The sequence below is a fragment of the Kaistella yonginensis genome (assembly GCF_030409525.1).
GTDB classification, from domain to species: Bacteria; Bacteroidota; Bacteroidia; order Flavobacteriales; family Weeksellaceae; genus Kaistella; species Kaistella yonginensis.
This window is the reverse complement of the sequence record NZ_JAUFQB010000056.1, coordinates 1-57,490: the sequence shown is the minus strand read 5'-3', so window position 1 is coordinate 57,490 and position 57,490 is coordinate 1. Positions and strand designations below refer to the sequence as shown.

Annotated in this window: 58 protein-coding genes and 2 tRNA genes (1 of these 60 cut by a window edge); 32 read left to right on the top strand and 28 right to left on the bottom strand. The window is 36.7% G+C overall.

The window, feature by feature from the left end; translation table 11 throughout:
- Nucleotides 1-295, bottom strand: the beginning of a protein-coding gene (locus QWY78_RS11545) for a DUF4271 domain-containing protein (protein WP_290219949.1). The gene continues 380 nt to the left of window position 1, outside the view; only the first 295 of its 675 coding nucleotides appear in the window; the start codon lies at nt 293-295; the stop codon falls past the left edge of the window.
- A 144-nt stretch (nt 296-439) separates the two neighbouring features.
- Between QWY78_RS11545 and QWY78_RS11540 the strand changes: the two genes are divergently transcribed.
- From QWY78_RS11540 to QWY78_RS11525, 4 genes are read left to right on the top strand one after another with little or no spacing between them, the layout of a single operon-like run.
- Nucleotides 440-1,156, top strand: coding sequence for a polyprenol monophosphomannose synthase (locus QWY78_RS11540; protein ID WP_290219948.1), 717 nt, complete (start codon nt 440-442; stop codon nt 1,154-1,156).
- The gene (locus tag QWY78_RS11535) at nt 1,129-1,521 is read left to right on the top strand and encodes a DUF4296 domain-containing protein (protein ID WP_290219946.1); all 393 of its coding nucleotides are present in this window, start codon (nt 1,129-1,131) and stop codon (nt 1,519-1,521) included. The genes QWY78_RS11540 and QWY78_RS11535 overlap by 28 nt, the downstream gene beginning before the upstream one ends.
- A 1-nt stretch (nt 1,522) precedes the next feature.
- The gene (gene tgt, locus QWY78_RS11530; protein ID WP_290219944.1) at nt 1,523-2,659 is read left to right on the top strand and encodes a tRNA guanosine(34) transglycosylase Tgt; all 1,137 of its coding nucleotides are present in this window, start codon (nt 1,523-1,525) and stop codon (nt 2,657-2,659) included.
- 9 nt (nt 2,660-2,668) lie between these two features.
- A complete protein-coding gene (locus QWY78_RS11525) occupies nt 2,669-3,763 on the top strand; it encodes an LptF/LptG family permease (RefSeq protein ID WP_290219942.1) in 1,095 nt (364 codons plus the stop codon).
- Here the strand turns inward: QWY78_RS11525 and QWY78_RS11520 are convergent.
- A complete protein-coding gene (locus QWY78_RS11520) occupies nt 3,757-4,473 on the bottom strand; it encodes a biotin--[acetyl-CoA-carboxylase] ligase (protein ID WP_290219940.1) in 717 nt (238 codons plus the stop codon). The two genes, QWY78_RS11525 and QWY78_RS11520, sit on opposite strands and share 7 nt — an antisense overlap.
- Before the next feature lie 87 nt (nt 4,474-4,560).
- Between QWY78_RS11520 and rsfS the strand changes: the two genes are divergently transcribed.
- The 7 genes from rsfS (at nt 4,561) to QWY78_RS11485 (ending at nt 12,026) form a co-directional block, all read left to right on the top strand.
- On the top strand, nt 4,561-4,923 hold the full coding sequence (gene rsfS, locus QWY78_RS11515; protein ID WP_290219938.1) for a ribosome silencing factor: 363 nt from the start codon (nt 4,561-4,563) through the stop codon (nt 4,921-4,923).
- Between the two features lie 50 nt (nt 4,924-4,973).
- Nucleotides 4,974-6,971, top strand: a complete 1,998-nt coding sequence (gene ftsH, locus QWY78_RS11510) for an ATP-dependent zinc metalloprotease FtsH (RefSeq protein WP_290219936.1) — start codon at nt 4,974-4,976, stop codon at nt 6,969-6,971.
- Between the two features lie 117 nt (nt 6,972-7,088).
- On the top strand, nt 7,089-7,676 hold the full coding sequence (locus QWY78_RS11505) for an LUD domain-containing protein (protein WP_290219934.1): 588 nt from the start codon (nt 7,089-7,091) through the stop codon (nt 7,674-7,676).
- Nucleotides 7,677-7,736: 60 nt separating this feature from the next.
- Nucleotides 7,737-8,615 (top strand): phosphatidate cytidylyltransferase, encoded by an 879-nt coding sequence (locus QWY78_RS11500; protein WP_290219932.1) that lies wholly within the window; start codon nt 7,737-7,739, stop codon nt 8,613-8,615.
- Between the two features lies 1 nt (nt 8,616).
- Nucleotides 8,617-9,270: a phosphatidylserine decarboxylase family protein gene (locus tag QWY78_RS11495; protein ID WP_290219930.1), complete on the top strand. Its 654-nt coding sequence runs from the start codon at nt 8,617-8,619 to the stop codon at nt 9,268-9,270.
- An 89-nt stretch (nt 9,271-9,359) separates the two neighbouring features.
- On the top strand, nt 9,360-9,893 hold the full coding sequence (locus tag QWY78_RS11490; RefSeq protein WP_290219928.1) for a hypothetical protein: 534 nt from the start codon (nt 9,360-9,362) through the stop codon (nt 9,891-9,893).
- Between the two features lie 3 nt (nt 9,894-9,896).
- Complete coding sequence (locus tag QWY78_RS11485) at nt 9,897-12,026, top strand: cation:proton antiporter (protein WP_290219926.1); 2,130 nt, start codon at nt 9,897-9,899, stop codon at nt 12,024-12,026.
- A gap of 13 nt (nt 12,027-12,039) precedes the next feature.
- Here the strand turns inward: QWY78_RS11485 and QWY78_RS11480 are convergent, their stop codons facing one another.
- From QWY78_RS11480 to QWY78_RS11465, 4 genes are all read right to left on the bottom strand, one after another.
- On the bottom strand, nt 12,040-12,303 hold the full coding sequence (locus QWY78_RS11480) for a DUF3820 family protein (protein ID WP_290219924.1): 264 nt from the start codon (nt 12,301-12,303) through the stop codon (nt 12,040-12,042).
- Between the two features lie 27 nt (nt 12,304-12,330).
- Complete coding sequence (locus tag QWY78_RS11475) at nt 12,331-13,413, bottom strand: AI-2E family transporter (RefSeq protein WP_290219922.1); 1,083 nt, start codon at nt 13,411-13,413, stop codon at nt 12,331-12,333.
- A gap of 77 nt (nt 13,414-13,490) precedes the next feature.
- Nucleotides 13,491-14,216 (bottom strand): beta-carotene 15,15'-monooxygenase, encoded by a 726-nt coding sequence (locus tag QWY78_RS11470; RefSeq protein ID WP_290219920.1) that lies wholly within the window; start codon nt 14,214-14,216, stop codon nt 13,491-13,493.
- A gap of 67 nt (nt 14,217-14,283) precedes the next feature.
- The gene (locus QWY78_RS11465) at nt 14,284-15,006 is read right to left on the bottom strand and encodes a hypothetical protein (protein ID WP_290219918.1); all 723 of its coding nucleotides are present in this window, start codon (nt 15,004-15,006) and stop codon (nt 14,284-14,286) included.
- 89 nt (nt 15,007-15,095) lie between these two features.
- On the opposite strand from QWY78_RS11465, the gene QWY78_RS11460 reads away from it, so the two are divergent.
- A complete protein-coding gene (locus tag QWY78_RS11460) occupies nt 15,096-16,040 on the top strand; it encodes an aminodeoxychorismate synthase component I (RefSeq protein WP_290219916.1) in 945 nt (314 codons plus the stop codon).
- Nucleotides 16,024-16,653 carry an aminotransferase class IV gene (locus QWY78_RS11455; protein WP_290219914.1) on the top strand — a complete coding sequence of 210 codons (630 nt, stop codon included), beginning with the start codon at nt 16,024-16,026 and terminating at the stop codon, nt 16,651-16,653. The genes QWY78_RS11460 and QWY78_RS11455 overlap by 17 nt, the downstream gene beginning before the upstream one ends.
- A 10-nt stretch (nt 16,654-16,663) precedes the next feature.
- On the opposite strand, the gene menD is transcribed toward QWY78_RS11455, so the two are convergent.
- The 6 genes from menD to QWY78_RS11425 form a co-directional block, all read right to left on the bottom strand.
- Entirely contained in the window at nt 16,664-18,331 is a 1,668-nt protein-coding gene (gene menD, locus QWY78_RS11450) for a 2-succinyl-5-enolpyruvyl-6-hydroxy-3-cyclohexene-1-carboxylic-acid synthase (protein WP_290219912.1), read from the bottom strand.
- 285 nt (nt 18,332-18,616) lie between these two features.
- Nucleotides 18,617-19,846 (bottom strand): rod shape-determining protein RodA, encoded by a 1,230-nt coding sequence (gene rodA, locus QWY78_RS11445; RefSeq protein WP_290219910.1) that lies wholly within the window; start codon nt 19,844-19,846, stop codon nt 18,617-18,619.
- Entirely contained in the window at nt 19,843-21,858 is a 2,016-nt protein-coding gene (locus QWY78_RS11440; RefSeq protein WP_290219907.1) for a penicillin-binding transpeptidase domain-containing protein, read from the bottom strand. The genes rodA and QWY78_RS11440 overlap by 4 nt, the downstream gene beginning before the upstream one ends.
- Before the next feature lie 81 nt (nt 21,859-21,939).
- Complete coding sequence (locus QWY78_RS11435; protein ID WP_290219905.1) at nt 21,940-22,446, bottom strand: rod shape-determining protein MreD; 507 nt, start codon at nt 22,444-22,446, stop codon at nt 21,940-21,942.
- Nucleotides 22,443-23,294: a rod shape-determining protein MreC gene (gene mreC / locus QWY78_RS11430; RefSeq protein WP_290219903.1), complete on the bottom strand. Its 852-nt coding sequence runs from the start codon at nt 23,292-23,294 to the stop codon at nt 22,443-22,445. The genes QWY78_RS11435 and mreC overlap by 4 nt, the downstream gene beginning before the upstream one ends.
- Before the next feature lie 27 nt (nt 23,295-23,321).
- A complete protein-coding gene (locus QWY78_RS11425; protein WP_290219901.1) occupies nt 23,322-24,347 on the bottom strand; it encodes a rod shape-determining protein in 1,026 nt (341 codons plus the stop codon).
- 253 nt (nt 24,348-24,600) lie between these two features.
- Here QWY78_RS11425 and hemA point away from each other — a divergent pair, with 253 nt between their 5' ends.
- The 4 genes from hemA to hemE are packed head-to-tail and all read left to right on the top strand — an operon-like array spanning nt 24,601 to nt 28,572.
- Nucleotides 24,601-25,875, top strand: coding sequence for a glutamyl-tRNA reductase (gene hemA, locus QWY78_RS11420; protein ID WP_290219899.1), 1,275 nt, complete (start codon nt 24,601-24,603; stop codon nt 25,873-25,875).
- Nucleotides 25,862-26,776, top strand: coding sequence for a hydroxymethylbilane synthase (gene hemC / locus QWY78_RS11415; protein ID WP_290219896.1), 915 nt, complete (start codon nt 25,862-25,864; stop codon nt 26,774-26,776). The genes hemA and hemC overlap by 14 nt, the downstream gene beginning before the upstream one ends.
- A 47-nt stretch (nt 26,777-26,823) precedes the next feature.
- Nucleotides 26,824-27,501 (top strand): uroporphyrinogen-III synthase, encoded by a 678-nt coding sequence (locus QWY78_RS11410; RefSeq protein WP_290219894.1) that lies wholly within the window; start codon nt 26,824-26,826, stop codon nt 27,499-27,501.
- Nucleotides 27,502-27,543: 42 nt separating this feature from the next.
- Nucleotides 27,544-28,572, top strand: coding sequence for a uroporphyrinogen decarboxylase (gene hemE / locus QWY78_RS11405; protein WP_290219892.1), 1,029 nt, complete (start codon nt 27,544-27,546; stop codon nt 28,570-28,572).
- 53 nt (nt 28,573-28,625) lie between these two features.
- On the opposite strand, the gene QWY78_RS11400 is transcribed toward hemE, so the two are convergent.
- A complete protein-coding gene (locus QWY78_RS11400; protein ID WP_290219890.1) occupies nt 28,626-29,147 on the bottom strand; it encodes a GNAT family N-acetyltransferase in 522 nt (173 codons plus the stop codon).
- Between the two features lie 117 nt (nt 29,148-29,264).
- On the opposite strand from QWY78_RS11400, the gene QWY78_RS11395 reads away from it, so the two are divergent.
- The 7 genes from QWY78_RS11395 (at nt 29,265) to QWY78_RS11365 (ending at nt 36,936) form a co-directional block, all read left to right on the top strand.
- Nucleotides 29,265-29,696: an META domain-containing protein gene (locus tag QWY78_RS11395; protein WP_290219888.1), complete on the top strand. Its 432-nt coding sequence runs from the start codon at nt 29,265-29,267 to the stop codon at nt 29,694-29,696.
- 101 nt (nt 29,697-29,797) lie between these two features.
- Nucleotides 29,798-31,021 carry a GTPase HflX gene (gene hflX, locus QWY78_RS11390; RefSeq protein ID WP_290219886.1) on the top strand — a complete coding sequence of 408 codons (1,224 nt, stop codon included), beginning with the start codon at nt 29,798-29,800 and terminating at the stop codon, nt 31,019-31,021.
- Between the two features lie 86 nt (nt 31,022-31,107).
- Complete coding sequence (locus QWY78_RS11385; protein WP_290219961.1) at nt 31,108-32,028, top strand: glutaminase; 921 nt, start codon at nt 31,108-31,110, stop codon at nt 32,026-32,028.
- Nucleotides 32,029-32,141: 113 nt separating this feature from the next.
- Nucleotides 32,142-32,828, top strand: coding sequence for a hypothetical protein (locus QWY78_RS11380; protein ID WP_290219884.1), 687 nt, complete (start codon nt 32,142-32,144; stop codon nt 32,826-32,828).
- Between the two features lie 9 nt (nt 32,829-32,837).
- Nucleotides 32,838-34,919 (top strand): hypothetical protein, encoded by a 2,082-nt coding sequence (locus QWY78_RS11375; RefSeq protein ID WP_290219882.1) that lies wholly within the window; start codon nt 32,838-32,840, stop codon nt 34,917-34,919.
- Nucleotides 34,919-36,136 carry a hypothetical protein gene (locus QWY78_RS11370; protein ID WP_290219880.1) on the top strand — a complete coding sequence of 406 codons (1,218 nt, stop codon included), beginning with the start codon at nt 34,919-34,921 and terminating at the stop codon, nt 36,134-36,136. Before QWY78_RS11375 ends, QWY78_RS11370 begins: the two co-directional genes overlap by 1 nt.
- A gap of 89 nt (nt 36,137-36,225) precedes the next feature.
- Entirely contained in the window at nt 36,226-36,936 is a 711-nt protein-coding gene (locus tag QWY78_RS11365) for a DNA alkylation repair protein (protein WP_290219878.1), read from the top strand.
- Nucleotides 36,937-36,960: 24 nt separating this feature from the next.
- Here the strand turns inward: QWY78_RS11365 and QWY78_RS11360 are convergent, their stop codons facing one another.
- Complete coding sequence (locus tag QWY78_RS11360; RefSeq protein WP_290219875.1) at nt 36,961-37,341, bottom strand: group III truncated hemoglobin; 381 nt, start codon at nt 37,339-37,341, stop codon at nt 36,961-36,963.
- A gap of 201 nt (nt 37,342-37,542) precedes the next feature.
- Here QWY78_RS11360 and QWY78_RS11355 point away from each other — a divergent pair, with 201 nt between their 5' ends.
- Both QWY78_RS11355 and QWY78_RS11350 read left to right on the top strand, forming a co-directional pair.
- Nucleotides 37,543-38,034 carry a YkgJ family cysteine cluster protein gene (locus tag QWY78_RS11355; RefSeq protein ID WP_290219873.1) on the top strand — a complete coding sequence of 164 codons (492 nt, stop codon included), beginning with the start codon at nt 37,543-37,545 and terminating at the stop codon, nt 38,032-38,034.
- A gap of 112 nt (nt 38,035-38,146) precedes the next feature.
- Nucleotides 38,147-38,437: a hypothetical protein gene (locus QWY78_RS11350; RefSeq protein WP_290219872.1), complete on the top strand. Its 291-nt coding sequence runs from the start codon at nt 38,147-38,149 to the stop codon at nt 38,435-38,437.
- 153 nt (nt 38,438-38,590) lie between these two features.
- Here the strand turns inward: QWY78_RS11350 and gdhA are convergent, their stop codons facing one another.
- The 3 genes from gdhA to QWY78_RS11335 all read right to left on the bottom strand — a co-directional run bounded on the left by gdhA (nt 38,591) and on the right by QWY78_RS11335 (nt 42,042).
- Nucleotides 38,591-39,949, bottom strand: a complete 1,359-nt coding sequence (gene gdhA, locus QWY78_RS11345) for an NADP-specific glutamate dehydrogenase (protein WP_290219870.1) — start codon at nt 39,947-39,949, stop codon at nt 38,591-38,593.
- Nucleotides 39,950-40,133: 184 nt separating this feature from the next.
- A complete protein-coding gene (dprA, locus tag QWY78_RS11340; protein WP_290219868.1) occupies nt 40,134-41,243 on the bottom strand; it encodes a DNA-processing protein DprA in 1,110 nt (369 codons plus the stop codon).
- A gap of 28 nt (nt 41,244-41,271) precedes the next feature.
- Nucleotides 41,272-42,042 carry a rhomboid family intramembrane serine protease gene (locus QWY78_RS11335; RefSeq protein WP_290219866.1) on the bottom strand — a complete coding sequence of 257 codons (771 nt, stop codon included), beginning with the start codon at nt 42,040-42,042 and terminating at the stop codon, nt 41,272-41,274.
- Nucleotides 42,043-42,192: 150 nt separating this feature from the next.
- Between QWY78_RS11335 and QWY78_RS11330 the strand changes: the two genes are divergently transcribed.
- Both QWY78_RS11330 and QWY78_RS11325 read left to right on the top strand, forming a co-directional pair.
- Nucleotides 42,193-43,302 carry a DUF3078 domain-containing protein gene (locus tag QWY78_RS11330; RefSeq protein WP_290219864.1) on the top strand — a complete coding sequence of 370 codons (1,110 nt, stop codon included), beginning with the start codon at nt 42,193-42,195 and terminating at the stop codon, nt 43,300-43,302.
- A 45-nt stretch (nt 43,303-43,347) separates the two neighbouring features.
- Nucleotides 43,348-44,262, top strand: coding sequence for a DUF3078 domain-containing protein (locus QWY78_RS11325; protein ID WP_290219861.1), 915 nt, complete (start codon nt 43,348-43,350; stop codon nt 44,260-44,262).
- Nucleotides 44,263-44,306: 44 nt separating this feature from the next.
- On the opposite strand, the gene QWY78_RS11320 is transcribed toward QWY78_RS11325, so the two are convergent.
- The 8 genes from QWY78_RS11320 to QWY78_RS11285 all read right to left on the bottom strand — a co-directional run bounded on the left by QWY78_RS11320 (nt 44,307) and on the right by QWY78_RS11285 (nt 50,231).
- Nucleotides 44,307-45,842: a YifB family Mg chelatase-like AAA ATPase gene (locus tag QWY78_RS11320; RefSeq protein ID WP_290219860.1), complete on the bottom strand. Its 1,536-nt coding sequence runs from the start codon at nt 45,840-45,842 to the stop codon at nt 44,307-44,309.
- 138 nt (nt 45,843-45,980) lie between these two features.
- Nucleotides 45,981-46,055, bottom strand: a tRNA-Val gene (locus tag QWY78_RS11315).
- Between the two features lie 41 nt (nt 46,056-46,096).
- Nucleotides 46,097-46,171, bottom strand: a tRNA-Val gene (locus tag QWY78_RS11310).
- A 51-nt stretch (nt 46,172-46,222) separates the two neighbouring features.
- Entirely contained in the window at nt 46,223-47,461 is a 1,239-nt protein-coding gene (locus QWY78_RS11305) for a bifunctional folylpolyglutamate synthase/dihydrofolate synthase (protein WP_290219857.1), read from the bottom strand.
- Between the two features lie 168 nt (nt 47,462-47,629).
- Nucleotides 47,630-48,463, bottom strand: coding sequence for a ferric siderophore ABC transporter substrate-binding protein (locus tag QWY78_RS11300; protein WP_290219856.1), 834 nt, complete (start codon nt 48,461-48,463; stop codon nt 47,630-47,632).
- 35 nt (nt 48,464-48,498) lie between these two features.
- Complete coding sequence (locus QWY78_RS11295) at nt 48,499-48,897, bottom strand: ExbD/TolR family protein (protein WP_290219854.1); 399 nt, start codon at nt 48,895-48,897, stop codon at nt 48,499-48,501.
- Nucleotides 48,897-49,577: a MotA/TolQ/ExbB proton channel family protein gene (locus QWY78_RS11290; protein WP_290219852.1), complete on the bottom strand. Its 681-nt coding sequence runs from the start codon at nt 49,575-49,577 to the stop codon at nt 48,897-48,899. The genes QWY78_RS11295 and QWY78_RS11290 overlap by 1 nt, the downstream gene beginning before the upstream one ends.
- Nucleotides 49,578-49,670: 93 nt before the next feature.
- The gene (locus QWY78_RS11285) at nt 49,671-50,231 is read right to left on the bottom strand and encodes a hypothetical protein (RefSeq protein WP_435389067.1); all 561 of its coding nucleotides are present in this window, start codon (nt 50,229-50,231) and stop codon (nt 49,671-49,673) included.
- Between the two features lie 87 nt (nt 50,232-50,318).
- Here QWY78_RS11285 and QWY78_RS11280 point away from each other — a divergent pair, with 87 nt between their 5' ends.
- The 3 genes from QWY78_RS11280 (at nt 50,319) to QWY78_RS11270 (ending at nt 54,919) form a co-directional block, all read left to right on the top strand.
- On the top strand, nt 50,319-52,112 hold the full coding sequence (locus tag QWY78_RS11280; RefSeq protein ID WP_290219850.1) for a DUF885 domain-containing protein: 1,794 nt from the start codon (nt 50,319-50,321) through the stop codon (nt 52,110-52,112).
- 204 nt (nt 52,113-52,316) lie between these two features.
- Entirely contained in the window at nt 52,317-54,557 is a 2,241-nt protein-coding gene (locus QWY78_RS11275; protein WP_290219848.1) for a PAS domain-containing protein, read from the top strand.
- Nucleotides 54,558-54,565: 8 nt separating this feature from the next.
- The gene (locus tag QWY78_RS11270; protein ID WP_290219846.1) at nt 54,566-54,919 is read left to right on the top strand and encodes a response regulator; all 354 of its coding nucleotides are present in this window, start codon (nt 54,566-54,568) and stop codon (nt 54,917-54,919) included.
- Between the two features lie 32 nt (nt 54,920-54,951).
- Here QWY78_RS11270 and nth read toward each other — a convergent pair whose 3' ends face one another.
- Nucleotides 54,952-55,572 carry an endonuclease III gene (nth, locus tag QWY78_RS11265; RefSeq protein ID WP_290219845.1) on the bottom strand — a complete coding sequence of 207 codons (621 nt, stop codon included), beginning with the start codon at nt 55,570-55,572 and terminating at the stop codon, nt 54,952-54,954.
- A 32-nt stretch (nt 55,573-55,604) separates the two neighbouring features.
- On the opposite strand from nth, the gene bcp reads away from it, so the two are divergent.
- Nucleotides 55,605-56,051: a thioredoxin-dependent thiol peroxidase gene (bcp, locus tag QWY78_RS11260; protein ID WP_290219843.1), complete on the top strand. Its 447-nt coding sequence runs from the start codon at nt 55,605-55,607 to the stop codon at nt 56,049-56,051.
- A gap of 184 nt (nt 56,052-56,235) precedes the next feature.
- On the opposite strand, the gene rpmA is transcribed toward bcp, so the two are convergent.
- Both rpmA and rplU read right to left on the bottom strand, forming a co-directional pair.
- Nucleotides 56,236-56,493: a 50S ribosomal protein L27 gene (rpmA, locus tag QWY78_RS11255; protein WP_290219841.1), complete on the bottom strand. Its 258-nt coding sequence runs from the start codon at nt 56,491-56,493 to the stop codon at nt 56,236-56,238.
- 29 nt (nt 56,494-56,522) lie between these two features.
- Nucleotides 56,523-57,185: a 50S ribosomal protein L21 gene (gene rplU / locus QWY78_RS11250; RefSeq protein WP_290219839.1), complete on the bottom strand. Its 663-nt coding sequence runs from the start codon at nt 57,183-57,185 to the stop codon at nt 56,523-56,525.
- Between the last annotated feature and the right edge of the window lie 305 nt (nt 57,186-57,490).

Below are 57,490 nucleotides of genomic sequence, written 5' to 3'. Positions count from 1 at the left end.
GTGCGCCTAAGGTAAATCCAAATTTATTCAGTTCGTAACCGAAAAAATGTATATCGGTCACGAGTTTTGGGACAATGGGAATAGACGGTGAAATAAAAGTGGCCAACAAAACGGTGAAAACACAACTAATTATAAGCCAGCTCAAAAAATTGTTAGAAGAATCGGCAAATTTTTGCAGCAAAAAAACCTTTACCGATGAATCCCGATGAAGATATAAAAGCATAAATACATAAAGTAAAATACAGCCGAGAATGATAAAAACCACCCAATCGTTGTGCTGCACAAGTCGAATCAAACTAAAATTTTTGCAAAAATAAGAATATTAAAGCAATATCTTTAATTATTTCATCTTCATTACAATTGGAATTAATATTGATGCACCAAAACAGTCCGTAAAAATAACGGCGGAAAAGTTTATCTTTGCACCTTAATTTCTAAGATGAAAAAACTCGTCATCATTCCAACTTATAATGAGAAGGAAAATATTCAAAACATTATTTCTACCGTATTTGCGCTGGAGGAAGATTTTCATGTTTTGATTGTTGACGATTCATCACCCGATGGCACCGCTGCTATCGTAAAAAAACTACAAGAAATTTATCCTCATCAACTCCATCTCATCGTTAGGAAAATAAAAGATGGCTTAGGAAAAGCGTATATCGATGGATTTAAATGGGCGCTGGAAAATAATTACGATTATATATTTGAAATGGATGCCGATTTTTCGCACAATCCAGCAGATTTAAATAAACTTTTTGAGGCTTGTGTAAAAGCCGACATGAGCATTGGATCACGATATTCAAAAGGAGTAAATGTGGTAAACTGGCCGATGGGCAGAGTCTTGCTTTCTTATTTTGCTTCTAAATATGTACGCCTTATTTTAGGAATTCCGATTCATGACACCACCGCTGGTTTCGTTTGCTTTTCCAGAATAGTTCTGGAAGAAATTGGTTTAGACCAAATTAAATTAAAAGGGTACGGCTTTCAAATTGAAATGAAATTCCGGGCGATTAAAAAAGGGTTTAAAGTGGTGGAAGTCCCGATTATCTTTACCAATCGAGAATTAGGCGAAAGCAAAATGAACGGCGGTATTATTCACGAAGCTGTTTTTGGTGTTTTAAACTTAAAATGGAAATCGATGATTGGAAAATTATGAGAAAAGCTGCACTTATTATTTTTTCATTTTTAATGATGGCTTGTTCCGAACTGATCGACAAACCAAAGAACCTTATATCGAAAGATACCATGGCTGATGTATTAGCAGAATTTGCAATGAATGAGCAAATGACCTTGGTCGTAGAAAACATCAACCTGGATAACGCAACCCGATATACCCTTCAACAAAAAAAAATTAACGGAAATGATTTTGTTGAAAGTTATAAATATTACACCGCTTCTGGCGAGATTAAAGAAATTATAGACCGCGCACAAGATCTGGTAATTAACCAGGATCCGAAAGCGAAAATCTATATCGAGAAAAAACTTAAAGAAAATAAAAACGTACCTGCATTTGCACAATAATATGACATCCTCATTTTTCGAAATCAACAAAACTACGACTGGCAAAGCAAGAGCCGGAACCATTACCACAGATCACGGTACAATTGAAACACCGATTTTTATGCCAGTAGGCACGGTGGCTTCTGTAAAAACCGTTCATCAAAGAGAACTTAAAGATGATATCAAAGCACAGATTATTCTAGGAAATACCTATCATTTAAATCTACGTCCGAAAATGGATATTATGCAGGCGGCAGGCGGATTGCATAAATTTATGAACTGGGATTTACCCATTCTAACCGATTCCGGAGGTTACCAAGTATTTTCTTTATCAAAATCCAGAAAATTAAATGAAGAAGGCGTAAAATTTAAATCGCATATCGATGGAAGTACGCATTTTATTTCTCCCGAAATTTCTATGCAAATTCAGCGACAAATCGGCGCCGATATTTTTATGGCATTTGATGAATGCACTCCTTATCCGTGCGAATATAATTTAGCCAAAAAATCGATGGAAATGACCCATCGCTGGTTAAAAAGATGCATCAAATGGACGGATGAAAATACTGAAATCTACGGTCATCAACAGAAACTTTTCCCAATCGTTCAGGGCTCCACCTATTCTGATTTAAGAAAGAAATCTGCTGAATTTATTTCGGAACAAAATGCAGCAGGTAATGCCATCGGCGGACTTTCTGTTGGAGAACCAGAAGATGAAATGTACCGCATCACCGATGAAGTTACCGACATTTTACCCAAAGATAAACCACGCTACTTAATGGGCGTTGGAACGCCGTGGAATATTTTGGAAACCATCGGCTTAGGAATCGATATGATGGACTGTGTGATGCCGACGAGAAATGCCAGAAACGCCATGTTATTTACTTGGCAAGGCGTAATGAATATGAAAAATAAAAAATGGGAAAGTGATTTTTCTGCCTTAGATGAATTCGGATCGAGTTATGTAGATTCAGAGTATTCCAAGGCATATGTACGGCATTTATTTGCCTCAAAAGAATATTTAGCAAAACAAATCGCTTCAATTCATAATTTAGCTTTTTATCTTGATTTGGTTCGCGTGGCGAGACAACATATTATCGCGGGTGATTTTTATGAATGGAAGGAATCGGTGGTACCCGTGTTAAAACAAAGACTTTAAAAAGTATCGATGAAAATAATTGACCTGTATATCATCAAAAAATACCTTGGGACTTTCGGGTTCATGTTGGCGTTATTAACGATTATTGTATTGGTCATCGATGTGCAGGCGAAAGCACCCAGAATTGAATCCAACGGATTTACGGTAACGGAGTTCCTGATCGATTTCTATCCTTACTGGATGGTAAATCTGGTCATCACCTTTATGTCGATTTTGGTTTTTATTTCGGTTATTTTCTTCACCTCTAAAATTGCGAATAATACTGAAATTGTAGCTATTATTAGTTCTGGAGCGAGTTTCCACCGATTTGCCCGCCCTTATTTTATAACATCTGGGTTGATCGCCATTGCTGCTTTACTCATCAATCATTTCGTATTACCACTGGCCAACATTAAGAAAAATGAGCTGGAACCTTACACGTATAATGCAAAAAGCCGAGAAGAATTTACGGGCAATGTTGAAGTTGCAACCCAGCTTTCGAAAACCGAATATATTTTTATTAAAAGTTATAACAAAAAAGAAAAGCGTGGCTCAGGCTTTTTCTATCAAAAATTCGACAAAGACCGTAGGTTAATTTATCAGTTAAATGCGGCCGATTTTTATTGGGTAAAAGATAAAAAACATTTTCTGATGAGTAATTACCTGGAAAAAACGATTTTTAAAAATGATACCGAGAAATTAGCGCAAGGAAATTCGATGATTAAAAGTTTCGGACATCCGCCAGAGGAACTTTTCCCCGATGTTTTATTGGGTCAAAATAAAACAACACCAGAACTCATCAAATTTATCAACAGAGAAAAAGAAAAAGGGAATGCAAATCTGAATAATTATTTAAATGAGTTGCATCAACGAACATCAATGCCTTTTTCAGTCATTATTCTCACCGTTTTAGGATTGGCGCTCGCTTCACAGAAAAAGCGTGGCGGGTTGGGAATGAACCTTGCCATAGGAATTTCACTGGCTTTTGTTTTTGTATTTTCTTTTGAAGTATTGAAGGTTGTATCTGCCAACAAAACCTTAACTCCATTCGTTGCGATGTGGTTGCCTAATTTTATCTTTGGGCCGCTGGCATTGTATCTTTATTTCAAAAGAGCCAATCAGTAGAGCAAGGTGATTTCTTTATGAAAGAATTTTTGCAATCCGTTATGCTCTAGTTCTACCCATAAAAAACCATCTTCATCCACTTTTTTAACAATGCCATTTTGTCTTAGTTGACCGATTTCAAAAACAGAAATTAAATTTTTTCTAAATAATCGCCGGTTCAATTCTTCGAGCACCACCTCTTCAGAGATTGGATTTATTAAATGATCATCCAAATACTGATGAAGGGATTCTGCTAAAATTTCAAGATCGAATTCAATACCTGTTTGGGTAAACAAAGACCCTGCTTTAGGAAGGTTTCTGAAGTTTTGCTGCAAAACATTTAAACCTATTCCGACTAGAAAATACGATTTGTTATTGAGTAATTTCTTCTCTATTAATAATCCAGCGACTTTTTTCTGCTTGATAATTAGATCATTTGGCCATTTTATTTCCGGTTGGTGATTTGTCAGAATGGCAAGAAAATCCGCCACCACTTCAGCGGTATGAAAATTGAATAAATGATTGGGTAGTTTAATGAGTTCCTGGGGGACTGCGACCGAATAAGCCAAATTTAACTGGTCGCCCGATTCCCAAGAATTTCCATACTGACCTTTACCTTTGATTTGATTAAAAGTATAAACGGCTTGTAAATCCAGCGTATCATGTGTAAGAAATTTCTCAAGCACATCGTGTGTTGAGGAACATTCTCGAAGGTAGAACAAGCGTATCATTTATGAAAACTTTAAGAGTTAGAAGTGGTAAATTTGAGACTATTTAAATAAAAAAACAATAAATTTGCAGATTATACAAAATTTTTAATGAACAAAATCACAGAAAAGCAACTACTGATCGACAAAATTGTAGAAGCAATACAAGATACAAAAGGAGAAGATATTATGATCTTCGACTTATCAAAAATCGAAAATTCGGTCGCACAAACATTCGTCATCTGCACTGGTAACTCTAATACGCAGGTTTCGGCCATTTCTGGCAACATCGAAAAAAAGGTTAGAAATGAATTACAAGACCGCCCGTGGCATGTAGAAGGAAGTGAAAACTCACTTTGGGTTTTACTAGATTATGTCTCTGTAGTGGTTCATGTTTTCCAAAGAGAAACCCGTGAATATTACGATATTGAGGAACTTTGGGGCGATGCACAGATTACAAAAATAGAAAATTAATTAATGATCGTTGACAGGAACCATTTCTGTCAATATTTTTATACCAAAATATGAATAATAATAAAGGATTTAACTGGTTCTTTCCGATTGCGATCGGAGCCATTTTGCTCTTTTTCTTTTCGAATATGAATAGTGATTCTTCTTCTAATCAAATAGATGAAGAAGCTTTTTATAAATTAATGGAGCAGGGTAAGGTAGACAATGTACTCATCTATAAAGATACAGAAAAAGCAGATGTTTTTTTAACCCAAGCGGCAAAAACAGAACTGGCAGCCAAACAAAAAACAACGGAAAGAAGCCCATTTTCTGCATTTGACTTTTCTGAAAAACCAGACTACACGCTAAGTTATGGCGACAAAACACTTTTCCTGCAAAAATTTGATCAAATTAAACAGGAATATCCAACGGTAACCACTAAAAAAGATTTTGGACTTGGGAAAAACCCAATGACCGAACTCCTATTTACGGCCATCTTCTGGATTGCCATTATGGCGCTTTTCTATTTTGTGATTTTCCGCAAAATGATGGGCGGTGGTGGCGGTGGTGGCGGCAGCCAGATCTTCTCCATCGGTAAATCTAAAGCAAAACTTTTTGACGAAAAAGACAAAGTGCAGGTTTCGTTTAAAGATGTTGCCGGCTTAGAAGGCGCAAAAGAAGAAGTTCAGGAAGTCGTGGATTTCCTAAAAAACTCTGAAAAATACACCAAACTGGGTGGTAAAATTCCAAAAGGAGTTCTATTGGTTGGTCCTCCGGGGACAGGTAAAACCTTATTGGCAAAAGCCGTTGCAGGTGAAGCAAAAGTACCTTTCTTTTCTTTATCAGGATCTGATTTCGTGGAAATGTTTGTGGGTGTGGGAGCATCTCGAGTTCGGGACTTATTCGCGCAAGCAAAAGCAAAATCACCAGCGATTATTTTTATTGATGAAATTGATGCTATTGGTAGAGCTAGAGGAAAAGGGAATATGACAGGTGGGAATGACGAAAGAGAAAACACCCTGAATCAGTTGCTTACCGAAATGGATGGGTTTGGAACCGATACCAATGTGATTATCATGGCGGCAACCAACCGAGCAGACATTTTAGATAAAGCCTTGATGAGAGCAGGCCGATTTGACCGAATGATTTATGTGGATTTACCAGAACTGCATGAAAGAAGAGAAATTTTTGATGTGCATTTGGCAAAAATTACAATGGAACCCAATATTGACCGTGATTTCTTGGCGAAGCAAACTCCCGGATTTAGTGGCGCAGATATCGCAAACCTTTGCAATGAAGCTGCATTGATTGCCGCTAGAAATTCTCACGAAGCGGTAACCAAACAAGATTTCCTAGACGCTGTCGATCGAATTATCGGTGGGCTTGAAAAGAAAAATAAAGCCATTAAACCTTCAGAAAAAAGAAGAGTTGCTTATCATGAAGCTGGCCACGCCACAATATCTTGGTTGGTGGAACATGCAGCTCCTTTACTAAAGGTAACCATCGTTCCTAGAGGACGTTCTTTAGGGGCAGCATGGTATCTTCCCGAAGAAAGACAATTGACGACGACCGAACAGATGTATGATGAATTGTGTGCAACACTAGGCGGTAGAGCAGCAGAACAAATCATTTTCGGAAACATCTCTACAGGCGCACTTTCAGATTTAGAACGAGTAACCAAACAGGCACAAGCAATGGTAACAATTTATGGTCTGAATGAAAAAGTTGGAAATATCTCTTATTATGATAGCAGCGGTCAGTCTGAGTATAGTTTTGGAAAACCCTATTCTGAGCATACCGCAAAAACGATTGATGAAGAAATTTCTAAAATTATCGAAACCCAATATCAAAGAGCTTTGCAAATCTTAGCAGATAATAAAGATAAGTTGGATGCGCTGGCGGCTAAACTTTTGGAAAAAGAAGTCATCTTCCGCGAAGACCTCGAAGAGATTTTTGGGGAAAGAGCCTGGGATCCTGAATTAACCGAACATCCCGTGTCAAATAGCCACAAAAAAGACAATCCTGTGGAAGAAGCAGAGGTATTAGGACCAGAATCAAATACACAGCTTTAATAAAAACCGAATCCTGATTATTTATAAAATTGTAAATAATTAGGATTTTTTTATTTTATTGATGATTTCAGTAAATATTTTCTATTTTTGTAAAAATAATCGCGTAAAAAATAGGATTTGAGTCTATTTAATCTTAAAAAATTTGTCGGTACAATATTTAATCAACCTGAAGAGCAAGAGGAACAGGACTTGATTAAACTTGGGGATCAGTTGAAAAATGCCGATCTTGACTATAAATTTGCCCAATTATTCACCCACTCTGGCGGTTATTTTAATTACTGTGCTGATGAAGCAGAAGCGCTGCAGACTTTAAATCATATCTTGAAATTAGAAGAAATAAAATCGGTTTTTTGTTGGGATCACGAATTGAAAAATTTTCTTGATGTAATTAATACTCCTTACACCGCGGAGCTGGAACTATTTAACGATTGCGCCTTTATTACGTGCGAATATCTGATCGCTTATGATGGCAGAATTATGCTCTCACACAATAACATTTTACATTACCACTCCTCTCGGTTGCCAGAAAAAATTATCATGATGGCCAATGTTTCGCAAATAGTGACCAATCTGAATGATGCCATGGGCAAAATCAAACGCAACGGAAATATACGCAATCTCACGTCTATCAGTGGTAGAAATTCTAAATTAGACACTCCGAATAAAGATAACACCAAACTTTTCTTACTTTTGCTCGAAGATTAATTCCTTTGAATCAAGTAATTTAAAAGAATTTAACTTCTAAAAAAATTTAATTATACAATTTTGGATAAAAATTTAGTTCTACGTCTTTTCGGTGGTTTGCTATATGGCTTGGTGGTCATTCTTTGCACCACTCCTTTAGGAACTCAACTGATTAATGGTATTTCACCAGGTCTCGTTCAACAGCAAAATCTTTATTACGGATTAATTACTTTTTTCCTTTTCATGGGTGCTTGGGAATGTGTAAAGATGATGAAATTCGATCCCAAAGGTTGGGAAAAATGGGTGGTCTTTCCTGTAATACTTTTCGTTTTTTATCAATTATTTTCTAAAAGATATTTTAATCAAGGTTTTTATTTCGATTTTAATCTTTCTGAAATCCTCGGCATATCTTTAATTATCATTGCGGTGGTCACTCTTTTTCGATTTCCGAAAGAGCTCTACTACGACAACGGGAAGCTGATTTTCACCGTTATCTATACGGCCCTGCCATTTGGTTTTGCCTTGGCTTTACCCAAATTCTCAGCGGTAGAACAAACCTTTACTTTAGAAGTGTTTTTCCTATTTGTCCTCATTTGGAGTAGTGATTCCTTTGCTTATTTCACCGGAAAATTCCTGGGCAAACATAAAATGGCTCCGAAAATTTCACCTAAAAAGACTTGGGAAGGGTTTGCTGGAGGAGTTTTTTTTACCATTATTCTCGGTTATTTCATCGAACAATATTACCCTGATTTAAGAGGAAACTATATCATCGTGGGCTTTTTGGTAGCTGTTTTTGGACCATTAGGCGATTTGGTAGAAAGCCAATTAAAACGAAATTTCGGCGTGAAAGATTCTGGAAATGTAATTCCAGGACACGGCGGGGTTTTAGATCGTTTAGACAGTTTCATTATCTGTGTTCCTGTTGTATATTTGTACTTTATTTTAGAAAAATTAATATAATATGAAACTTCATAAAGAGTCGAAAGGCACCCTCATCGTAGCAAGTATCTTATTTGCGGTGGTCAGCTTTCTTGCTGTTCATTTTCTACAAATGTGGGGGCTTTTAATCATTATCCCTTTATTATTAATCTTCGGGTTGGTTTTTTGGTTTTTCCGTGTACCCAATCGTGATATTCTGGATCATAAGGAAAATGTGATCGCACCTGTAGATGGAAAAGTGGTGATGATTAAGGAAGTTGTTGAAGATGAGTTTATCAACGGGAAAGCAATTCAGATTTCGATTTTCATGTCTCCGCTCAATGTTCATATTTGCCGCTATCCGGTGTCTGGTAAAGTGATTTATAAAAAATACCATCCGGGGAAATATTTGGTGGCATGGCACGAAAAATCATCCACCGAAAACGAACGAACCACAATAGCGATGGACAGTTTAACCAATCACAAAGTGGTTTTCCGCCAAATTGCAGGTTACGTTGCCAGACGAATTGTTTTCTATTGTAATGAAGGTGATGAGGCCAAAGCTGGACATGAATTCGGCTTCATTAAATTCGGTTCTCGAATGGACATCTTCCTGCCGCTTGATACCGAAATCAGTTGTAAAATTGGTGATAAAACAAAAGGTGGAATCGACGTGATTGCTAAAATGATCGAGTAAATACGTGAAGCCTTATTATACGACAATCCCGAGATTTTTAAATCCGGGATTTTTTTTATACTTTTAAAGTCAATCATAAATTGGTTCTAATGAAATTTCTAATACTTTTTATTTTCGGTGGATTATTAATGCTGACTTCTTGCAATAATCCTGAAGCAGAAAATCAACTCAAGCAACGAGAATTATCGCTACTCACCAAAGAGCAGGAGTTTGAAGCAAAAGCAAAAGATTACGAAATGCTCAAGGCGATGAGAGATAGTTTACAACAATTTACCAATACCACCGTAGCCATAACAATTCCTGAAAACATGCTAGGGAAATGGAATGGCAAAATGATATGCACGGAATCCAACTGCTCTGAAAATGTAATCGGAGACCTACGAAATGACATCTGGGAATTTTCTGAAGGCGGCGTTAGAATTATTAATAAAACTGGCGGTGAAAGAAAATATACCGGAAAACTTACAGGTTCAGAAATTATGTTGATTTCAGATAATAACTTATCTGCAATCACTTTGCAACTACCGACAGAAAACACGGATCGAATAAAAGGCAGTCGAGAATTAACAGGCAATAATTGTCTGTCGAAATTTTCGGTAGATTTAGAAAAAATCAAAAACTAATATATGCTCACTTTCTTGAATGTGTCCCAATTTGATCTTCCCTTAGAAGATCCGGTTCTTAAGTTTTTGGTCGTTTTAATTATCATCCTTTCTGCGCCGCTTCTCTTAAATAAAATTAAAGTTCCCCATCTTTTAGGATTAATTATTGCCGGTGCAGTGGTCGGTCCAAATGGTTTTAATGTACTGACCCGAGACAGCAGTATTGTGGTAACAGGAACCACAGGATTACTTTATATCATGTTTCTGGCCGGACTCGAAATCGATTTAGCTGAGTTTAAAAAAAACAAATATAAAAGCATGGGTTTCGGCGCTTACACTTTTATTTTCCCGTTTGTATTTGGAATCGCTGCAGCCCACTATATCTTAGATTATAATTGGTTAACTTCCTTTTTATTTGCCAGCATCTTCTCTTCTCACACCCTGATTTCTTATCCCTTGGTAAGTAAATTGGGCGTTGTTAAAAATCGCGCAGTAAATGTAACTGTTGGCGGCACGGTAATTACAGATATTCTCACCCTTTTGGTACTCGCCATTGTGGTGGGTATGACTACGGGAGAAGTTAATACCGCGTTCTGGACAAAACTTTCATTAGGGATTATTATTTTTGCATTGATTGTTTTGGTCGGATTCCCAATTATTGGAAGATGGTTTTTCAAAAAAGTAAGTGATAAAATTTCGCAATACATCTTTGTGCTAGTCATGATTTATCTCGCTGCGCTTCTGGCAGAGCTGGCCGGGATTGAAGCCATTATTGGTGCATTTCTCGCTGGTTTGGCGCTGAATAAATTAATCCCACAAACCTCTTCACTCATGAATCGGGTAGAATTTGTTGGAAACGCGATTTTCATTCCTTTCTTTTTAATTAGTGTAGGAATGTTGATCGATGTAAAAGTCTTTTTTAAAGATTTTGAAACGATTAAAGTCGCCTTATTAATGATTTCCATTTCAATAGGCGGAAAGTATTTAGCCTCTATAGCCACACAAAAAACATTCAAATATACCAAACCAGAAGGTGGAATTATTTTCGGTTTAAGTTCAGCTTCCGCAGCGGCAACTTTGGCAACAGTAACGGTTGGATATAATATTATTATTGGTGAAACCGATTTAGGCGAACCAATTAGATTACTTGATGAAAGCGTTTTGAACGGAAGCATTCTTCTAATTCTTATTTCCTGTACCATCTCTTCATTTGTTACGCAAAAAAACGCGGAGGAGCTGGTTAAAGCGGATAATGACAATACAATTTCAGAAAGCAATCCAGAAACCGAGAATATTTTATTGGCCATGAATCACCTCAATACGGTTGACCCAATGACCAATCTGGCTTTATTAATTAAATCAAAAAGCACCACTGAGAATTTATTTATCTTAAACATCATTAATGAAGAAAAAAATGATTCTTCGAAAAAAAATGCCGAAAACCTATTCAATCAAGCTATTGAAATTGGTGCTTCTGCCGATGTAAGAATAACGCCGATCACCCGATACGACACCGACCTTATCGTTGGAGTTAACAATGTAATCAAAGAATACTCCATCACTGATTTAATGATTGGTATCGATCAAGAAAAAGGATTCTCGCCCAGTTTTGTTCATCACTTGTATAGCGGTTACCTCAAACAAAACACCGCAAATATACTGGTTTATCATGCGGTTCAACCTGCTTCCACTGTTCAAAAGTACTTTGTTATTTTACCAGCAAATGCAGAAAAAGAAAATCGTTTTTTCCATTCCTTATTAAAGATATGGAATATCGCCCGAAACTCGGGTTCTAAGATAGAATTTTATGGCAATGATTCGACCATAGAAATGATTGAGAAAATCAGAAAGAAAGTCAATATTGATGCAAGCTTTATCATTTTTAATAACTGGAATGACCTCACCAAAATTTTTGCAAAGATGAAAGATAATGATGCGCTTATTTTATTTATGGCAGACCGCTCGATGATGTCTTACCTTCCCCAAATGCAGTACGTTCCAGATTATTTGAATGACCATTTTAAGGAAAGAAACTTCCTGCTTCTTTTCCCTGCACAACAGACCGAAGTCCTGTATCGAAAAGACACGCGAAATATCGGAAATGCCAATGATTTTGTAGAAATTGGGAAAATTGTAGGGAAATTATTTAAATAATAAAGGTAAAATATCAAAATTTATACACCTTCTTTTTTGGCGTAGGTTGAGGGATTTTACCACGTAAAGGGGTGAGCAAATCCATCAAACCGTTCATCTTTATTTCGTAAATGGTAGACAGTTGCATTCCTAACTTTCCGGCGGGCATCCCCTGACGTTGGAACCATTCCAAATAATTAATCGGCAGATCTACGATGAGCAATCCCTCGTGTTTACCAAAAGGCATTTCGGTTTCACAGATTTCTTTTAATATTTCCGGGCGAAGTTCAGGAATCATGCGTTCTTAATTTTTAATTAGAAATTCTTAAATACTTAAATCAATTTTTTCTTCGATCTCCGTGGGTTCAGGCATAATTAATTCACGATCATCTTCCCCAAATTCATCCCGATAAACCTGTATGAGTAAAATGGTAATTGAAATTAAAATCGGTCCGAAAATTAAACCCATAAAACCAAAAAGGTTAATCCCCATGATAATTCCGAAAACGGTATTGAGCGGATGGATATTTTCAAGCTTCTTTAACAAAGTAAAACGCAATAAGTTATCGGTTAAGCCCACCACAATGATGCAATAGGCTGCCAAGCCTAAACCTGGTCCAACATTCCCCTCAGCAATCATAAAAATACAAACCGGAATATAAATAATCGCAGCGCCTACAATCGGCAACATGGAGGCGACACAAGTTAACGCAAATAACAAAATCGCACTGGGTGCTCCAAAAATAAGATAACCAATCAGCGCAATTAATCCTTGGCCAATCGCGACCACAGGGATCCCAATCGCATTTGCCATCACCATATTCCGTATTTTTTCTCCTAATAGATTCACATTTGCCCGCTTCAAAGGTGCTGAACTTTTTAATAATCTCTCAAAAAGAAGCGGTTTTTCTAGCATAAAATAGAGAATGAAATACATCGACATGATGACGGTTAAGGTATTAAATGTTCCACTAAGTGCAGAGGTAGAAAACTTACCAACACCGTCTTTCAGTTTGGTTAAATTGCCATCACTTAAAATATCAATATTTGTTTTTGCAAAAATAAAATCATGAATCTTATCGATAAAAATATTGAATTTCTGCATGTACGCAGACGCATTCCCAAGCTTTTCAATCAGTAAATCCACAATAAAGTAGATTGGGAGAATTAAAACGATTAAGGTTCCCAAAATAATAACAAATGAAGCTGCCCAAGGCTTCCAGTTCCGCTGTTCTTGTAAATAAAGGTTGTATTTCCGGGTAATCACATACAACGTAATCGCACCTAAAAGAGACGGCACGAATAAGGATAAATGGTACCCTACCAAAATGGCCAGGATAATAATAACCAGGAGCAAAAATACTTGCTTGATTTTATCTTCACTTATTTGATTTTCTTTGTTCGGCATAGGATTTAATTAAAAAAGCAATGGTAAAACCATTGCTTTCAAATGTACAGATATTCTTGAAAATATCGAAATTTAATTTATTCTTTAATGATGATTGGTCGTGGTCGACCGCAGAAAGCGCAATAAGCCGAATACATGGCCACCAGATAAAATAGCAAAGTAAAAATGATTCCGATCCCACACAAAAATACCCCTGCAATACTTATGAGAAATGCCAGAAGTGAAGTTCCTAAAAAGGTTCCGTAATTCTCTTTAGCAATAGAAAATGATTTGCTCAATGCTTGGCTAAACGTGGCATTTTCAAATAACAAAATAGGGTAACCCAACATTAGCAAAGGGAAAACAAAAAATACGGGAAGAACACACATTGCAAAGGAAATTGCAATTAAAATATTCGATATTAAGGAATACAAAATAATATTAATGAAATTTTGTTTAAACCCAATAAACAAATCAGAAAACCGAATGGATTCTTGCAGATTATATTTATTCGCAATGTATATAACACCCACATATAAAGGAGTTAATAATAAACTTACCAATCCCGAAAGTCCAAAGTAGAGGGCAAAACCTGGGATTGCCCAGATCATTGGAGCACCATCCGATAATTGTAATTCCTCCATCATCGCGGCCGAATTAAAACCCGTGATTGGCTCAACGACCATAGAAACAGCAAATGAAATCAATAGTACGACAATTGCATAGAGAAAAACACCCTTATACATTTCAAATGCGTGCGCAATAATTGCTCCTGCCGATTTTTCAGGCCCGCTTGGGTGGTCAAATTCTTCGAAAGTATCCATAGTTTATTTTTAATGTTCTCAAATTTATCATTAAAAGTTTAGATAATCCAAATTAATGAATACCTATTTACTCATTTTCCTTAAAAATATGCTGGTATAAGGTATAAATCACCGCATGCCAAAATGGGAAGGTAAATAAAAATCCGAATCCGAAAAGCAAAATTCCTGATAAACTAAAAAGCACAGCGACTAAAACCGAAATAAGAATGGTGGTGAGATCTTGCTTTAACCCTTTAAAAGTTAACCTGATCCCTTCCATCGTATTTACATTCATAAAAAACATCAACGGTACAGAAAACAAAGTCAGAACAATCCAGACTATTCCGAGCAACGGCAAGGAATTGGCGTAAGAAAAAATAATCATCCAAAAAAGATAGAACCCGAAAAATTTGAAGAAATCAAATCCTAAATATCCCGCAAACAAATCATTCAAACTTATTTTTTCGTTCAAGTCCATTTTTCTATAAATTTTATAAAACCCGACATTTAAAGGATTTAGAAAAGCGAAAAGAAAGAAAATCCCTAAAAGGAAACTTTGTGTTTGCGGCATTTTCATAACTTCTTCCATTTTTTTGTTGAACGCTGGGAAATCACTTTGAAGTAAATCACTGTGCTGGCTCATCTCATCCCACAAGCCAAAATATTTGAAAAGATAAAAGTAACCCAAAAAGAATAATGAAAAATACAACAAGCTAAAAGAGACCTGGTAAAATAAAGTCCTGTTCCAATACGAAAATGCGGTTCCTAAAACCTGTTGAATGCCGACCTTTTGCGGGTAATTTTTTTCCATGCTGCAAAAATAGGCAAAACCTAAAGATTAATTCCTAAAAAGAGTATTTTTGCCACATGCTAAAAATCCCTCATCCACATTTTAATAAAATGGATGAACTTTCTCTTCAGAAAGTTCCTTTCTTTTTTATGGTTGATTTTTTAGGAGAAAATGCTGTAGTTTATACGGAAAGTGAACTTAAAGAAAACAGTTTACTCATTGATTTTCAAAACTATACAAACACATCTGTTCAACAAGAAGAAAAAAAGAATTTTCAATTAAAATCTTTTCCAGAAAGCAAAGAAAAGTATAAAATAGGATTTGATAAAGTACAGAAAAACTTACGCTTAGGAAACTCTTACCTTACGAATTACACTTGCAAAACTGAAATAGAATTGAACCTCAGTTTAGAAGAGATTTTCTACCAATCAAAAGCAAAATACAAAGTTCTTTACAAAGAGGAGTTCGTGTTTTTTTCACCAGAAACTTTCGTTGAAATCATTAACAATGAAATATTTACGCACCCAATGAAAGGTACGATCGATGCTTCCACGGAAAATGCGATAGCGGTTTTAAAAAATGATCGCAAAGAAAAGGCGGAACATTACACGGTGGTTGATCTCCTTCGAAATGATTTAAGCATGGTCGCTGATGATGTAAAAGTAAATGAATTCCAGCGCATTGATTTCCTAAAAACCAATAAGAAAGATTTGTATGCCATGAGTTCTGAAATTTCGGGAAAGCTAAAACCTGAATTTCACCAAAAAATAGGGAGCATTTTGAATGCGCTACTCCCGGCTGGATCAATTCTCGGCGCACCGAAGCCAAAAACATTAGAAATTATTCTGGAAGCAGAAAATTATGACCGAGGTTTTTATACCGGTGTATGTGGTTGGTTTGATGGCCATAACCTCGATTCGGGAGTGATGATTCGGTTTATTGAAAAAGAAAGTGGAAAACTTTATTTTAAAAGTGGCGGTGGAATCACGCATTTGAGTAATTTAGCCGACGAATACCAAGAAATGAAAAACAAAATTTATGTCCCAATTCATTGAAAGCATTAAGGTAGAAGATCAGCAAATATTTCTACTGGATCAGCATCAGAAAAGAATCAATGATACTTTTTCTCATTTTGGGAAGACAGAACCAATTGATTTAAACGGAATTTTCAAAGAGCTTCAACATGATGAAGATGGTCTTTATAAGCTAAAGATAACCTACGATCTCGCTGGCGAATACCGTACGCAAATGATTCCTTATGCGATTTCTGAAATTAAGGATTTTCAACTCGTTGAAAACAATTCTTACGATTACTCCTTTAAATTTGAAGATCGTAAAGCTCTCGAAAAAATGAAAACCCTGTCTAAAGCTGCGGAAATTATCATTGTGAAAAACAATCATATCACAGACACTTCTTACTCTAATCTTTTATTTAAAAAAGGAAAAGACTGGTTTACACCGAAAACGTATTTGTTAAATGGCGTTCGGCGGCAATATTTACTCGAATCAAAGAAAATTAAAGAAGCAGAAATAACTTTGCAAAACTTGAGCGATTTCTCTCATTTTCAAATTATTAACGCGATGAATGACCTGGATGATTCCTACAGCTATCCACTTGAAAGGATTAAAAACCTTCCCAAAAAAACCCAAGAAAACAGCGGGTTGTAAAAACAAGTATTTAGGATTTCAGAAACTCAAAATATCCTTTTAACACTTCAGCATTCTCAATAGCAGAAGTATCTACTTCCAGAATTTTTGCTTTTTCATCGGGTTTAAAGAAATTATCCAAAACTCTGGAAAGCGTGTCCTCATCATCAACCAGGGTATATGCAAACCCAAAATGTTTGGCGATATGCTCGGCGTTTTTATGGTGTTTTGTTAAAATAAATTCATCCAGAGCGTTGGTCGAACTTGGCCCTGGTATAATTTTAAAAATGTCGCCACCACCATTATTAAAGACGATAATCCGGGTATACGGTGGAATATAATTATTCCATAAGCCATTAATATCATAGAAAAAACTCATGTCCCCTGTAACCAATACCGTTTGCTGAACATCTTTTATTGCAAAGCCCATGGCCGTAGAGGTTGAGCCATCAATCCCACTTGTTCCTCGGTTACAATACACGCGATTCCTATCAAAATCAAACAGCTGTGCATACCGAATTGCAGAGGAATTACTGATATGCAAATTGATATTTTCCGGTAATTGATGAGACAAAAACTCAAACAATTTAAAATCAGAAAATCGGGTTTGTAAACAATATTCTAGATGTTTCAAATCTCGTTTATCACGCAAAACATCCCATAAATTAAAGTAAGCACGCGGTTCTAACGCAATAAAATTCAACAATTGCCCGAAGAATTTCTCGGGACTGGTTTTTACTTTTTCAGTCAAAGCAAAAAACGTATCAGGGTGCCAAACCTCATCAATATGCCAATGATTCTTAGGATTTGCTTTTCGAAGAAACTGCTTTACTTTTTTCGACACTACGTTTTGACCCACCGTAATTAATAAATCGGGCGCGTAAGTTCTATAATCCTCTTCCTGAAAATTAAAAATATAACGGTCAATATGCGCAAAAAACTTATCGTGTTTTAAGTTAGAATTCGCTTCTTTTAAAACAACAACCGTATGATTCTTAACCAGTTGAGATAATTGCATTTCCAATTCTTCATTATAATCTCTGGTGCCGACCAAAATCATAATTCTTTTCGAAATATTCCAGTCTGCAACCAAATGAGGCGGCAAATCATAAGATATTGTTCGAATTGTTTTTTCAACAGACTGAAAACCAGGAAGTTCAGAAACCATGTTGTAGAGCGGCTCTTCCAAAGGAATGTTGATATGCACCGGACCTTGTTTTTCAAAACAGACTTCAATGGCTTTTTTAATAATGGCAAAATTCTCGTCATCGGCATTTTCCATCGAATCTTCCAACAACTGAAAATCACCATAAGAATGTTGCTGATAAAGATTTTTCTGCCGAATCGTTTGACCGTCAAAAATATCAACAAAATCGGTGGGACGATCTGCTGTTAAAACCAACAAAGGTGTATTTTGATAAAAAGCCTCGGTAATTGCCGGATAATAATTTGCTGCCGCAGAACCACTGGTGCAGGTTAACGCCACCGGTTTTTTAATGCTTTTCGCCATACCTATTCCCACAAAACCCGCACTTCTCTCATCCACAATACTGTAACAGTTAAAATCATCAGTCTCGGAAAAATGGATCGCCAACGGTGCGTTTCGCGAGCCGGGCGAGATTACGATGTCGAAAATCCCGTATTCTTGGAGTAAATGAGCCAGTATTTGGATGCTTCTTTTGGAAGAGAATTGTTTCATATGAAAAATTGATTGCTGCAAATTTACAGATAATAAAATTTTAAAAAAGAAAAGCAGGCAAAATGATTTTTCCGAAAAGGAGCTACCCCATTTTTGCTCTTCAACAGACCCGTCCAGCTGTTTGTTTTATCTATGCCTCCGCCTTAAGCAGGCGTCACCATAGAATGCCACTTCCATCTGGGCTAGAATAGCTGTATGCTTTCCTAAGTAAAGTTGGCGTATGAAAATTTTTAAAGAACAATAAAATTCCAAGGTAATTATTTTGAAAATCTTTCCTGGGTCTGCTTAAACCAAACTGTTTCGGTCGGTATAATTTAATTTGAAAAAGATAAAAGTCATCATCGAAAAAGCGAGTAAAGAACTTCCCCCATAACTAAAAAACGGCAGTGGAATACCTACAGTAGGAAAAAGCCCCATGACCATTCCTAAATTAATCGAAAAGTGCATCAACAATATCGACGCAAAGGAATAACCAAAAACCCGATTAAAGGCGGATTTCTGCTTTTCTGCCAAATAGTAAATTCGACCAATGAACACCGAGTACAGAATCACCAGCATCGAGCTGCCAAAAAAACCCCATTCTTCGCCAACCGTGCAGAAGATATAATCGGTACTTTGTTCCGGCACGAATTTTCCTTGTGTTACAGAACCTTCACGATAACCTTTACCAAAAAATCCACCGGATCCGATGGCTGTTTTAGAATACAGCAAATTGTAGCCAGAAGTATCACGGAAAGCTTTCTCTCCTTTATATAAAACCTCGATTCGTTCCCGTTGATGCTTTGGTAATTTCTCTAATATATGCGGTGCTCCATAAGCCAAGCCACACAATATTCCAACACCACCGATAATTGCAGCCACGGATAACACATTCCAGTGAATTCTATTGGAGTTTAAAAATAAAACAATCGCACTAATCGCAATGATGACAATAACAACGTAAACCGGATCAACAGCGAGTGCGACCAGAAAAACCGCAGCGAAAATTAAACCTACCCCAAAAACCCAACCCGACAAACCTTCTCTAAAAAGGGCGATAAAAAACGCAATAAAAACGAGCAGGGAACCCACATCTGGAATTGCTAAAACAACAAGGGCTGGCACTCCGATAATAGCCAGAGAAGTCCAGAGCGATTTTTTATATTTTAAATTAAAATCGGGTCCAGAAACATAATTAGCCAACATTAATGCGGTTCCTATTTTGGCAAATTCTACCGGCTGTAAACTTACCGCACCGAATTTATACCAGTTTTTCTGTCCGAGAATTTCGGTCCCGAAAGGGAATAAACCAAGCAGTAAAAGCACGCCACCAATATAGATCAGGCCCGCCATATTCTCAAAGAACTTTGCTCGGGTTGCAAAAATGATTATTCCTACAAACACAGAAACGCCTAACCAAACCGCTTGTCTGGTTCCGCTTGCAGGTTCTACACTGTAAATATTAGCCACGGCAAATACACACAACAAAAAATACAGTGTTAATCCTAGCTTATCTATGCCTTGTGCCCACTTCATCTTGCTGCACTATTTTTTAATTTCTGTACTATAGAATCTCTTTTAAAGAGCAGTTGTTTTTTCTTTTCAGTATCGGTGGTCAATTTCAAGCGATCTTCAATTGTTTTTAAAGTCAGAGAGTCTTTATTGGGTTCTTTATAAAGTCCTTTTCGCTTCAACTCTACCACCCATTGTCTTTTGTATTCGGGCATAAAGCTCGCATTGACTAATTTATTATAAAGATGCTCTCTTTTTATATCACCTGTTAAATATTTCTCTGCAATAATTGCTGCCGCCGGTCCCGCCCAAGTTGCTCCAAAACCAGCGTGCTCCATCACCGCTGCAATCACAATTTTGGGATTATCTGCTGGAGCAGCCAAAACAAATATTGAATTATCTTTACCCTGCGGAACCTGTGCAGTTCCGGTTTTTGCCAGCATGGTAAAATCATTTGACTTTAGACTTCTAGCGGTTCCCCTCAGCACCACCGCTTCCATTCCTTTAATTATAGGATCAAAATGTTTGGGTTCGACCAGGGTTTTATGTTTTACTCTAAATCTTGGATCAGGATTCGGGTTTCCATCGATTGATTTTACGATATGTGGGGTAAAATACCAGCCACGATTTACAATTGCTGCCACTGAACTTGCCATTTGCAAAGGCGTTAAAAGAACATCGCCCTGCCCCATACCATTAAAAATAGAACCATTCATGGTGTAAGCAGAAGACCAGTCTTTTTTGCCGCCGCTTCTTTTTTCATAGAATTCGCCTGAAGGAATTCTTCCTTTCGACCCAACTGCAAGATCATTGTTTAAAAATTCGCCGACACCGAAACTGCTCATGATTTTTTTCCATTCGTTCACGCCTCGGCTTGGATCACCAGGATATTTATTCATGATCGCAATAAATGCATACGAGAAGTAACAGTTGCTCGATACTTGAATTGCAGGAATTAAGGGATCTGCACCACCATGACCTTTCACTCTTAACCCTCGATAATTAAAACCACCACCACACGGGAATCGTGTGTTTTCATCCATCACACCCATTTGCAAGGCTGCAGCAGCAGTGAGTAATTTAAAAGTTGAGCCTGGTGGATAGGCTGCTTGCAAGGAACGATCAAAGGTAGGACGATTATTGTAAATCGTATCCATTTGCAATCGGTATAAATTTCTGGTCTTTGCGGGACCGGAAAAGAGGTTGGGATCAATATCGGGTCCGGTTGCGAGTGCCAGTATTTCGCCATTGGTCGGGTCAATTGCTACAATTGCTCCTTGTTTATTTACCAGCATCTCTTCTGCAATACGCTGTAAATCATAATCAATGGTGAGCGTAACATCTTTACCCGTGATTACTTCTTTATCTAACGCACCATTTTTATACGATCCTATACTTCTTAATCGAATATCTTTTTGAATATATTGTATGCCTTTCTCTCCACGAAGAACATGCTCGTAGGATTTCTCGATACCTGTTTTCCCAATAAAATCTCCGGGGAGATAATAAACTGAATCTTTTTTCAGTTCTCTTTCGTTAACTTCATTGGTGTAGCCCAGAAGATTTCCAGAAGTGGAGACTTCATATTGTCTTTGTGGACGGGAAACGATACTAAAAGCAGGATATTTAAATATAATTTCTTGAATTCTGGCAATTTCCTCTCTGCTTATATTTTTCATAAAAGTCATGGGAGTTAATTTCGAATAGTACTTTTCGCTTTTTATGGAGGTGATTGTATTAATGAAATCCGCTTTGGTGATATTAATTAAATTGCAAAAATCCAATGTGTCGAAGTCTGGTTTTAGCAAGGCTGCCGTGAAAGAAATTTCGTACGCTGGCTGATTGCCCACCAAAATTTTACCGTTGCGATCAAAAATAACACCTCGTTGCGGAATAATGTATTCTGTCTTTATAGAAGTGTTGGCCGCATTAAGGGCGTATCGATCCGTAAACAACTGCAAATACGCAAGTCTTGCTATAAATATTATAGCAATTGCAGATAAAACGATAGAAATTTTTAAAAATTGTGGTTTCATAGGTGCTTTTATTTTCTAAAGGACATATGTAACCTCAATGTCAAAGAAAGCATTATTTTTTTGATAAAATTTTTTTCGGTTTCAAACTTTTTGCTTGATTTTAAAAGCCAAAGCGTAAATAATGATAAAGATAAAAGAAATAGCACTGGTTGCCAAAATATTCAGAAAAATATCGAAAAACCTACTGAATTTAAAAATTTCAATATATTGAACAAGTGTTTGATGAATAAAGATACTCATGAAAACAAAGAGCAGAAATTGGGACCATCTCAAAGACTGAAAAGAAAAGAAATCGGTAGAAGTATCGGTAGAAGTTCGAAAAATAATAGTTCTAAAATAGGCAACAGTCAGCGTGGCAAAGGCATTGATTCCCCATGTATAAAGGAAGGCATCGATCCCTAAGCCCAAAATAAAACTCAAAGCTAGAAATTGATATTTATTTCTAAAAAAAGGATAAAACATAACAAACACAGGATACAAAACTGGCGTATATTTGCCAAAAAGTGTAATACGATTCAGCACAAAAATTTGTAATGCGATGAGCAAAACAATAATCAGAATGTCTGTAAAAAGGGTTCTACTTATCATTTCTCTCTTTTTAAGGTTGCCTGCAAGGTATCTTCAATTTTACGAACCTCTGCTTTTTTCAGATTTTTAACCACATATATTTTATTGAGTTTGCCCATTTTTTCGCTTAACTCTACGGCAATGTCCCAGAAACCTGTTTTACTATCTACCTCAAAGCCGGAGACTCTACCAATCATTACGCCTTGCGGAAAGATCGCAGATTTACCATCCGTTACAATGGTATCGCCAACTTGTAGTGGCACATATTTAGGCACATCCGATAAATGCATCATCCTGGAATCATCACCGCGCCATGTTAGGGTTCCAAAATAGCCAGATTTTTTCAGAGAGGCATTAATTTTAATTTTATTTACGCTTAGAATGGATTGTACTAAAGAATATGAATCGGTTGTATTAATAACAATTCCGGCAATTCCGCCAGGTGCCATTACACCCATTTTAGGCAATACACCATCTCTTTTTCCACGGTTAATGGTGAAATAATTGTCTTTTCTATTAATACTGTTAAAAACGAGTTCGCCATCTACAAAAGTATAGATTTGCCCACCGCCAATGGTATCATGAACTTTCCGAAACTGAGGATTTCCTGTATTTTCTTTACCATAAAGTTGCTCCATTAAACTTTTGTTTTGCGCAACCAATTGATCATTGGTTTGCTTCAGTTTTAAGTAAGATGCGCCTTCATCGATATAACCAGAAACCCAAGAATTTAGTGCAGCAGATTGTCCCGCAACCCACGACTGTTGCATTGAATTTCTACTGAAAATCAAAACAATAGCAATGATTTGCAGAAATATAAAGAAGACAAACAAGCTGTTCTTCGAAAATAATCTCAGCAAAAATCCCATCTGTTAGTTTCGTAAAATAATGACTAATTATCGAATTAAGAAGTTGAATTTATCCATATTTTTCAAAGCGATTCCTGTTCCACGAACAACCGCTCTTAGTGGATCTTCCGCTACGAAAACGGGTAAGCCGGTTTTCTTATGAAGTCGATCAGCAAGTCCTCTTAACAAGGCGCCACCTCCCGCAAGATAAATTCCGGTTTTGTAAATATCTGCTGCCAATTCAGGCGGAGTTAAAGAAAGTGTTTCCATCACTGCATCTTCAATTCTGACAATTGATTTGTCTAGGGCACGGGCGATCTCTTTGTAGTTCACCATAATTTCTTTTGGTTTCCCTGTAATTAAATCACGACCTTGCACTGGAATATCTTCAATATCAACATCCAAATCTTCAATAGCTGATCCTACTTCAATTTTTACTCTTTCCGCAGTTCTTTCACCAATATATAAATTATGATGTGTTCTTAGATAATAGGCGATATCATTGGTAAAAACATCCCCTGCAATTTTCACCGATTTATCACAAACAATTCCACCCAGAGCAACTACTGCGATTTCCGTGGTACCACCACCGATGTCGATAATCATATTCCCCTCTGGTTTCTGTACATCAATTCCCACCCCAATTGCAGCAGCCATTGGCTCATAAATCAGGCGAACCTCTTTGGCGTTGACCTTCTGCGCAGAATCTCTAACCGCTCTTTTTTCTACTTCGGTAATTCCAGAAGGAATACAGATTACAATTTTTAAGGTCGGCTGAAAAAGCTTGCCTTTGATCCCTGGAATTTGTTTGATGAATTCTTTGATCATGTGTTCAGAAGCATGAAAATCAGCGATTACCCCATCTTTTAACGGCCTAATTGTTTTGATATCTTCATGTGTTTTCCCCTGCATATGCTTAGCCTTCTCGCCCACTGCGATTGGCTTTCCGGTCGACCGCTCAATCGCTACAATTGATGGCTGATCAACTACAATTTTATTGTTGTGTATAATAAGTGTGTTCGCTGTTCCTAAATCTATCGCAATGTCTTGCGTGAACATATCAAATAACCCCATGGTGTGCTAATTTTTTTTAAGTGTACAAAGATATAAATTTAGAACCGTTCTAAAAATTAGATTTTTGCTAATTTTGGTTAAAATTTTATTAAATTTCAAAGCGTATTTTATCATAACTTTTTAATTTCCAAATTATTTCATTGATGGGAATCTTTAACTTTCTGTGATAGATTGGTGATTGATATTGATGATAATGTTCATAAATCAGATCCTTCACCAATTCAATTTAAAACCTTAAATTTGCCATTGCTTTATGATTAAGGACAATAACATTCATCAAACCGCTAATTTCGCCGTGCTTAGCGTCAGTTTCGAAAAAGCTGATGCAGAAATACGGGGCAAATTTGCTTTTTTTGATGAGAATATAAAACATTTTGTAAACGAAATTCATGATTTGAATTTGGGTGATGCTTTCGTGGTTTCCACTTGCAATAGAACCGAAATTTATACCACTACACAAAATTATTTATTAATTGCCGAATTGTACTGTAAAATCGTGGGGGTAAGTCTTACCGATTTCATGCAGTACGTGAATATCCTGAAGCGGGAGGAAGCACTGAATCACCTTTTCCGAGTGGCCGGAGGATTAGAAAGCCAGATTATAGGCGATTTCGAAATCATAGGCCAAATCAAAAATGCTTACCATCGTTTTCGAAAAGAAAAGAAATATTCGAATCCTTTTTTAGAAAGATCCATCAACTCAGCCATTCAAATTTCCAAGAGAATTAAGAATGAAACCGGCATTTCTAATGGAGCAGCATCGGTTTCTTATGCAGCGGTTCATTACATTTTGAAAAATCAAGCTCAGATTTCAGATAAAAACATACTCCTTTTGGGTGTGGGAGAAATCGGCCAAAATACGGTAGAAAATCTGGTGAAGCATGTTTACAAACCGAATGTGAAAATCGCCAATCGAACTGCGGAGAAAGCAGAAAAAATTGCCGAGAAATATAAAATACCGCATATTGAATTTGACCAATTCCAAAATGAGTTGAGCAAAACCGATATTTTAATTGTCGCCACCGGAGCACAACATCCCATCATTAATAAGTCGCATTTCCCCAATGGGAAAGAAACGCTCATTATCGATCTTTCTATCCCGAACAACGTATCCAAAGACGTGACAGAAAATGAAAATGTTCGATTGGTAGATATCGATCAACTGTCTCTTCATATCAACGAGACCATGGTTCAGCGACAAAAAGAAATCCCAAAAGCCGAGGAAATCATTAAAGAAATGTCTAAAGATTTTCAGGAATGGGAAAAGAAACGCAAATTGGCACCCAATATTCACCATTTCAAAGCCGTGCTAAAGAATATGGAGCGGAATGAAATGCATAAAATTCATAAAAAACATCAATATGTTGATGTGGATGATATGCAACTTTCAGAAAAAATAATTCAGAAAATCACGAACCGCTTCGCAAAATACATCATCGACAATCCTTGGAAAGCCGAAGAAATTAGTAAATTAATGCACGAGATTTTAGTCGAACAACCAAATAAAGAGTTCCATGAAAAGCATTAAGATAGGTACGCGAAACTCGCCACTTGCTTTGTGGCAAGCGAGAGAAGTTGCCCGTAATCTGCAAAACAAAAACCACAAAACCGATATCACTCCGATTGTCTCAACAGGGGATAAAAATCTTACGGAACCTCTTTATGCAATGGGGATTACCGGAATTTTCACCAAGGACTTAGATATCGCTTTACTTCAAAAAGAGGTAGATATTGCGGTTCATTCTTTAAAAGACATTCCTACACAACTTCCGGAAAACATTGAGATCATCGCTGTTTTAAAGCGCGATTATCCGCAAGACGTCTTGGTACGAAAGTCTACTTCAAAAAATAAAGAATTTCACGAATTAAAAATTGCGACCAGCAGTTTAAGACGGCGCGCCTTCTGGGCGAAACATTATCCCGAAACCGAGTTTTGCGATATTCGCGGAAATGTGCAAACCCGCCTACAAAAATTAGAAAATCAGAATTTCGATGCTACTCTGTTTTCCTTAGCAGCGATTGAAAGAATGAGCTTATCAATTGATTATGAGTTCCTTCCTATGATGATTTCTGCACCAGCCCAAGGAGTGGTTGCCGTAACTGCTAGAGCAGATGATCACGAAATAAAAAAATTATTTACAGAGGTAAACCATCGTGAAACCCAAATTTGCATTGAAATTGAAAGAAATTTCTTACAAACATTAGAAGGTGGTTGCACGGCACCAATTGGTGCTTTTGCCGAAATTAATGACAAAAATGAGATAAGATTTATTGGACGGCTATGTTCACTAGATGGAAAAAACTGCATCGAGACCGATGAAGTTTTCACTTGGAATGAACACGAAAATTTTGGAGAGAAATTAGCGCAAAATATTTTACAAGATGGTGGGAAAGAATTAATGCAGGAAATTAAATTGCACCTTCAATAGCTTGACCGAACAAATTTTATAATAGGAATTTTGATAATTTATTTGTGATGAATATTTTGTTTACAAAACAACTCGACGAAAACGAAGTTTCTACGATCCTTGGAACAGATTTCTCAATTCATTTTTTAGAGGTTATAAAAGTTACGCTGAAAAAATTAGCACCATTTCCGTTGGGCCGCAATTCATTAATTTTCACCAGTGTAAATGGCGTGGAAGCTTTCTTTCAAAGTGGTTTTAAACCCCATGAAAATTTCGCTGAAAGAAATTATAATAGGATTTATTGCGTGGGCAAGAAAACCAAAGCATGTTTGAGAAAGCATGGGTTTGGCGTATTTAAAACCAAAAAAAACGCCAAGGAACTTTCAGAATTTATTATAGAAAATTGCGGTAAAGAAAGCTTTATTCATTTCTGCGGCAATCTTGCGCTGGATATTCTTCAAAAAAAACTACCCTTGCAAAACATCGGTTATCGAAAAATAGTCATTTATGATACCGATCTTATTTATCCAAATTTAGAAACCAAGCATGATGCAATTGCTTTCTTCTCTCCCAGTGGAGTTCGCAGTTTTGTAGAAAAAAATCCTTTAGAATTTAAATATATTTTTTCAATTGGGGAAACAACCAGTACAGAAATTAGCAAACATACGACGCAAACTATTTTTACGGGCAAAGACAATGACTTAGCCGCTTTGCTTAGATTAATTAAAAAAGAAGGGAAAATATAAACCCTAGTAAGAAACTCCGGTTTCTGATTTTATTTAAAGATTATGATTAAAAACGATTTATACTTAAAGGCATTAAGAGGCGAAACTGTAGAACGCCCGCCAGTTTGGATGATGAGACAGGCAGGAAGATTTTTACCTGAGTTCCGTGCAATGCGCGATGAATACGATTTCTTCACCAGATGCCGAACACCAGAATTGGCCTCTGATATCACCATGATGCCTATTCGCAGATATCCTTTGGATGCGGCGATTTTGTTCTCAGATATTTTGGTGGTTCCCCAAGCGATGGGAATGGATTTCGAGATGAGAGATGGAATTGGCCCGTGGTTAGAAAAACCAATTCGCACTTTAGAAGATGTTCAGAACATTCCTGTCCCTGATGTTAATGAAACTTTAGGCTACGTTTTCGATGCCATCGAAATGACTTTGCATAAATTAGATAATGATATTCCATTGATCGGTTTTGCGGGTTCACCATGGACCATTTTATGTTATTGTATCGAAGGGAAAGGATCGAAAGCGTGGGATGTAGCGAAGAGTTTCTGTTTTAGAAATCCTGAAGCGGCCCATTTACTTTTACAAAAAATCACCGATACTACAATTGCTTATCTTAAAAGAAAAGTAGAAAAAGGAGTTTCGGCAGTGCAGGTTTTTGATTCTTGGGGCGGATCGTTGTCACCAGAAGATTACCAGATTTTCTCATGGCCTTATATAAATCAAATTGTAGAAGCTTTAAGCCCTTTAACGCACGTGGTAGTTTTCGGTAAAGGTTGCTGGTTTGCCTTAGAGGAGATGACTTTATCTAAAGTTTCTGCACTTGGTGTTGACTGGACAATTACGCCAGAATTGGCAAGAACACTTACCAATCACACCATGACTTTGCAAGGGAATTTCGATCCCAATCGTTTGAATTCGTCCCCGGAAACCATCAAAAAAATGGTAACTGAAATGATTAATCGTTTCGGAAAAGACCGGTATATCGCAAATCTTGGCCACGGTATTTTACCAAATATTCCTTTAGAAAATGCTGAGGCATTTATTAGAGCAGTGGTAGACTGGAAGCCTAACTAGGTTTTTAGTTTTAAAAATAATGAAGAACGTTTCTGTTGGAACGTTCTTTTTTTTTAAGGGGCTTCAATTTCGTAATACCTCAATTCTTCCTTATCACCCAGAAGCTGCACGGTAGACCGGTACGTAAAACCCAATTTTTTGATAAGTTTTCGAGATGCCCTGTTTTCTTGAGAGGTAATAGCAGAAATTTTCTTTAAACCAAATGCTGAAAAAGACGTTTCTAACAACTTTTTCGACGCCTCAAAACCATATCCTTTTCCTTCAAATTCTGGTAAAAAAGAAAAACCGATATCTTGTACTTCCAAACCTTCTCGCTCAAAAATTCCTACACCACCGATTTTTTGACCCGTGGATTTTAATTGAATTAGAAAATTCCCATATCCTAATCTTTCAAACTGCGGAAGAAATTTCGACAAAATATACTGTTCTGCATCCTGAATCGATTTAATATTTCGATCACCAATAAATCGAATGAAATTTGGAGAATTATAAAGTTCCAAAATGAAATCTGCCTCATCAATACTCATGGGTTTTAAAAACAAACGATCGGTTTCAAGGCTGACTGGTTTTTGCATGTGTTTTAAATAATGGAGTAATAATTGCGTAAAAAACAGAGAATTTATCTTAGAGAATAACAATCAAAGATAATAAACATGGCATAGAAATAGCAATGCTAAAGGAAAATTTTAAAAATGAAGAAAATTAAATATGGTTTTTTAGCCGTTTTCACAATGCTTTTATTAGCGAATTGCACCACCCAAACCAAGGTTCCGGAAAATGTAAAACGTGAATGGATGCTAGTAGAGTTTCAGGACTTTTCTAAGGATTTAATGGTGAGTAGTAAAGCCAATCTTAACCTAACTAAACAAAATAACCCAGGAAGGTTCTCAGCAAATATGGGTTGTAACAACCTATTTGGACAAGTGATTTTTGATCAAAATGCGACCGTAAAATTTTCAGAAATGGGAAGTACGATGATGTTTTGTGACAAAAGCATGGATTTAGAAGCCGCCTTTGGAAAAGAACTGCCACTGATGACCAATTATAAAGTAGAAGGTCATTTTCTTACTTTAAGCAATGCCAGTGGAATGAAAATGAAGTTTGTTGCAGCAGACTGGGATTAACGAACAAAAGTGTACACTGAAAATCTCCGCTAATTTTTGTTGAGATTTTTCAATGATGAAATGCAAAGTATTATCTTTGTACAAATGCCGAAAGGAAATTTATGCTAGACAAAAAAGAACATTTATACGAAAAAGCCGTATTAATCGGTTTAATTACACAAAATCAAAGTGAGGAAAAACTCTCAGAATATCTTGATGAATTAGAATTTCTGGCTTTTACCGCAGGAGCAACTGTTGAAAAACGATTTACCCAAAAATTAACAACACCTGATCCCAAAACTTTTATCGGAAGCGGAAAAGCACAGGAAATAAGAGATTATATTAAAACAAACGGAATTGGAACCGTTATTTTTGATGATGAACTATCTCCCTCTCAATTGAAGAATCTTGGAAAAGAAATGGAGGAAGTCAAGATTCTCGACCGAACCAATTTAATTCTGGATATTTTCGCCCAAAGAGCCCAAACTTCTTACGCACGCACGCAAGTAGAACTTGCGCAATATCAATACTTGCTCCCTAGATTAAGCAAAATGTGGTCTCACCTTGATAAACAAAAAGGAGGAATCGGGATGCGTGGCCCTGGTGAAACTGAAATTGAAACCGACCGAAGGATTATCCGCGATAGAATATCCTTATTAAAAGAAAAACTGAAAAGCATCGATAAACAAATGGCGACGCAAAGACAAAACCGCGGCAAAATGGTGCGCGTGGCTTTGGTCGGTTACACCAACGTAGGAAAATCTACCTTGATGAATGCCATTTCAAAATCCGATGTTTTTGCCGAAAACAAACTCTTTGCAACTTTGGACACGACGGTACGGAAAGTCGTTATCGGGAATTTGCCTTTTTTATTGACTGATACAGTAGGGTTTATTCGAAAACTTCCTACCCAACTGATTGAAAGTTTTAAGTCAACTTTAGATGAAGTTCGTGAAGCCGATTTACTGATTCACGTGGTAGATATTTCTCACCCTGGATTTGAAGATCAAATAAAATCGGTCAATCAAACCCTTATGGAGATTGATGCCCATCAAAAACCCATGATCATGGTCTTTAATAAAATTGATGCTTTTGCCTACGAGAAAAAGGCAGAAGATGATTTAACACCAGAATCGAAAAAGAACATTTCTTTAGAAGAATGGATGAAAACCTGGATGTCCAATTCACAATTTCCAACGGTTTTTATTTCTGCATTAAATAAAGAAAACTTCCCAGAGATGAAGAAAATGATTTATGAAGAGGTTTTAAAAATTCACACGGCCAGATTCCCTTACAATGATTTCTTGTTTGAATATCATGATGAAGAACAGGAATTAGAAAACTAAAATACCCTTTCTTGCTTAAGAAAGCTTCTTTAAAATGCTTGATTTATTAAGCATTTTTTTATAACCCTTCATTTCTATTTTTCATGATGAAACCTGATTATCAAAAAATTATCTCAAATGTTTATGCTGATATTTTAAAAAAACCAAACAGCGGAAAAGTTCCCAATTACATCCCGGAAATTGCTTGTATTGAGGAACATAAATTTGGCGTTCATTTCACCGACTTAGGTTTGAATAATTTTGGATGTGGTAATTTTCAAGAGAAATTCTCTGTTCAAAGTATATCCAAAGTTTTCGCCTTGTCATTCGTCTATGAAAAATTGGGCGAAAAACTTTGGAAAAGAGTCGATGTAGAACCATCGGGGAATCCTTTTAATTCTTTGCTTCAGTTGGAGGCCGATCATGGCATTCCGCGAAATCCTTTTATCAATGCGGGTGCTTTGGTAATTTGCGATATTTTATTGGAAATCTGCGAAAACCCGAAAGAAACACTGCTCGAATTTATTCGAGACGTGGCAGAAGACGACGAAATTTTCTTTAATGAAAAAGTCGCTCAAAGTGAAATGGATCATAGCTATAGAAATACCGCCATGTGTAATTTCATGAAATCCTTTGGAAATATTCATAGCAAACCAAATTCGGTGATCGATCTTTACTGTCACCTTTGCTCCATAGAAATGACCTGTGAGCAGTTGAGTAAAAGTTTTTTATACTTAGCAAACGGAGGTAGAAAACCCACCGACCGCCGCCAAATTTTACCTTATCTTAAAGCCAAAAGAATCAATGCAATTTTGCTCACTTGTGGTTTTTATGATGAATCTGGTGAATTCTCTTTTCTCGTAGGTTTACCGGGAAAAAGTGGTGTTGGTGGAGGGATCATTGCAATTTTACCGCAGAAATATTGCATTGCAGTCTGGAGCCCAAAGTTAAATGTAAAAGGAAATTCTTATCGTGGCATGAAATTCCTCGAGGAGTTTACCACCCAGACCGGCGAAACGATTTTTTAACATTTACAAGATCAAATTTTAGAAAACAGTTGATTTATTATTATATAATTAATAAAATCCCGTTTCCTTCTTCCTATTTTTGTATAATAAGCTTAAAAATTTATCTTTGTGAAATGCATTTAACTCATTTTGTAAAGTCTTGTTTAAAATCTTTTGCCATTTTATTCGTTTGTTTTTCTTTGACAAGCTGCTTTGATATTCTGGATAAAGTGAATATGAGAGCGGACGGAAGTGGAGAATACTCGCTGATCCTCAACGCCAGTAAAAGCAAAACACGCCTTGCTTCGATTTCTAAAATGGAAACCATCAACGGAAAACCCGTTCCAAAGAAAGCAGAAATACAGCAAAAAGTCGCAGATGCTGCGGCTGTTTTTAAAACAGTTCCCGGAATTAGCAATGTACAAACAAGTCTGGATTTTCAAAATTATATCATAAAATTAAGTTGTAATTTCAAAAATATTGCAAACATCAATGCGGGAATAGAACGTTTAAAAGATAAAAAAATCATCGGGAAACTCATTCCTTCGCAATTATACGCCTACCATTCGGGAACCAAGACTTTTACGAAAAATAAGATCAATACGTACAAAAACGACTACGAAAAATTAAATAATGCAGATAAGGAAATCTTTAATTCGGCAAAATACACGACCATTTTACAATTCGAAAATTCGATAAAATCACAGACAAACAAGGCTTACAGTATTTCGCCCAACAAAAAAGCCTTAAAACTTGAGGGCAATGTTTTGGATTTTATTCTTCAGAAAAAGCAATTTTATACCACCATTATCTTTAATTAAAACACTTATATGAAATATTCTGTAATCCCAAAATTTCTTTGTCTTTTAAGTTTCTTTTATATTGGAGCCCTCTCTGCACAAAATAAATTTAAACTGCCAGAAAACACCGTTTTATATCTGGAAATGAACGGAAATCAACTGAATAATAAAGTAAACTGGGCTAAATTTAACCCTATTTTTCAAGAGATTTTTCAAAAAGAGGATAAGAAAACAATCTGGACTGACTATTCGAAAACAGGCATTAAATATGATGAAACCCAATTTCATTACGCTGTTGCGAATGATTCTATCAGCTCTTACAACGCCCATTTTATCGTTGATGATCAAACACGCTTTCTAAATTTCATTAATTCCGCCAAAAAAGAAGGATTAGAAATTACTAAAAAAACGAAATACTCCTATGTGAGTTTAAATGAAAACACTTTTATTGCCTGGAATGACAAGCATGCAGTCTTAAAAACCATTTATTATACCAAGCCTTTTTCATACGATGATTCGCTGCTTGATACAGACAGCACCATGGTTGAAGACAGCGCTACCATTGAAAAGACATGGCCAGAAGGCGAGGATGATGATGCGGTAGAAGAAGCGATTTCTATGGATAAAGCTTTCGATTACAAGGAAGAAATTATATTTTTAGAAGAGGAGCTCGTTTACTACAAGCAGCAAATTAGCGATTCCCAAACTGAAATTGAAAATATAAAAAAGAGTATTGCGTATCTTAAAAAAAACCACAAATACCCACCCTCAAAACCAGATGATGTGCAAGATGCTGATGTGCAAGATGATGTGCAAGATGATGTGCAAGATGATATGGAAGATGAGGAAGAAGATAAAACATATTTCGAAGAAGATGGATCCGATGAAGACTATACGAAAAGAAGGGATTCTATTAAAGTAGAAGAATTTAAAATCGTAAGAAAATTATCCGAATTATTTTTTGATGAAGTTTTTGCTTCTAATTTTATAATTGAAGTTCCTACCACAAAAACTAAATTTAAAGATGTAAAATCGGATCTGTTCGTTCATACTAATTTTGCTCATTTCTATAAAAGCAGAACGGGCATCAAAGGATTCCCAGCCTTTGGCCTGTGGCAAAATTACTTAGGTAAAATGTATGATGCCGACTCCTCGTATAATCTGTATTTTGAAAAGGACAAGGTGCGGTTGGTTACCGATTACCAACACCAAGATCCTGCGGTACAAAAGGCGATTGCCGAAATTTATAAAAACAAACCCAACAGAAAACTAGCAAAACTGTTGTCTGATAAAAGTATAGGCTATTTTGCCATGAACATCAATGGCTACAAAAGTTTTGATGCCATGTACGATTTGATGGAAAATACCGGCGAAAATCAAGAATATCAAAATGAAATTTCTTTGGTCGTAGAAACCCTGAAAATTGCACTGGATGAAAAAGCCATCTCGAAAATAATGCCTGGAAATGCCATTTTTATCTTGAATGACTTGAAGAGCAAAAAAGTAGCATACACCAAGTATGAATATGATGAAGATTATAACGAAAAAGAAGTTCAAAAAACAAAAGATGTTACCGTACCCAATTTCACTTTTGCTTTTATTACAAAAAATGAATCCTATTGGAATCGGTTTTTTGAAATGATATCTACTAATAAAAAAACAGCAAAAAAATTTACCAAAAAAGGAGCGTTTTATGAGTTAAAAGATCAAGAAAACAGCGCCGTAGACCGTTTGCTATTTTCTGTAAAAAACGGCATTGTTTACATCACCACTTCGCCTGAAAACATAATTGCAAACCCACCGTCTTCAACAACGAAGAAATGGGCAAAATCAGCAAGCAAGCATTCTCTTTCTGGCTGGCTGAATGTACAGAAATTGATGCCGGGTTTAGAAAGCGAATTCACCACCAAAGAAAACAAAGCAATGTATGATTACATGAGAAAAAATATGGGCGAAATTACGTATAAAACAGATGTTAAAGCAGAGCGCTTGCAATCTGAAATGACTTATAACATCCGCGGTTCTTCTGAAAACAGCCTCATGTATTTCTTAGATTTATTTGATGAAATTTATAAAATAATGAAACCGATAGAAAAGAGTAAAAAATTATAATGAATAAAAAGAGCCTTTTCACCAGCCTTTTTATTGCTTTTGCCATTGGTCTTTATTTCTTTCTCTACCATCGAAATAAAACGTTAAAGTTCGTGCCCGACCAGGCTGATATCATTGTGTTAATTGATGTGAAAAAATCTGCGCGACAATCACTCTGGAGCTTGGCAACCGAACCATCGAACTGGTTGAAGACTTCAAAAAGTAAATCCACGATCAGCTCTTTTAGAAAATCAGGTCTTAAAATTCCCGATTTCTTGCAGGTTTTTCATTTGCGGAATACCCAAATAACCGCTTGGTACACGGTACTGGAAATTGATGACAACAAAAAATTATTTGGCTATTTAGAAAAACATCAATTCATTAAAAATGAAGAGAAGATCTATCAAAAAGACGATCTATTCATTCATATTTCAGGGGATAAATGTCTCATCGGAAATTCTAAAGAAGGCTTTCAAAACTTGCAAAATTGGTTGTTAAAAGATCATCTGCAAAAATATTTTCATGCAGATCAGTTTATTAATAATACCGTAGCGAGTATTTCCTTTCTTGATGCCGGTAAAATTCAGAACTTCGAAATCAATTACCAGCACAACCAAATTGAAATTAAAAACAGTGCCACGAGTTCTTCTCTCACAAGTTTAGTCCAAAAACTTGAACAGAACGCTCCGTTTTTAGAAGCAGAATTAGACCTTAAAAACATCAGCAATCTTACGCAATTTTATCACAAGGGATTTGTAGATTCTGCCCACATTTCAGGCATAAGGGCCAAAGCAAACCTGGAGAAAGTAAATGATACCATCATCACTTATACTTATGACGACGACTATAATGAAATTGAAAAAAGAAGCGTACAAAAAATCGTGCAGCCCAACTATGCGATCGTGGCAAAAAGTCCTCAACCTGAAAAAACATGGGAATATCTGCAAAATAAAAAATGGATCAATGCCAAAAACCAATTCACCATTATTCCTTTTCAACCCAATCTAATTTCTAAGGACCAAAATAAATCACTCCTACAATCGACCAGAAACCCCATAGAAATTAACAAAACGCAAAATAAAAATTATCTGTTTATTAAGAACAGCAATTTGCTCTCTTCATTTTTCAGTATATTTAATGCTAACGAAAAAAAAATACTCTCTAAAATCGATTATATATTTTACGCCAATCACGAGCAAGTATATTTTGTGCGGATTAAATTTAAACCTACAGAATAGCCTCTGCTGTTACGCCTGGAAGATCCTCAACTGTTTTTTATAGCTATATATGTACAACGATTGCCTAATAAAAGCCTCTATTTTTCAATATGGTCCATCAAATTAAATCAGCACTACAAGATCTTTCTCTTCCTGAAAAGAAAGAATTCTTACCCAAATTTTTCAAAGCCGGAAAAGGCGAATATGCCGAAGGAGACCAATTTATTGGGGTAACGGTGCCCGACCAAAGAAAAGTTGCGAAAGAATTTCAGCATAAAATTTCATTGTCAGCTTTGCTTGAGCTTCTGTCTTCGCCCATTCATGAACATCGGCATTGCGCTTTATTGATGTTGGTTTCGAAATATGAAAAAACAAAACAAGCTTCAGAGCAAGAAGAACTCGTCGATTTTTATTTAAAAAATAAACAATACATCAACCATTGGGATTTGGTTGATACCTCCTGTTATAAAATTTTGGGGTGCTATTGTTTTGAAAGACAAGATGATCGTATTCTCCTGCATTTATCCAACGAAGAAAATTTGTGGAGCAAAAGAATTGCAGTTGTTTCAACAATGTTTCACGTAAAAAAAGGCGCATTTGATTTACTTAAAATCTTAGCAATCAAGAATTTAAACCACACCCATGACTTGATGCATAAAGCAAATGGCTGGCTTTTGAGAGAAATGGGGAAAAAAAATGAACAAGAACTTTTGGATTTTTTGAATATACATTATCACCAAATGCCCCGAACAACACTTCGTTATGCCATCGAAAAATTAGATGAGCAACTACGCCAGGCGTATTTAAAAGGAAGAATATAAGCGTTGGTTCACCTGCAAGAATCATTAAAATCTTCTGGCCATTTCCATTTTATAACCCATCAAATTCGCAATATTTGTCGCTTTGTAAATGGCCAACTCCGCCATCTCTCCCGCAAAATTTTCTTCAACAGTTTCCGTCCACAACTTCACCCAATGAGCAAAATGTGCTTTTTCTAGGGGTACTTTATCATTGATCGGGAAATGCATCGCCATTGGGTTTCCTTTATAAGAAATCTGGCCGAACAAAAGCGTCTCCCAAAAAGAATACATTTTCGGCAAATGATGCGCCCAATCTACCTTTGCAACATCATTGAAGAAAAAGCCAATCTTATCATCATTTTGAACTTTATCGTAAAATAAGTTAACTAAATCCTCAATATCTTGCCTGGTTTCCAATTTTTTCATGGTTCAAAATTAGGTAATTTTTTACGCAAACACTTATGACTGCAATCATTCTTTTTTATTTGGGCGGACAATTCGCGCTATCCGTTCCTACTCCTCAGTCGGTCCAGACCTCCTTGCGGGGTATCCACTTCTATCGCGGCCGCAGCGCAAGGCCCCGATTAAAATACAGATTCAAAAAAAAATAACACTTACTTTTGCACTATGAATCTAGCGTTTTATAAAAATCAAGCTCTTTTAAAACAGAAAGAACACAAAAAATTTCTGGAAAGCCTGAAGAAAAAACCACCAAAAGACCTCGATTATAAAGTACAGGAAACCCATGATCAAGTGTTCGAACGAATCGATTGTTTGCAGTGCGCCAATTGTTGCAAAACAACCGGACCACTTTTCACACCAAAAGATATTGAAAGAATTGCCAAGCACCTTAAAATGAAAACGGCCGATTTCGAGGAGAAATTCTTACAATCAGATGAAGATCAAGATCAGGTTTTGCAAAACCTGCCCTGCTTGTTTTTAAATGATGACCACACGTGTTCTATTTACGATGTTCGCCCCAAAGCCTGTCGAGAGTTTCCACATACCGATCGAAAAAAAATCTATCAAATTAATAATCTAACCCTTAAAAATACCGTTGTTTGTCCCGCTGCATTTGAGTTTGTGGAAAGGTTGAAAAAGAATTTAGAAAAGAAATAATCGTGGCCTAACCCTCTTAAAAACTAATAAAGTACGTTAAACTTTGTTAGCGAAAATGTATTTCGTAATTTTTCTGCGTTATTGCTCTATATAAACCAAAAAAAAATAGGTTATGAAAAAATCAATGTTAGCAATCGTTCTTTTAGTTACGGGTGTAACCTTCGCCACCGCCCAGAAAAAAGAAAGCACCAAATTACAGAAAGCTCAAAAAACAGAAGCCGCAAAAACCGCAGAAGTTGCCACAGAAGTTCAGTCGAATGAAATGGTGAAACCCGAAGCTTCCGAAGCCAAAATACAAGAGGAGGAACAAGCAAAAGCTGCTGAAATGAATGCCAAGGAAGCTGCAAAACCCACTGATGATTCACTTTCTGTGCAAAAAGCGAGAAAAGAAAGCGTAGAATAAATTACCTTTGGGTTGTTCTAAAAATAGACTTACAAGAAATAATAAAAAGCATTGAAAACTCAATGCTTTTTATCCTTTCACTTTACTTTTTTTCCCATTTCCCCGGGACAGGTTGTAAGAAAAAAGCCGGAGCAAAACTCCGACTTCTCTATTTTATACGACACCCTGAGCCAACATAGCTTCGGCAACTTTTACAAAGCCCGCGATGTTTGCGCCTTTCACGTAGTTTACGTAACCATCATCTTCTTTACCATAATCTCTACATGCTTTGTGAATACCGATCATAATTTCTTTTAATCGTGCATCAACCTCTTCAGAAGACCAGTTCAAACGAATAGAATTCTGGGTCATTTCTAAACCTGATGTTGCTACTCCACCAGCATTAGATGCTTTTCCTGGCGAAAATAAAACTTTACTATCTAGAAAATAATTAATGGCATCTAAAGTTGAAGGCATATTGGCAGCTTCTGTTACACAGATTACTCCATTAGCCACCAAGGCTTGCGCATCTTCTAAGAACAATTCATTTTGCGTTGCAGCAGGAATGGCCACATCACACTTTACATCCCAAGGTCTTTTTCCTGCGAAAAATTTCGCACTCGGGAATTTGGTTACGTAATCTTCTGCGCGGTTATTTCCAGAGGCACGAAGCTGTAATAAGTAATCTACTTTTTCACCAGAAATACCATCTTCATCATATACATAACCATCAGGTCCAGAAATTGTTAATACTTTTCCGCCTAATTCATTCACTTTTTTCACTACACCCCAAGCTACATTTCCAAAACCGGAAACTGCAAAAGTTTTACCTTTCACTTCTTCACCGATCGTTTTCAGCATTTGTTCACAAAAATAAACAACGCCATATCCGGTAGCTTCCGGACGGATTAATGAACCACCATATGCCAACCCTTTCCCGGTAAGTACGCCGGTAAATTCATTACGTATTTTTTTATATTGTCCGAATAAATAACCTACTTCTCTGGCTCCAACGCCGATATCTCCGGCTGGAACATCCGTTTCTGGACCGATATATTTGCACAATTCTGTCATAAACGCCTGGCAAAAACGCATCACTTCCATATTAGATTTTCCCTGAGGATCAAAATCTGATCCCCCTTTGCCACCACCCATTGGAAGTGTTGTTAAAGAATTCTTGAAAGTTTGTTCGAATGCTAAAAATTTAAGTACCGATAAGTTTACAGTCGGATGAAAACGAATTCCCCCTTTATAGGGTCCGATTGCAGAGTTCATCTGAATTCTAAATCCTCTATTTACCTGAATTTCACCGGAATCATCAACCCATGGAACGCGGAAAATAATGGTTCTTTCTGGTTCTGCCATTCTCTCCAACAGTTTCATTCCATTATATTCTTTACGTGTGGCGATGAAAGGAATTACTGTGGTAGCAACTTCTTTTACGGCTTGTAAGAACTCTGGCTCATTGGGGTTTTTCGCTTCGATGTGCGCGATAAATTCCTGAATTTTTTGCTCTACGTTGTAGTGTTCCATATGAATTGAGAATTAATACGAACAAATTTAATCTTTTTTCCGTACCTACAAGAAAAACTTTAAATATTATTGAATTATCACTAATATTAGCGTTTATTTTTATTAATTCAACAAAACAAACCTTAGAAATAAATAAAATTGAACAATTTTAACATATTCATCAATTTTTAAGAACAGCCAAAATCTAAATACATAAATATTGTCTACCTGAAAGTGCTCTAATGCAACCAAGAATCTCTAGTTGCAGCAAATCGGGTAAAATTTTGTAGGTGGGGATTTCCAGTTTCTGAGAAATTTCATCTAATGACAAGGGAATTTTTCGATCTAAAATATTTAAAATTTGCTGTTGATGTTCTGGCAATAAAACGATAAGCTCAGAACTTGGGAAAAGCTGGCCTACTGTTTCATTCTCCTTCAGAAAACCCAGTTGTTCAATCAAGGTCGAAATGGTTGAGATGATGGCTGCTTTATTCTGGTGAATAAGCTGATTACAACCTTGGCTGTATTTTTCATCCATTCTGCCGGGTAAAGCATAAACCTCGCGGTTGTAATTATTAGCAAAAGTTGCCGTACTGATCGAGCCACCACCAAAAGCGGTTTCTACGACAATTGTAGCGGGCGAAAGCCCTGCAATAACGCGATTTCGCTGTATGAAGTTTTCACGATCTGGCTTTTGGGAAGAGTTGAATTCGGTGAACAGAACACCATTATTCTCTAGTATTTTTTGGGAAAGCTTTCGGTTTTTGGCCGGATAAAGGGTGTGAAACCCATGTGCTAACACGGCAACAGTAGGCAGATTATTTTGAATGGATGCCTCATGAACTTCTGCGTCTGCACCAAGAGCCAAACCGCTAATCGTTATTAAATTTTCGTTTTTAACTGCGGCCAAAAAATCTTGTATGAATTGCTTTCCGTAGGCCGAAAGATTTCTGGTACCCACCATACTTACAGCCTTTTTTCCAGGATCAAAATTTCCTTTCTGATATAAAATTGCCGGTGCATCTTCACATTCATTTAACAGAGTGGGCAACTCACCCAGATGGCGAAGGTTAATATGAATTGCGTTTTTTTCGCAAAAAGCGATTTCTTTTTCCGCAAATTTTAAATGATCCGACTTTCCTATTTCGACTGCGATTTTTTTTCCAATGCCAAAGATATTTTGCAATCCAGATTTAGAAAGTTCCCAAACTTCTTTTGCAGAACCCACCTCAGCAACCAACTTGCGAAAAATCACATCACCGATTAAAGGGCAATGGCGCAGTGCGATAGCATAAAGGGTTTCTTCGGAACGCATAAAGAAGTTTTACCAAAAGTATCAAAAATTATTCATTTTTACGAAGTTCATCGAGTCGTTCCCACACATTTTCTTTCTTTTTGTAGGGAAGCTCCAGGAAATCTTCTGGGTGATTTTCTTTGTATTCCTGCCAAAGCTTATCGTCTTTCTCGCTGTAATAGTTTGGGAACTCCCAAATAAACCTCACTTTTCTTTCGCCTGATTTGCGGAAAACGAACGCCATGATGATACCGATTACCGCTCCCGATAAATGTGACTGCCAGGAAATCCTGCTGGGTTCGGCGAGGTTAGAAAATAGTTCTTCTGGTAAAACACCCCAAATCAAACTACCATAATACAAAGCAACAACCAATGAAACGGTTAAAAATTTCATATTCCATCGAAATACACCGCTGAAAAATATAAAAAATGCAAGTACATAAACAATTCCGCTCGCTCCGATGATACAAATGGGGTTAAACGTTCCTGTATCAATGTCTAACGAAGGCAAAAGCCACACTAAAAAGCCAGTTAAAATCCAACCAAGAAAAAGAATCTTTCTCGCAATAAAAGGATAGAATTGGTAGAGTAGAAAGATTAAAACAAAAATAGGAACTGAGTTTCCAAAGATATGCTCTAAACTTCCGTGCAAAAAAGGAGACAGAAAAATCCCCTTCAAACCGTAAGGGCTGAGCGGTATAATTGCGCCTGAACACCCGCTAAACCACCCAAGATATTGCAAAAAAAAACCCAACCACATTGCCACCACCATTAGAGAGGCATACAATACAGCTTTTAAATTTAGGTGGGTTTTGAACATGTTTTACTTTTTGGCAAAAACGCAACCAAATTTATTTATGGACAATTATGGTTAAATGTTTATATAAATGTAATTAAAATCAGACAAAATGTGCGAAAACTCTACCTAACAAGTTTTGTAAATTGTTAGTTTGTCTTAAATTTGCAAACTATGAGAAATCTGCTAACCCTAATTTTATCAGTAACTTCTTTGCTGTTATTTGCGCAAAATAATAGAAATATTTTGTCGGAAATTGATTCAATCTCGCAACAGAGGTGGAATGCGGTTTCCTTGGATGTAGACAGTTTGGCAAATCCTACGTTTGAAAAGTTTAAAGTTCAATTTAAAGACACCATTGTGATTTTCAATAAGGTAGACTTGGTGAAAACAGAAAACGATATCCCCGTAACGCCTTATAATTTACTTCAACTAAAGGATCCTATAAAATGGTTTTATTACGGACAAAATAATTTAGTATTTAACCAATCTTCGTTCTCCAACTGGAATTCCGGTGGCAATAGCAATATCGGAATTATTGGAAAAATCAACTATAATTTGAGTTATAAAAACGGACTGCATTTCTTAGACAACAACCTACAACTAGGCTATGGTTTTGTTTCTTCTCAAGCAGAATCTTCCCGTAAAACCGAAGATTACATTAACATCATGGCGAATTATGGATATGATGTCGGTCGAAATTATTATTTATCTACTGGGTTTCAATTTTTATCGCAGTTTTCTGCAGGATATAATTATTCGCTCACACCCAATCCTTCATTTAATGATCGAATTTCCAGATTTATGTCACCGGGATATCTCTATACCGGGGTCGGTGTTTTATATAATCCAAATGAAAATTTTCAGGTTATTTTTCGCCCGGTCAATGGGAAATTTACTTTTGTGACCGATCCCGCTTTACAGAAAATAGGAAAGTATGGACTGGAAAGAGATGGGCAGTCTACTCGTGCAGAACTTGGAGCTTTGGTCAATATTCTTTATCGATTAAATATTTCCAAAGATATCAATCTGGTAAATCAGGTTAATTTGTTCAGCAATTATCTCTTTAATGCTGAACGAGTAGATATTGCTTATAATGGAACACTTACCATTAAATTTAATAAATTCATTAAAACAGTGGTTAGTTTAGACCTTTTGTATGATCACGATCAAATGCAAAGATTGCAGTTAAAACAAACTTTAGGGATTGCTTTATCCTATAATCTTGGCTTTGAAATCAAAGAAAAAAATAAAAAAATGATCAAGCCTTTTATTACGAAATAAAAAAGCAATTAAAATTTATATTTATACACACAAAACACTTAAAAGATGAAAAAATTATTTTTATTGGGAATCCTATTGTCAGGATTCCTACACGCACAGGATAAATCCGAAGAGATACTGCAAGACAGTTTAAAACACTGGTCAGTGCAAGGACAAAACACATTAATGCTTAATCAAGCTGCTTTCTCGAACTGGATTGGTGGCGGTGCAAACAATGTAGGTTGGATCGCTGGATCAAATTATAATATGACCTACGAAAAAGGTAATGACTTATTAGAGAATATTGTAATTCTGGGCTATGGACAAAATAACACAAAAGGTTTAGGGAATAGAAAAACCCAAGACATCATTAACCTTTCTAGTAACTACGGAAGGAAAATCTCTAAAAATTGGTACGTTTCTGCTGGCGCAAGTTTATTAACACAGTTTGATGCCGGTTATGAAGATGGAAACAATCCAGCGGCAGCAAAAATCTCTAACTTTATGGCGCCTGGTTATGTGAATATTGGTACAGGTTTCACCTACAGACCAAGTGATAATTTTACGATGACGCTACGCCCAGCCAATGCTCGATGGACTTTCGTACTCGATAAAGATTTACAGTACGCCGGAAATTACGGTTTAAAAAATGATGGCGATACCTCTTTATTCCAGTTTGGTTTTTTAGGAACAGCCGTTTACAAATTACAATTAATGGAGAATATTACTTTGATAAATTCTGCATCTGTTTTTTCTAACTATCTCGACCATCCCGAAAGGCTGGTTCTTTCGTACGGAGGTGTTTTAAATATGAAGATCAACAAGTATATTTCTTCAGTCATCACTTTAGATGTATTGTATGACCATAATCAAATATGGAAAACTCAGGTAAAACAAACACTCGGAGTTGGTGTAGCGTACACGATTGATAATGGCATAAAAAAATCAGAAAACAACAAAACAAATCGCAGTTGGAAATAGCTTGAAAATCCAGCTAAATACCGCTTCTATTGGAGCGGTATTTTTTATACATTCCAAAATTCCCGATCTAAACTTCGATACTGTATCGCTTCCGAAATATGAGCAGCATTTAAATCTTCTGATTCTTCTAAATCAGCAATGGTTCTGGCAACTTTTAAAATCCGATCGTAGGCTCGGGCAGACAGATTTAACTTTTCCATCGCATTTTTGATGAGTGTTTGCGAGGTTTCATTAAGTTCGCAATATTTCTCAATCTCGCGCGGTCCCATTTGGGCATTATAATGAATATCTGAATCTTTGTAACGATTGCTTTGGATCTCTCTTGCAATGAGAACGCGACGCCTAATATCATCACTTTGTTCTCCCTTTCGTTTGTCGGCAAGTTGCTCGAACTCTACTTTTTGAACTTCGATATGAATATCGATTCTATCAAGCAGCGGACCAGATAGTTTATTCATGTACCGTTGCATTTCAAACTGAGAAGATGTATTATTCGGGTCATCTGGGAAAAACCCACTTGGACTTGGGTTCATGCTTGCCACCAACATAAAACTTGCGGGATAATTTACCGTAAATTTTGCGCGCGAAATGGTCACTTCGCGATCTTCTAAGGGTTGTCGCATCACTTCGAGCACGGTTCTTTTAAATTCGGGCATTTCATCCAGAAACAAAACCCCATTATGCGCCAACGATATTTCACCTGGCTGTGGGTAACTGCCTCCACCTACGAGCGCCACATCAGAAATGGTGTGATGCGGACTGCGGAACGGCCGAACAGTCATTAAAGAAGTTTCCGTGCCTATTTTACCCGCGACAGAATGAATTTTAGTCGTCTCTAAAGCTTCTCTTAAAGTTAAAGGTGGCAATATGGTAGGAACTCTTTTTGCCAGCATTGTTTTACCGCTTCCCGGTGGCCCGATTAAAATAATATTATGCCCACCAGCTGCAGCAACTTCCATTGCGCGTTTTGCGGTTTCCTGGCCTTTAACTTCAGAAAAATCATTGGGGAAATGATGAACTTTTTCCTGAAATTCTTTACGGATATCAATCGTTGTTCGTTCAAGTGGAATTCCTTCATTAAAAAAATCCACCACTTCTTTTATATTTTCAATGCCATACACTTCTAAATCGCTTACGATGGCAGCTTCCCGAATATTGAGTTTGGGCAAAATAATTCCTTTGAATCCTTCTTCTTTTGCTTTAATGGCGATAGGCAAAACGCCTTTAATGGGCAACAACCCACCATCTAAAGACAATTCACCCATAATAAGGTAATTGCTGATTTCTTCGGCGTTAATCTGTTCAGATGCGGCCAAAATTCCTAAAGCGATACTCAAGTCATACGCAGAACCCTCTTTCCGTAAATCTGCCGGTGCCATATTGATGGTTATTTTTTTACCTGGAATCTTGAAACCAATGTTTTTTAAAGCGGCAGAGATCCGATAACTGCTTTCTTTAATAGCATTGTCTGGAAGACCAACCAGATGATAGCCAACACCACCGGTATCAACATTAACTTCGATGGTAATCGTTTGTGCAGAAACTCCAAAAATGGCACTCCCATAAATTTTTACTAACATGGCTTGTGTTTTGAGATTAAAATTAACAAATTAATCCCAAAGTTTTGAAAAAGAATTAAATGGAGGTTTTACCACAACATTTCAACATACGCTGTAAAAGCAAAAAAAATCCCACCGATGGTGAGATTTTTTTAAAGGTGGGCGGTACTGGGTTCGAACCAGTGACCTCTGCGATGTCGACGCAGCGCTCTAAACCAACTGAGCTAACTGCCCTAATTAAAAAAACCTCAGCATCAACTGAGGTTTTCTTTGGGTGGGCCCTGAGGGATTCGAACCCCCGACCCTCTCGGTGTAAACGAGATGCTCTGAACCAACTGAGCTAAGAGCCCGATCAAATTTTGATGTCTCAAATTTTGGTTCGGCAAATGTACAAAAAATTTCTATTCTTCCAAATTTTTTTCTAAAAATTCTCCGACTACAAAGTTACTTCCGCCAATAAAAATCATTTCATTTTTTTTAAGTTGTTGTTTTGCAAAAAGATAGGCCTCTTGTATAGAATCGAAAATTTTATAATTTATTTTTGATTTTTTTAATAATTCTTCATAATCTTGTGGGTGACGACCCCGGTTATTGTTGGGCTTCCCAAAATAGAATGTTGATTGGCTTGGGAGAATCTGTAAAACTTCATCAATTTTTTTCTCGGAAACAAAGCCCAAGATGACATGTTTATGCTTCGGAATTGAATTAAGTTGCTCAAAGACTTGTTCTAAACCCGCCTGATTATGTGCAGTATCACAAATTATGAATGGTTGCGTAGAAAACTCAAACCATCGTCCGATGAATTTGGTGTTTTTACAAACATGTAATAGTCCGTTTTGAATATCCTTTTCTGAAATAGCGATACCTAAACCTTGCAATTCTTTAACTAAAGCCAAAACAACCTTAATATTCTTCTGTTGATAGTTTCCTTTTAAATCTGATTTAAAATCACTTTTAACGAGTGTTGCATCAATGAATGGCGCATTTTTTTCTATGGCTGTATTTTGAATCCTATTTTTCACAACTGAATCTTCAGCACCGGAAACAATTGGAATATTGGGTTTGATAATTCCTGCTTTTTCGACTGTAATTTCTTTAAGGGTATTTCCTAATAAATCCTGATGATCCAACGCTACATTGGTAATCGCAGAAACCAGTGGGGTAATGATATTGGTTGCATCTAATCGACCTCCCAATCCCACTTCTATAATCGCGTAATCTACTTTCTTTTGATCGAAATATTCAAAAGCCATCATGGTGGTAAATTCGAAAAAAGAAGGAATTATTTCCGGCGGTAAAGTTCTTAATTTCTGGATAAATTTATAAACAAACCCTTTATCGCAGTTTTCACCATTGATTTTTATTCGCTCCGTAAAATCAATAAGATGCGGTGAATTGTACAATCCTACAGTAAACCCAGCTTCTTGTAATACCGATGCAAGCATATTGCTGGTCGATCCTTTTCCATTGGTCCCGCCAATGTGAATCATTTTAAGATTTTCTTGAGGATTCCCGAATAAATCACAAAGCTTTTTGATGTTTTCCAAGCCCGGTTTGTAGGCCATCTTACCTTCGGTTTGGTAACTTGGTATTTGGACGAAAAGCCAATCGATTGCTTCTTGATACTGCTGATTTGTCATGATGCTAAAATCCTAAAAAATTTGATATTAATCCTAGACTCCATTTGAGAAAGGGTTTGCGACCCGACTTGAGTGGAGCTCTTTTTATAAAATAAATATAAGGCAAATGCAAGGGCTTATTTTATAAAAAAGCGGGAACGGAAGGCGGAAAATTGTCGCCCTAAAATTTTAAAAAGTAATGCTGTAAACTCCTGTTGAAGAAGTAGTTGCCCGCTCAGCTTTGACGTATTTTTTGACCCAAGTTACCGATGTGGAAACTACGCAAGGATCAGATACTCCGCCGGAACGTCTGGCTGAAATCACATTTCCCGCTTTATCAACCGTGTAAGCGATATTGATATTGCCACCCGCCGAACAACTGTGTGATGGCTGCGCGCCGCCACGACCCATGGTTCCTGGAATAAACCCGATTAATTTTCGGTCGATGCCAATTTTGCTATCGCCATTTCCATCGCCACCCAAAGGATCGCCAGCATTACCTGTTGTTCCCGTAGTGCCTTGTGTTCCCGTTTTGGTGCCCCGGCCTTTTAAAAGGTTTCCGATGGCTGCGGTTCCCTTACCATCTCCGGTTCCTGTGTTGGAATTTGGGGTGATTGCCTTTGCGGGACTATTCTTTATAGGCTTTGATTTTGTAGGCGTTTTAGGAGTTGCTTTGACTATTTTTTCGGCTTTTGGAGTGGTCGTTTTAGGATTGGTTCCTGTAATTATTTTCTCTTTTACGATGGGCTTTACCACTTCTTTAACCGGCTCTGGTTTTGGCGTATCTTCTGCACTGGCCGCCAAGCTTCCTTCTTGGTTGGCAGGTTCTTCTGTTTCTGCTCCATCTCTATTATCTCCGAAATTAATGAGCATGGTGGTCACTTGCTCCGGCTTCTCTGTAATTTTGGTAAATTGATAAAAGAAGATTCCCAGAAAAAGCAATAGCGAAATGAGGAGCGTCAGGATTGCGCTTCTTCTTCGGTCTCTTTCATCGTTTTTCTTCTGTTGAATGGTATAATGCATTTCTAAAAAATTCTTTTTTTTAAAGAATTAATCACTTACTCTTCCTGAGTAGTTGCGATTGCTAAATTAAACTGATGATTTTCTGCAATTCCCATAACAAACACCACATCTTTATGTTTGGTATTTTGGTCTGCTCGGATGGTGAATGAAGGTTTTTCTTCACCTTTCAGCGTGTTTACCAAATAATTTTCCAGCTGTTCTTTTGGGATTTCTTTATCATTTACAAAATACTTGCCGTCTTCTTTAATAGTCACCACCGAGGGGTCTTGAACACTTGGGTTGCTGGTATCGGCGGTCGGTAATTTCACTTCAATAGCACTTTGGCTGATGGCCGAACTGGTAATCATAAAGAAAATCAACAATAGGAAAATAATATCCGTCATGGAGGCCATACTGAACTCGGCATTGACTCTGTTTTTTCTTTTCAATTCCATTATAACGGGGTATTTAACGTATCTAGGAATTCATTCACATGGGTTTGAATTTTCAAAACCAAGCGGTCTACATTGGTAACTAAAATATTATAGAAAAAGTAAGCCGGTATACCGATAAACAAACCAACGGCAGTGGTTGCCATTGCGGTATATATTCCGGAGGCCAATAGTTTTGGACTTACCGCGCCCGTTACATTGGAGATTTCAAAGAACGCCATAATCATTCCCACAACGGTTCCCAAGAATCCCAGCATGGGTGCCGCTCCTGAAGCAGACGCTAAAATATTCAAGTTTTTTTCTAATTTAGAAACTTCCAGTTGTCCTTGATTTTGCATCGCATTAGAGATGTCGGAAATCGGTCGGCCGATTCGAGCAAGTCCTTTCTCAATCATTCGTGCTTCCGGAGAATCAATGGTTTTACAGTAATCCACCGCAGTGTTAATTTTACCTTCTTGAACGAAATCTTTAATATTTTCTAAAAAATTAGGTGTTTGTTTGGAAGCTCTTTTGATAAAAAAATACCTTTCTAAAAAGATATAGAGTGCTAAAATTCCCAGAAGAAAAATGGCAATCATAATAATATTTCCGACGATGCCGCCTCCGAAAAGAATTTCCCAAAGTGAAAAAACGTGTTTTTCTATTGTGTTATTGATGATTTGCGTGGGTGCTTGTAAAAACATGTGTTTGTTTTGATTTTAAAATTGAACGTCAAAATTACCTTAATATTACAGTTTTTAAGGTAATTATTTAAAATTTTGCCGAAATAATTAGGATCAATCTTCGTCTACCACAATTTCATCTTGTTTGAAATTGCATTTCAATTTAAATGGAATAACCTGATCTGAGTCGGTAAAGAAATCGGTGATACTGCCTTCCCAGAAAAGTTCTAACTCATGATCTGTATTATTTTTAAAGGAAAGTTTACTACCAGTAAGGTACACATCATCATTATTAAAGAGATCGACATCGATTAAATTATCTGCCTCAACATCATTGATTTCAAATGTTTTCCCCATAAGTTCGGCATCTTCTATCGGAAAATCGGAGAGATTCATTGAAATTTGTGGAAAATGGTACTGCAGGGAGTCATCATCTACATGATCCAGCGAATCATCGGTAATGATTTCTACTTCTAAAAAATGTTGAGTATTGCTGTAAACCGCTTTGCAATAAGTGCTGTGGATGTGATATTTAAGGGTTTCATCCGGATGATAGATTTTTAAAATCCCTTTCATTTCTAAAGAAAAAATTGAGTTAAATAATTGATAACGATACTGATTAAGCAAAGATAAAAAATAGATTGATTGCGCAAAATAATTTATTGTAATTTTCATTTTTGAATTCTGTTGAAATCAGTAGGGTAATGAAATAGTAAAACATTGAACAAAAAAAATTAATTTAGCAGCTTCAAATATATGGTCATGAAAAATTTAATACGCAGTGCTTTTATAGGGATGGTCTTATTAGCCGGATTCTCCAGTTGTAAAAAATCAGACACCCCCTTAACAAAAATAACTCCCATCGAGGTAGATTCTATTGCCGCAAATTATTACGAGCAATACCTAAAACTCTACCCACTGGAAGCCACCTCGCAAGGAGACCTCAGGTACAATGATCAATTGCCCATCAATATCGACAAAGATTTTATTTCCGGCGAAATTTCTTTTTACAGTTCGGTTCAAGATCAACTGAAAAAACTCGATTACAAATCATTGAGTGATGAGGATAAAACCGTGTACGATGTACTCGACTATACGTTAAAAGATAAAATAGAAAGGTATGCCTATCATCCAGAATACATTCCTTTTACTCAGTTTGGTGGGTTGCCACTCGATTTCCCATTATTGGGTAGCGGTGAAGGCAGTCAACCGTTTAAAACTGAAAAAGATTATGAAGACTGGCTAAAAAGAATGGAAAAATTTCCGGAATGGATGGATAAAGCCGCAGAAAATTTCCGAGAGGGTATAAAAAATAATATTATTCTACCTAAAAAACTGGTCATCAAAATGATTCCTCAAATGAAAGCTGATGAATTGACGAGCCAAGATTTTGATACCAATATTTTCTTCGGTCCGGTTAAGAATTTTCCTAAAAACTTTAGCAATGCGCAAAGGCAAAAACTAACCACGGCTTATAAAGAGGCTATTTTGAAAAACATCATCCCTGCCTATGCCAAAATGGGTGAATTTCTGCAAACTGACTATTTACCCAAAGCCAGGACAACAGATGGGATCAATGCGCTACCGAAAGGAAATGAAATTTATGCCTACTACACCAAAAGCTGGACGACCACCAGCAAAACTCCCGAAGAAATAAACAAAATCGGCTTAGAACAGGTCGCCATGTTGCGAGCAGAAATGGAAAAAGTGAAACAAGAATTAGGCTTTTCCGGAACATTAGAAGAATTTATTACCGATGTGAAATCGGACCCGAAAGCAATGCCTTATAAAACAGAAAAAGAAGTGATTGCTGCCTTTAATCAAATCTTGACTAAAATTAAACCCAAGCTAAGGTCGATGTTCAGCGTAAATCCTATAACCCCTTTTGAAATTCGCCAAACCGAAAAGTTTCGGGAAGCTACTGCCAGTGCAGAATATATTCAAGGAACACCAGACGGAAAACGCCCAGGAATTTTCTATATGCCCATCCCAGATCCCACCAAATTTAATGTAACATCTGGAATGGAATCTCTCTTCTTGCATGAAGCAATCCCAGGACATCATTACCAAATTTCTTTGCAGCAGGAAAACACCAACTTACCTAAATTCATGCGATTCGGTTGGTTTGGCGCATATGGTGAAGGCTGGGCACATTATTGCGAAACCCTGGGCCCAGAGTTTGGACTGTACACTGATCCCTATCAAAAAATGGGATATTTAAGCGATCAAATGTTACGTGCGGTTCGACTTGTGATTGATACAGGAATCCATACCGGAAAGATGACTCGTGAAGAAGCGATAGCGTATTTTCTGAGTAATATTTCCTACGATGAGCCAAGCGCAACGGCAGAAGTAGAAAGATATATGGCAATGCCAGGTCAGGCCTTGGGCTACAAAATTGGATCATTGAAAATTCGTGAACTGCGGGAATTATATGAGAAAAAGTTAGGCAAAAAATTCGATCTAGCTCAGTTTCATGATGAGGTTTTGAATCAAGGTTGTTTACCTTTGGATGTTCTCGATCGCAAGATGGAAATATGGTCTAAAAAGCACTAAATAGTTTATTAAAAAGTTAAGCAAAAATGCGTTGAATCATGCAATGGTTTTGCTTTTCTTTATTATCAATAGCAATATCGTTTCGCTTTTAATCGATTTATATCAATAAATTAAATATGGATCGCTATATCTTTATAAATCAGAAAATATTTTAAAGAAATATTAAATAAAACAGTATTTTTACGAGTTCATATTTGATCGTTTATGAAAGACAAATTTCCAAATATCCCATACGGACTGAAAGAGTATGTTTTGGAGAATGTTCTTCAAAAAACACCCTTTGGATTTTCCTTGGTCAATGAGGATTATATCTTCGAATTCGCAAATGATGAGTGGCTGAACATTGTTCAAAAAAAACGTGCAGATATATTGGGTAAGAAAATGTTTGATGTTTTTCCTGAAACCAAAGATCAGCTGCTCTCAATTTTTGATGATGTAAAAATAAACAAACAGCCATTTTATTCCCCTGAGCAAAGTTTTAAACTTAAGCGCGCGGGTGTTCTTCAGGACGTGTTTTTTAATTTTGTTTACCAACCTATTTATAGTGATTCGGGTGATTTACAATATTTTGCGATCGTTGTAATCGAAGTAACAGACTTAGTAAGCATCCGAAATAAAATCAAAAATGAGGAGGAGCGACTTCGGCTAGCGACTGAAAGTTCGCATACGGCAACATGGGATTTAAATCTAAAGAATTCAAAAATAATTTATTCCACCTATCTCTCGGAAATTTTTGAATACGATGAGGCTGCGGAAATCACGCATCAACAATTACGAAATCACGTTATAGAATACGATCGGGTAAACATCGTAGAGAAGGCTTTTGAACAGGCTTTAATTACGGGTAAATATCAATATGAAGCGCGCATTATTGGCAAAAAAGGAAATTTAAAATGGGTATCTACCAATGGTAAAATTTTCTTCGATCAAGATGGTACACCGAGTCGTATGCTGGGTGTGATGCAAGACATTACTGAAAGAAAAAAAAACGAGATTCTGCTAGCGGAAAGCCACCACCAGCTTAATACCGCCCTAGATGCAACCAAGCTGGGCAGGTTTGATATGGATTATGAAACGCAGAAAAAATATAATTTTTCACCTCGTTTTTTATCAATTTTAGGATATGATGCAGAGACCGAGACCATCGACTCCAAAAAATTTGAAGACCATATTCATCCCAAATATTTAAAAGTACGCACAGAAGCTTTGAAACAAGCCAAAGAAACGGGTGATCTTTATTATCAAACCAAAATAATTCTACGAAATGGCGAGGTAAAATGGATCGAAATTTACGGCAGACTTTTAGAAAATTATCAAGGCTCTAAACCTTATATTTCTGGCACAATACGTGATATTACAGAGCTTAAAGAATTTGAAAAAAGCATAAAAGAAAGCGAAAAAAAATACCGTTTTTTGGCAGATGCTATTCCGCAAATTATTTGGATTGGCGAAAGTGACGGGCAACTCACCTATTTCAATCAAGCTACCATGGATTATTCCGGGAAAAACTACAATAGTTTTTTAGAGAAAGGTGGCTGGCTGGATATTGTGCATCCCGATGAGAAGGAGGAAAACATGCGACTTTGGAACGAGAGTGTTAAGAATAAAATGCCCTTTAGTTATGAACACCGATTTCGCAATAAAAATAACGAATACCGTTGGTTTTTAAGCCGTGCGATCCCGCAACTCGACGAATTCGGAGCGGTGAAAAAATGGGTGGGAACCAGCACAGATATCGATGAAATGAAGCGCTTGGATCAGCATAAAAATGATTTTATTAAAATTGCCAATCATGAGCTGAAAACACCAATTACGACAATCAAAGGATATGTGCAGCTGCTTAAAAAAATGCGTGGCGATTCTGAAGACCAATTTCTGGTCAACTCATTAAACACCATTGATAATCAGATTAATAAGCTCAATCATTTAATGGGCGAACTTTTAGATATTTCTAGGATCGAATCTGGCCAGCTTCCTTTGCACAAAGATTATTTTTCCTTGTTAAAATTGGTGACCGAAACCATTGAAGATATCAAAGCAGCTGAACAAACCCATCAAATTAATTTTAAATTAAAGCATGCTTCCGATATTGAAGTTTTTGCAGATAAAGACCGGATTACTCAGGTCTTGAATAATTTATTAACAAACGCCATCAAATATTCCCCAACTGCAAATAAAGTAAAGGTTACGCTCTTTGTAGAGGGCGATTGTGCAGTTGTTTCCGTACAGGATTTCGGTATTGGCATGGATTCCTATGAACTCAATAAAATATTTGATCGATTTTATCGCGTTTCAGGAAAAGATGAAGTGACCTTTCCGGGATTCGGAATCGGACTATTCATCGTAAAAGATATTATGGATCGCCACAAAGGGAAAATATGGGTCACCAGTGAGAAAAATGAAGGAAGCACCTTCTGTTTTTCACTTCCACTTTTAGAAAATTAAATAAAACGATGAAGATATTAATTGTTGATGATAACAAAGACATTTGTATGCTAATCGAAAGTATACTGCTTTCAGAAGGCTACAATGTGGTTTCTTGCAGTACTCCCGCTGATTTTAAAACTCAAATGGGAACTGAAAAACCGGCCCTAATCATTACCGATATGCTAATGTCTGGTTTTGATGGTCGAACTTTAACCAGGGACATAAAAAATAATAGCCAAACCGCTGATATCAAGATAATGCTCATGTCTGCACACCCAGATGCTGGCCATATTTGTGACGATATCGGTGCTGATGAATTTCTTGCAAAACCATTTGAAATTGATGATTTGGTTGGTAAAGTAGAGCGCCTACTCCACTAATGTACAATTTGTCGTCTTATTATCGAAGGAAATTATTTTTCAAATAACATCTTGGTAATGAAATCATTTTCCTTATTTCCTCTCGCCGGCGAGTATTCTCTGCCATAGAAGATGATCTGCAGATGCAATTTATTCCAGGTAGTTCGTGGGAATAATTTTTTTGCATCTTTTTCTGTTTCCACTACATTTTTTCCGGAAGTTAACTTCCACAAGGTCATTAACCGATGAATATGCGTATCTACCGGGAATGCTGGGACACCAAATCCCTGACTCATCACTACCGAGGCGGTTTTATGCCCTACTCCGGGCAGTGCTTCCAATTCTTCAAAAGTCTGCGGCACCATTCCATCATGCCTTTCCACCAGGAGTTCTGCCATTCTTTTCAGGTTTTTAGCCTTGGTATTTGCCAATCCTATTTCTTTGATTAAATATTTTATTTCATCCACTTCTAATTCTTTCATTTTAAAAGGGTCTCCCGCAACTTCAAAAAGTTTTGGCGAAATCTGATTCACTTTTTTATCCGTAGTTTGCGCTGAAAGCGCCACTGCCACAAGTAAAGTAAACGGGTCGTTGTGGTTGAGCGGAATGGGAACTTTAGGATATAATTTTTCCAATTCCGTCATAACCGTTTCAGCTCTTTGCTTTTTCGTCATTTTAAGTTTAAATTTGAACAAAATTAAGCATTATGTTGAAAGTAGGCGATCAATTACCAGAATTTGAAAGTAAAAACCAAGATGGAGAAACCGTAAGGTCCGTGGATTTTGCCGGCAAAAAGCTGGTTGTATTTTTCTATCCCAAAGCAAATACCCCCGGCTGCACCGCAGAAGCGTGTGATTTGAATGATAATTTTTCACAACTTAGAAAACAAGGTTATGAATTATTAGGCGTTTCTGCAGATCCGGTGAAAGCACAAAAAAAATTCCATGAGAAATTTGGTTTTCAATATCCTCTGCTTGCTGATGAGACCAAAGAAATTATCGAAAAGTTTGGGGTTTGGCAACTGAAGAAATTTATGGGTCGGGAATTTATGGGAATCGTTCGCACCACTTTTATTTTTGATGAAAAAGGAAAGTGTACGCGGGTTATCGAAAAGGTAAAAACCAAGGAAGCTGCGCAACAGATTTTAGAATAATCGTCGCAGAAAATTTTGCTACAAAAAAATTATATTATTTAATTCTTGTCAGATAAGGCCTTAGACAGAATTAGTTTAAAAAATAACAGGTGAAGCACCTAAAAAACTAAATTTTTATTCCTACTATATAAAAAGTCCCAATCTTGCGATCGGGACTTTTTTATTTTTCAAAGCGCTTTTTGAATTATGCGTTTGGTTCAATAGATACAAATGATCTGTTGTTTTGTTTCTTTCTGAAAACTACTTTACCGTCGATCAAAGCGTGTAATGTGTGGTCTTTACCCATTCCTACGTTTTCACCAGGATGATGTGTTGTACCTCTTTGTCTCACGATGATGTTTCCAGCAATAGCTTCTTGTCCTCCGAAAATCTTAACACCTAATCTTTTAGAATGTGATTCTCTACCGTTTTTGGAACTACCAACTCCTTTCTTATGTGCCATTTTATTTTAAGGTTTTTGGGTTAAATTGATTAAGCTTTTCCGCCGTTTAGTTCTTTTTTTAGAGTTTCTAACTCCTCCATTTTTCCGTCTGCTGCCAATTGTGCTTGTTGAGGCCAAGTTGTAGGATCCATTGCTGCATAAACTGCACCGTTCGGATCTAGAATTGCTTCTAATTCTTCTTTGCTTTTTTTAGCTAAATCTGCAAACGTTTTAATTCCTGCTTCAACAAAAATTGCAGCTACTTTAGGTCCGATTCCTTCAACAATTGTAAGATCGTCTCCTTTTTTCGTACTTTTTTTAGCAACTGGGGCATCTTCAGAAACTACTGCGTCTTTCTTTGCTTTCGGTGCTGCTTTTTCTTTTTTCTCTTCTTTCTTACTATCGAAACCAGTGATTCCAGTAATTTGAATTTGAGTTAAAGATTGTCTGTGACCGTTTTTCTTTTCGTATCCTTTTCTTCTTTTCTTTTTGAAGATAATTACTTTATCAGCTTTCAGATGATTGATGATTTCAGCATCAACAGTGATACCGCTTACAGCCGGGGCGCCGATTGTTGTAGAACCGTTTACAGTTAAAAGAACTTTATCAAAAGAAACTTTTCCTCCGATATCGCCTTTCAAACGGTTTACAAACAACTTTTGGTCTTGCTCAACTTTATATTGAAGCCCTGCTATTTCTACAATTGCAAACATTGTTTATAAATTTTGTTAGTTAATTCGAGGTGCAAAAGTAATAAATAATTTTGAGTTATCCACAATGAAGGTTTAAATTTCTGAAAATCTTTTCATTAAAGCAATTAGCGTAATCGTATTTAGCAGAAGTTCATCATTTATTTTCCACTAAAAATTCATCCTTCACAACAGTTTTTTAATTACTTTTGATTTTTAATTGATACCTGTTGTGCATTTAGCATAAATTAATTTTTGTTTTATTTATACTTCTTTTAAAAACGAAAAAATTCAGATACTGTATCATTGTAAAGGAAGTGATTTTAGAT

What these genes read in the sequence shown, in the direction of transcription:
- QWY78_RS11540 (WP_290219948.1), top strand. Translation starts at nt 440, where the DNA reads ATGAAAAAACTCGTCATCATTCCAACTTATAATGAGAAGGAAAATATT.
- QWY78_RS11535 (WP_290219946.1), top strand. Translation starts at nt 1,129, where the DNA reads ATGGAAATCGATGATTGGAAAATTATGAGAAAAGCTGCACTTATTATT.
- tgt (WP_290219944.1), top strand. Translation starts at nt 1,523, where the DNA reads ATGACATCCTCATTTTTCGAAATCAACAAAACTACGACTGGCAAAGCA.
- QWY78_RS11525 (WP_290219942.1), top strand. Translation starts at nt 2,669, where the DNA reads ATGAAAATAATTGACCTGTATATCATCAAAAAATACCTTGGGACTTTC.
- QWY78_RS11520 (WP_290219940.1), bottom strand. Translation starts at nt 4,473, where the DNA reads ATGATACGCTTGTTCTACCTTCGAGAATGTTCCTCAACACACGATGTG.
- rsfS (WP_290219938.1), top strand. Translation starts at nt 4,561, where the DNA reads ATGAACAAAATCACAGAAAAGCAACTACTGATCGACAAAATTGTAGAA.
- ftsH (WP_290219936.1), top strand. Translation starts at nt 4,974, where the DNA reads ATGAATAATAATAAAGGATTTAACTGGTTCTTTCCGATTGCGATCGGA.
- QWY78_RS11495 (WP_290219930.1), top strand. Translation starts at nt 8,617, where the DNA reads ATGAAACTTCATAAAGAGTCGAAAGGCACCCTCATCGTAGCAAGTATC.
- QWY78_RS11490 (WP_290219928.1), top strand. Translation starts at nt 9,360, where the DNA reads ATGAAATTTCTAATACTTTTTATTTTCGGTGGATTATTAATGCTGACT.
- QWY78_RS11485 (WP_290219926.1), top strand. Translation starts at nt 9,897, where the DNA reads ATGCTCACTTTCTTGAATGTGTCCCAATTTGATCTTCCCTTAGAAGAT.
- QWY78_RS11480 (WP_290219924.1), bottom strand. Translation starts at nt 12,303, where the DNA reads ATGATTCCTGAACTTCGCCCGGAAATATTAAAAGAAATCTGTGAAACC.
- QWY78_RS11475 (WP_290219922.1), bottom strand. Translation starts at nt 13,413, where the DNA reads ATGCCGAACAAAGAAAATCAAATAAGTGAAGATAAAATCAAGCAAGTA.
- QWY78_RS11470 (WP_290219920.1), bottom strand. Translation starts at nt 14,216, where the DNA reads ATGGATACTTTCGAAGAATTTGACCACCCAAGCGGGCCTGAAAAATCG.
- QWY78_RS11465 (WP_290219918.1), bottom strand. Translation starts at nt 15,006, where the DNA reads ATGGAAAAAAATTACCCGCAAAAGGTCGGCATTCAACAGGTTTTAGGA.
- QWY78_RS11460 (WP_290219916.1), top strand. Translation starts at nt 15,096, where the DNA reads ATGGATGAACTTTCTCTTCAGAAAGTTCCTTTCTTTTTTATGGTTGAT.
- QWY78_RS11455 (WP_290219914.1), top strand. Translation starts at nt 16,024, where the DNA reads ATGTCCCAATTCATTGAAAGCATTAAGGTAGAAGATCAGCAAATATTT.
- menD (WP_290219912.1), bottom strand. Translation starts at nt 18,331, where the DNA reads ATGAAACAATTCTCTTCCAAAAGAAGCATCCAAATACTGGCTCATTTA.
- rodA (WP_290219910.1), bottom strand. Translation starts at nt 19,846, where the DNA reads ATGAAGTGGGCACAAGGCATAGATAAGCTAGGATTAACACTGTATTTT.
- QWY78_RS11440 (WP_290219907.1), bottom strand. Translation starts at nt 21,858, where the DNA reads ATGAAACCACAATTTTTAAAAATTTCTATCGTTTTATCTGCAATTGCT.
- QWY78_RS11435 (WP_290219905.1), bottom strand. Translation starts at nt 22,446, where the DNA reads ATGATAAGTAGAACCCTTTTTACAGACATTCTGATTATTGTTTTGCTC.
- mreC (WP_290219903.1), bottom strand. Translation starts at nt 23,294, where the DNA reads ATGGGATTTTTGCTGAGATTATTTTCGAAGAACAGCTTGTTTGTCTTC.
- QWY78_RS11425 (WP_290219901.1), bottom strand. Translation starts at nt 24,347, where the DNA reads ATGGGGTTATTTGATATGTTCACGCAAGACATTGCGATAGATTTAGGA.
- hemA (WP_290219899.1), top strand. Translation starts at nt 24,601, where the DNA reads ATGATTAAGGACAATAACATTCATCAAACCGCTAATTTCGCCGTGCTT.
- hemC (WP_290219896.1), top strand. Translation starts at nt 25,862, where the DNA reads ATGAAAAGCATTAAGATAGGTACGCGAAACTCGCCACTTGCTTTGTGG.
- QWY78_RS11410 (WP_290219894.1), top strand. Translation starts at nt 26,824, where the DNA reads ATGAATATTTTGTTTACAAAACAACTCGACGAAAACGAAGTTTCTACG.
- hemE (WP_290219892.1), top strand. Translation starts at nt 27,544, where the DNA reads ATGATTAAAAACGATTTATACTTAAAGGCATTAAGAGGCGAAACTGTA.
- QWY78_RS11400 (WP_290219890.1), bottom strand. Translation starts at nt 29,147, where the DNA reads ATGCAAAAACCAGTCAGCCTTGAAACCGATCGTTTGTTTTTAAAACCC.
- QWY78_RS11395 (WP_290219888.1), top strand. Translation starts at nt 29,265, where the DNA reads ATGAAGAAAATTAAATATGGTTTTTTAGCCGTTTTCACAATGCTTTTA.
- hflX (WP_290219886.1), top strand. Translation starts at nt 29,798, where the DNA reads ATGCTAGACAAAAAAGAACATTTATACGAAAAAGCCGTATTAATCGGT.
- QWY78_RS11385 (WP_290219961.1), top strand. Translation starts at nt 31,108, where the DNA reads ATGAAACCTGATTATCAAAAAATTATCTCAAATGTTTATGCTGATATT.
- QWY78_RS11380 (WP_290219884.1), top strand. Translation starts at nt 32,142, where the DNA reads ATGCATTTAACTCATTTTGTAAAGTCTTGTTTAAAATCTTTTGCCATT.
- QWY78_RS11375 (WP_290219882.1), top strand. Translation starts at nt 32,838, where the DNA reads ATGAAATATTCTGTAATCCCAAAATTTCTTTGTCTTTTAAGTTTCTTT.
- QWY78_RS11370 (WP_290219880.1), top strand. Translation starts at nt 34,919, where the DNA reads ATGAATAAAAAGAGCCTTTTCACCAGCCTTTTTATTGCTTTTGCCATT.
- QWY78_RS11365 (WP_290219878.1), top strand. Translation starts at nt 36,226, where the DNA reads ATGGTCCATCAAATTAAATCAGCACTACAAGATCTTTCTCTTCCTGAA.
- QWY78_RS11360 (WP_290219875.1), bottom strand. Translation starts at nt 37,341, where the DNA reads ATGAAAAAATTGGAAACCAGGCAAGATATTGAGGATTTAGTTAACTTA.
- QWY78_RS11355 (WP_290219873.1), top strand. Translation starts at nt 37,543, where the DNA reads ATGAATCTAGCGTTTTATAAAAATCAAGCTCTTTTAAAACAGAAAGAA.
- QWY78_RS11350 (WP_290219872.1), top strand. Translation starts at nt 38,147, where the DNA reads ATGAAAAAATCAATGTTAGCAATCGTTCTTTTAGTTACGGGTGTAACC.
- gdhA (WP_290219870.1), bottom strand. Translation starts at nt 39,949, where the DNA reads ATGGAACACTACAACGTAGAGCAAAAAATTCAGGAATTTATCGCGCAC.
- dprA (WP_290219868.1), bottom strand. Translation starts at nt 41,243, where the DNA reads ATGCGTTCCGAAGAAACCCTTTATGCTATCGCACTGCGCCATTGCCCT.
- QWY78_RS11335 (WP_290219866.1), bottom strand. Translation starts at nt 42,042, where the DNA reads ATGTTCAAAACCCACCTAAATTTAAAAGCTGTATTGTATGCCTCTCTA.
- QWY78_RS11330 (WP_290219864.1), top strand. Translation starts at nt 42,193, where the DNA reads ATGAGAAATCTGCTAACCCTAATTTTATCAGTAACTTCTTTGCTGTTA.
- QWY78_RS11325 (WP_290219861.1), top strand. Translation starts at nt 43,348, where the DNA reads ATGAAAAAATTATTTTTATTGGGAATCCTATTGTCAGGATTCCTACAC.
- QWY78_RS11320 (WP_290219860.1), bottom strand. Translation starts at nt 45,842, where the DNA reads ATGTTAGTAAAAATTTATGGGAGTGCCATTTTTGGAGTTTCTGCACAA.
- QWY78_RS11305 (WP_290219857.1), bottom strand. Translation starts at nt 47,461, where the DNA reads ATGACAAATCAGCAGTATCAAGAAGCAATCGATTGGCTTTTCGTCCAA.
- QWY78_RS11300 (WP_290219856.1), bottom strand. Translation starts at nt 48,463, where the DNA reads ATGCATTATACCATTCAACAGAAGAAAAACGATGAAAGAGACCGAAGA.
- QWY78_RS11295 (WP_290219854.1), bottom strand. Translation starts at nt 48,897, where the DNA reads ATGGAATTGAAAAGAAAAAACAGAGTCAATGCCGAGTTCAGTATGGCC.
- QWY78_RS11290 (WP_290219852.1), bottom strand. Translation starts at nt 49,577, where the DNA reads ATGTTTTTACAAGCACCCACGCAAATCATCAATAACACAATAGAAAAA.
- QWY78_RS11285 (WP_435389067.1), bottom strand. Translation starts at nt 50,231, where the DNA reads ATGAAAATTACAATAAATTATTTTGCGCAATCAATCTATTTTTTATCT.
- QWY78_RS11280 (WP_290219850.1), top strand. Translation starts at nt 50,319, where the DNA reads ATGAAAAATTTAATACGCAGTGCTTTTATAGGGATGGTCTTATTAGCC.
- QWY78_RS11275 (WP_290219848.1), top strand. Translation starts at nt 52,317, where the DNA reads ATGAAAGACAAATTTCCAAATATCCCATACGGACTGAAAGAGTATGTT.
- QWY78_RS11270 (WP_290219846.1), top strand. Translation starts at nt 54,566, where the DNA reads ATGAAGATATTAATTGTTGATGATAACAAAGACATTTGTATGCTAATC.
- nth (WP_290219845.1), bottom strand. Translation starts at nt 55,572, where the DNA reads ATGACGAAAAAGCAAAGAGCTGAAACGGTTATGACGGAATTGGAAAAA.
- bcp (WP_290219843.1), top strand. Translation starts at nt 55,605, where the DNA reads ATGTTGAAAGTAGGCGATCAATTACCAGAATTTGAAAGTAAAAACCAA.
- rpmA (WP_290219841.1), bottom strand. Translation starts at nt 56,493, where the DNA reads ATGGCACATAAGAAAGGAGTTGGTAGTTCCAAAAACGGTAGAGAATCA.
- rplU (WP_290219839.1), bottom strand. Translation starts at nt 57,185, where the DNA reads ATGTTTGCAATTGTAGAAATAGCAGGGCTTCAATATAAAGTTGAGCAA.